This window comes from Streptococcus marmotae, assembly GCF_001623565.1.
GTDB classification, from domain to species: domain Bacteria; phylum Bacillota; class Bacilli; order Lactobacillales; family Streptococcaceae; genus Streptococcus; species Streptococcus marmotae.
Genome location: NZ_CP015196.1, coordinates 115,343 through 173,013 on the forward strand (window position 1 = coordinate 115,343; position 57,671 = coordinate 173,013).

56 protein-coding genes and 1 riboswitch (2 of these 57 running past the window's edge) are annotated in these 57,671 nt (G+C 40.8%); of the genes, 11 read left to right on the top strand and 45 right to left on the bottom strand.

Annotated features, from left to right (window positions below):
• The 3 genes from A4H00_RS00555 to A4H00_RS00565 form a co-directional block, all read right to left on the bottom strand.
• On the bottom strand, positions 1–1,343 hold the 5' portion of the coding sequence (locus A4H00_RS00555) for a DNA internalization-related competence protein ComEC/Rec2 (RefSeq protein ID WP_067086023.1). The gene continues 895 nt to the left of window position 1, outside the view; 1,343 of the gene's 2,238 nt are visible here — the first part of the coding sequence; the start codon lies at positions 1,341–1,343; its stop codon lies off the left edge, out of view.
• Complete coding sequence (locus tag A4H00_RS00560; RefSeq protein ID WP_067086025.1) at positions 1,327–1,965, bottom strand: helix-hairpin-helix domain-containing protein; 639 nt, start codon at positions 1,963–1,965, stop codon at positions 1,327–1,329. Before A4H00_RS00560 ends, A4H00_RS00555 begins: the two co-directional genes overlap by 17 nt.
• Positions 1,966–2,034: 69 nt before the next feature.
• A complete protein-coding gene (locus A4H00_RS00565) occupies positions 2,035–2,781 on the bottom strand; it encodes a lysophospholipid acyltransferase family protein (protein ID WP_067086028.1) in 747 nt (248 codons plus the stop codon).
• 95 nt (positions 2,782–2,876) lie between these two features.
• On the opposite strand from A4H00_RS00565, the gene A4H00_RS00570 reads away from it, so the two are divergent.
• A complete protein-coding gene (locus tag A4H00_RS00570; protein ID WP_067091314.1) occupies positions 2,877–3,626 on the top strand; it encodes a tRNA1(Val) (adenine(37)-N6)-methyltransferase in 750 nt (249 codons plus the stop codon).
• Positions 3,568–3,927, top strand: a complete 360-nt coding sequence (locus A4H00_RS00575) for a GIY-YIG nuclease family protein (RefSeq protein ID WP_067086031.1) — start codon at positions 3,568–3,570, stop codon at positions 3,925–3,927. Before A4H00_RS00570 ends, A4H00_RS00575 begins: the two co-directional genes overlap by 59 nt.
• Before the next feature lie 166 nt (positions 3,928–4,093).
• Here the strand turns inward: A4H00_RS00575 and A4H00_RS00580 are convergent, their stop codons facing one another.
• The 7 genes from A4H00_RS00580 to A4H00_RS00615 all read right to left on the bottom strand — a co-directional run bounded on the left by A4H00_RS00580 (position 4,094) and on the right by A4H00_RS00615 (position 12,718).
• A complete protein-coding gene (locus A4H00_RS00580) occupies positions 4,094–4,504 on the bottom strand; it encodes a GNAT family N-acetyltransferase (protein WP_067086033.1) in 411 nt (136 codons plus the stop codon).
• 92 nt (positions 4,505–4,596) lie between these two features.
• Positions 4,597–5,262 carry an ArsR/SmtB family transcription factor gene (locus A4H00_RS00585; protein ID WP_067086036.1) on the bottom strand — a complete coding sequence of 222 codons (666 nt, stop codon included), beginning with the start codon at positions 5,260–5,262 and terminating at the stop codon, positions 4,597–4,599.
• Between the two features lie 376 nt (positions 5,263–5,638).
• Positions 5,639–8,773 (bottom strand): GAG-binding domain-containing protein, encoded by a 3,135-nt coding sequence (locus A4H00_RS00590; RefSeq protein ID WP_067086039.1) that lies wholly within the window; start codon positions 8,771–8,773, stop codon positions 5,639–5,641.
• A 401-nt stretch (positions 8,774–9,174) separates the two neighbouring features.
• Positions 9,175–9,492: a hypothetical protein gene (locus A4H00_RS00600; protein ID WP_067086044.1), complete on the bottom strand. Its 318-nt coding sequence runs from the start codon at positions 9,490–9,492 to the stop codon at positions 9,175–9,177.
• Between the two features lie 141 nt (positions 9,493–9,633).
• On the bottom strand, positions 9,634–10,881 hold the full coding sequence (locus tag A4H00_RS00605; RefSeq protein WP_067086046.1) for an ABC transporter permease: 1,248 nt from the start codon (positions 10,879–10,881) through the stop codon (positions 9,634–9,636).
• The gene (locus tag A4H00_RS00610; protein WP_067086048.1) at positions 10,882–11,577 is read right to left on the bottom strand and encodes an ABC transporter ATP-binding protein; all 696 of its coding nucleotides are present in this window, start codon (positions 11,575–11,577) and stop codon (positions 10,882–10,884) included.
• Positions 11,543–12,718, bottom strand: a complete 1,176-nt coding sequence (locus A4H00_RS00615; protein WP_067086051.1) for an efflux RND transporter periplasmic adaptor subunit — start codon at positions 12,716–12,718, stop codon at positions 11,543–11,545. Before A4H00_RS00615 ends, A4H00_RS00610 begins: the two co-directional genes overlap by 35 nt.
• Positions 12,719–12,952: 234 nt before the next feature.
• On the opposite strand from A4H00_RS00615, the gene gorA reads away from it, so the two are divergent.
• Positions 12,953–14,302, top strand: coding sequence for a glutathione-disulfide reductase (gene gorA / locus A4H00_RS00625; protein ID WP_067091317.1), 1,350 nt, complete (start codon positions 12,953–12,955; stop codon positions 14,300–14,302).
• A gap of 381 nt (positions 14,303–14,683) precedes the next feature.
• Entirely contained in the window at positions 14,684–15,223 is a 540-nt protein-coding gene (locus A4H00_RS00630; protein WP_067086056.1) for a biotin transporter BioY, read from the top strand.
• A 711-nt stretch (positions 15,224–15,934) separates the two neighbouring features.
• On the opposite strand, the gene A4H00_RS00635 is transcribed toward A4H00_RS00630, so the two are convergent.
• Positions 15,935–16,147 (bottom strand): YdbC family protein, encoded by a 213-nt coding sequence (locus A4H00_RS00635; protein ID WP_067086059.1) that lies wholly within the window; start codon positions 16,145–16,147, stop codon positions 15,935–15,937.
• Between the two features lie 91 nt (positions 16,148–16,238).
• Here A4H00_RS00635 and A4H00_RS00640 point away from each other — a divergent pair, with 91 nt between their 5' ends.
• Positions 16,239–16,550: a hypothetical protein gene (locus tag A4H00_RS00640; RefSeq protein WP_067086062.1), complete on the top strand. Its 312-nt coding sequence runs from the start codon at positions 16,239–16,241 to the stop codon at positions 16,548–16,550.
• Between the two features lie 347 nt (positions 16,551–16,897).
• Here A4H00_RS00640 and A4H00_RS00645 read toward each other — a convergent pair whose 3' ends face one another.
• Together A4H00_RS00645 and A4H00_RS00650 are read right to left on the bottom strand one after the other, a co-directional pair.
• Complete coding sequence (locus A4H00_RS00645; RefSeq protein ID WP_067086066.1) at positions 16,898–18,187, bottom strand: peptidase U32 family protein; 1,290 nt, start codon at positions 18,185–18,187, stop codon at positions 16,898–16,900.
• A gap of 8 nt (positions 18,188–18,195) precedes the next feature.
• On the bottom strand, positions 18,196–19,125 hold the full coding sequence (locus A4H00_RS00650) for a peptidase U32 family protein (protein ID WP_067091322.1): 930 nt from the start codon (positions 19,123–19,125) through the stop codon (positions 18,196–18,198).
• Between the two features lie 155 nt (positions 19,126–19,280).
• On the opposite strand from A4H00_RS00650, the gene A4H00_RS00655 reads away from it, so the two are divergent.
• Positions 19,281–19,601 carry a DUF3270 domain-containing protein gene (locus A4H00_RS00655; protein ID WP_067086067.1) on the top strand — a complete coding sequence of 107 codons (321 nt, stop codon included), beginning with the start codon at positions 19,281–19,283 and terminating at the stop codon, positions 19,599–19,601.
• A 275-nt stretch (positions 19,602–19,876) separates the two neighbouring features.
• Here A4H00_RS00655 and A4H00_RS00660 read toward each other — a convergent pair whose 3' ends face one another.
• The 8 genes from A4H00_RS00660 to xylA all read right to left on the bottom strand — a co-directional run bounded on the left by A4H00_RS00660 (position 19,877) and on the right by xylA (position 29,557).
• On the bottom strand, positions 19,877–20,296 hold the full coding sequence (locus A4H00_RS00660; protein ID WP_067086070.1) for a PTS sugar transporter subunit IIA: 420 nt from the start codon (positions 20,294–20,296) through the stop codon (positions 19,877–19,879).
• A 1-nt stretch (position 20,297) separates the two neighbouring features.
• On the bottom strand, positions 20,298–21,116 hold the full coding sequence (locus tag A4H00_RS00665) for a PTS system mannose/fructose/sorbose family transporter subunit IID (protein ID WP_067086073.1): 819 nt from the start codon (positions 21,114–21,116) through the stop codon (positions 20,298–20,300).
• Complete coding sequence (locus A4H00_RS00670; RefSeq protein ID WP_067086076.1) at positions 21,109–21,897, bottom strand: PTS mannose/fructose/sorbose/N-acetylgalactosamine transporter subunit IIC; 789 nt, start codon at positions 21,895–21,897, stop codon at positions 21,109–21,111. The genes A4H00_RS00665 and A4H00_RS00670 overlap by 8 nt, the downstream gene beginning before the upstream one ends.
• A gap of 32 nt (positions 21,898–21,929) precedes the next feature.
• Positions 21,930–22,406 carry a PTS sugar transporter subunit IIB gene (locus tag A4H00_RS00675; protein WP_067086078.1) on the bottom strand — a complete coding sequence of 159 codons (477 nt, stop codon included), beginning with the start codon at positions 22,404–22,406 and terminating at the stop codon, positions 21,930–21,932.
• A gap of 2 nt (positions 22,407–22,408) precedes the next feature.
• The gene (locus A4H00_RS00680; RefSeq protein WP_067086081.1) at positions 22,409–24,481 is read right to left on the bottom strand and encodes a TIM-barrel domain-containing protein; all 2,073 of its coding nucleotides are present in this window, start codon (positions 24,479–24,481) and stop codon (positions 22,409–22,411) included.
• A complete protein-coding gene (locus tag A4H00_RS00685) occupies positions 24,469–26,553 on the bottom strand; it encodes a glycoside hydrolase family 31 protein (RefSeq protein WP_067086084.1) in 2,085 nt (694 codons plus the stop codon). The genes A4H00_RS00680 and A4H00_RS00685 overlap by 13 nt, the downstream gene beginning before the upstream one ends.
• A 165-nt stretch (positions 26,554–26,718) precedes the next feature.
• Complete coding sequence (gene xylB, locus A4H00_RS00690; RefSeq protein ID WP_067086087.1) at positions 26,719–28,191, bottom strand: xylulokinase; 1,473 nt, start codon at positions 28,189–28,191, stop codon at positions 26,719–26,721.
• A 58-nt stretch (positions 28,192–28,249) separates the two neighbouring features.
• Positions 28,250–29,557: a xylose isomerase gene (xylA, locus tag A4H00_RS00695; protein ID WP_067086090.1), complete on the bottom strand. Its 1,308-nt coding sequence runs from the start codon at positions 29,555–29,557 to the stop codon at positions 28,250–28,252.
• Positions 29,558–29,727: 170 nt separating this feature from the next.
• Here xylA and A4H00_RS00700 point away from each other — a divergent pair, with 170 nt between their 5' ends.
• Positions 29,728–30,885 carry an ROK family protein gene (locus A4H00_RS00700; RefSeq protein WP_067086093.1) on the top strand — a complete coding sequence of 386 codons (1,158 nt, stop codon included), beginning with the start codon at positions 29,728–29,730 and terminating at the stop codon, positions 30,883–30,885.
• 226 nt (positions 30,886–31,111) lie between these two features.
• On the opposite strand, the gene A4H00_RS00705 is transcribed toward A4H00_RS00700, so the two are convergent.
• The 9 genes from A4H00_RS00705 to A4H00_RS00745 form a co-directional block, all read right to left on the bottom strand.
• Entirely contained in the window at positions 31,112–31,597 is a 486-nt protein-coding gene (locus tag A4H00_RS00705; RefSeq protein ID WP_067086096.1) for a YtxH domain-containing protein, read from the bottom strand.
• Complete coding sequence (locus A4H00_RS11625; RefSeq protein WP_067091331.1) at positions 31,590–31,994, bottom strand: DUF948 domain-containing protein; 405 nt, start codon at positions 31,992–31,994, stop codon at positions 31,590–31,592. The genes A4H00_RS00705 and A4H00_RS11625 overlap by 8 nt, the downstream gene beginning before the upstream one ends.
• An 18-nt stretch (positions 31,995–32,012) precedes the next feature.
• Positions 32,013–32,789, bottom strand: coding sequence for a prolipoprotein diacylglyceryl transferase (lgt, locus tag A4H00_RS11630; RefSeq protein WP_067086099.1), 777 nt, complete (start codon positions 32,787–32,789; stop codon positions 32,013–32,015).
• A gap of 3 nt (positions 32,790–32,792) precedes the next feature.
• Entirely contained in the window at positions 32,793–33,719 is a 927-nt protein-coding gene (gene hprK, locus A4H00_RS00720; RefSeq protein WP_067091326.1) for an HPr(Ser) kinase/phosphatase, read from the bottom strand.
• Between the two features lie 229 nt (positions 33,720–33,948).
• A complete protein-coding gene (locus A4H00_RS00725) occupies positions 33,949–34,218 on the bottom strand; it encodes a PspC domain-containing protein (protein WP_067086102.1) in 270 nt (89 codons plus the stop codon).
• Complete coding sequence (locus tag A4H00_RS00730; protein ID WP_067091335.1) at positions 34,199–34,969, bottom strand: hypothetical protein; 771 nt, start codon at positions 34,967–34,969, stop codon at positions 34,199–34,201. Before A4H00_RS00730 ends, A4H00_RS00725 begins: the two co-directional genes overlap by 20 nt.
• 49 nt (positions 34,970–35,018) lie before the next feature.
• Positions 35,019–35,471: a SprT family protein gene (locus A4H00_RS00735; protein WP_067086105.1), complete on the bottom strand. Its 453-nt coding sequence runs from the start codon at positions 35,469–35,471 to the stop codon at positions 35,019–35,021.
• Complete coding sequence (locus tag A4H00_RS00740) at positions 35,458–37,587, bottom strand: Tex family protein (protein WP_067086107.1); 2,130 nt, start codon at positions 37,585–37,587, stop codon at positions 35,458–35,460. The genes A4H00_RS00735 and A4H00_RS00740 overlap by 14 nt, the downstream gene beginning before the upstream one ends.
• 175 nt (positions 37,588–37,762) lie before the next feature.
• Complete coding sequence (locus tag A4H00_RS00745) at positions 37,763–38,278, bottom strand: QueT transporter family protein (RefSeq protein WP_067086110.1); 516 nt, start codon at positions 38,276–38,278, stop codon at positions 37,763–37,765.
• Positions 38,276–38,445: riboswitch (PreQ1 riboswitch) on the bottom strand. It overlaps the preceding gene by 3 nt.
• A 28-nt stretch (positions 38,446–38,473) precedes the next feature.
• Between A4H00_RS00745 and A4H00_RS00750 the strand changes: the two genes are divergently transcribed.
• On the top strand, positions 38,474–38,920 hold the full coding sequence (locus tag A4H00_RS00750; protein WP_067086112.1) for a GtrA family protein: 447 nt from the start codon (positions 38,474–38,476) through the stop codon (positions 38,918–38,920).
• Position 38,921: 1 nt separating this feature from the next.
• Here A4H00_RS00750 and A4H00_RS00755 read toward each other — a convergent pair whose 3' ends face one another.
• From A4H00_RS00755 to metK, 5 genes are all read right to left on the bottom strand, one after another.
• Complete coding sequence (locus A4H00_RS00755) at positions 38,922–39,851, bottom strand: YihY/virulence factor BrkB family protein (protein WP_067086115.1); 930 nt, start codon at positions 39,849–39,851, stop codon at positions 38,922–38,924.
• 22 nt (positions 39,852–39,873) lie between these two features.
• Positions 39,874–40,734 carry a methionyl aminopeptidase gene (locus A4H00_RS00760; protein ID WP_067086118.1) on the bottom strand — a complete coding sequence of 287 codons (861 nt, stop codon included), beginning with the start codon at positions 40,732–40,734 and terminating at the stop codon, positions 39,874–39,876.
• 68 nt (positions 40,735–40,802) lie between these two features.
• Complete coding sequence (locus tag A4H00_RS00765; RefSeq protein WP_067086120.1) at positions 40,803–41,351, bottom strand: GNAT family N-acetyltransferase; 549 nt, start codon at positions 41,349–41,351, stop codon at positions 40,803–40,805.
• A 106-nt stretch (positions 41,352–41,457) separates the two neighbouring features.
• Positions 41,458–42,717 (bottom strand): UDP-N-acetylglucosamine 1-carboxyvinyltransferase, encoded by a 1,260-nt coding sequence (locus A4H00_RS00770; protein WP_067086123.1) that lies wholly within the window; start codon positions 42,715–42,717, stop codon positions 41,458–41,460.
• A gap of 233 nt (positions 42,718–42,950) precedes the next feature.
• Positions 42,951–44,144: a methionine adenosyltransferase gene (metK, locus tag A4H00_RS00775; RefSeq protein ID WP_067086125.1), complete on the bottom strand. Its 1,194-nt coding sequence runs from the start codon at positions 44,142–44,144 to the stop codon at positions 42,951–42,953.
• A 971-nt stretch (positions 44,145–45,115) separates the two neighbouring features.
• Between metK and birA the strand changes: the two genes are divergently transcribed.
• On the top strand, positions 45,116–46,051 hold the full coding sequence (birA, locus tag A4H00_RS00780; protein WP_067086127.1) for a bifunctional biotin--[acetyl-CoA-carboxylase] ligase/biotin operon repressor BirA: 936 nt from the start codon (positions 45,116–45,118) through the stop codon (positions 46,049–46,051).
• Here birA and A4H00_RS00785 read toward each other — a convergent pair.
• The 9 genes from A4H00_RS00785 to udk form a co-directional block, all read right to left on the bottom strand.
• Positions 46,032–46,226, bottom strand: coding sequence for a DUF3272 family protein (locus A4H00_RS00785; RefSeq protein WP_067086129.1), 195 nt, complete (start codon positions 46,224–46,226; stop codon positions 46,032–46,034). The genes birA and A4H00_RS00785 overlap by 20 nt on opposite strands.
• A gap of 167 nt (positions 46,227–46,393) precedes the next feature.
• Complete coding sequence (gene dnaX / locus A4H00_RS00790; protein WP_067086131.1) at positions 46,394–48,073, bottom strand: DNA polymerase III subunit gamma/tau; 1,680 nt, start codon at positions 48,071–48,073, stop codon at positions 46,394–46,396.
• Positions 48,073–48,570, bottom strand: coding sequence for a GAF domain-containing protein (locus tag A4H00_RS00795; RefSeq protein ID WP_067086134.1), 498 nt, complete (start codon positions 48,568–48,570; stop codon positions 48,073–48,075). Before A4H00_RS00795 ends, dnaX begins: the two co-directional genes overlap by 1 nt.
• A gap of 83 nt (positions 48,571–48,653) precedes the next feature.
• Positions 48,654–49,259 carry a 3-isopropylmalate dehydratase small subunit gene (leuD, locus tag A4H00_RS00800; protein ID WP_067086137.1) on the bottom strand — a complete coding sequence of 202 codons (606 nt, stop codon included), beginning with the start codon at positions 49,257–49,259 and terminating at the stop codon, positions 48,654–48,656.
• Positions 49,260–49,261: 2 nt separating this feature from the next.
• Complete coding sequence (gene leuC, locus A4H00_RS00805; RefSeq protein ID WP_067086140.1) at positions 49,262–50,644, bottom strand: 3-isopropylmalate dehydratase large subunit; 1,383 nt, start codon at positions 50,642–50,644, stop codon at positions 49,262–49,264.
• 1 nt (position 50,645) lies between these two features.
• Positions 50,646–50,915 (bottom strand): DUF1294 domain-containing protein, encoded by a 270-nt coding sequence (locus A4H00_RS00810; protein ID WP_067086143.1) that lies wholly within the window; start codon positions 50,913–50,915, stop codon positions 50,646–50,648.
• On the bottom strand, positions 50,912–51,946 hold the full coding sequence (gene leuB, locus A4H00_RS00815) for a 3-isopropylmalate dehydrogenase (RefSeq protein WP_067086147.1): 1,035 nt from the start codon (positions 51,944–51,946) through the stop codon (positions 50,912–50,914). Before leuB ends, A4H00_RS00810 begins: the two co-directional genes overlap by 4 nt.
• A gap of 14 nt (positions 51,947–51,960) precedes the next feature.
• A complete protein-coding gene (locus tag A4H00_RS00820; RefSeq protein ID WP_067086150.1) occupies positions 51,961–53,517 on the bottom strand; it encodes a 2-isopropylmalate synthase in 1,557 nt (518 codons plus the stop codon).
• Positions 53,518–53,807: 290 nt separating this feature from the next.
• Complete coding sequence (gene udk, locus A4H00_RS00825; protein ID WP_067086153.1) at positions 53,808–54,437, bottom strand: uridine kinase; 630 nt, start codon at positions 54,435–54,437, stop codon at positions 53,808–53,810.
• A 154-nt stretch (positions 54,438–54,591) separates the two neighbouring features.
• Between udk and A4H00_RS00830 the strand changes: the two genes are divergently transcribed.
• Together A4H00_RS00830 and A4H00_RS00835 are read left to right on the top strand one after the other, a co-directional pair.
• The gene (locus A4H00_RS00830; RefSeq protein WP_067086156.1) at positions 54,592–55,593 is read left to right on the top strand and encodes a Gfo/Idh/MocA family protein; all 1,002 of its coding nucleotides are present in this window, start codon (positions 54,592–54,594) and stop codon (positions 55,591–55,593) included.
• Positions 55,571–56,656: a DEAD/DEAH box helicase gene (locus A4H00_RS00835; protein ID WP_067086159.1), complete on the top strand. Its 1,086-nt coding sequence runs from the start codon at positions 55,571–55,573 to the stop codon at positions 56,654–56,656. The genes A4H00_RS00830 and A4H00_RS00835 overlap by 23 nt, the downstream gene beginning before the upstream one ends.
• A 204-nt stretch (positions 56,657–56,860) precedes the next feature.
• Here A4H00_RS00835 and A4H00_RS00840 read toward each other — a convergent pair whose 3' ends face one another.
• On the bottom strand, positions 56,861–57,671 hold the 3' portion of the coding sequence (locus tag A4H00_RS00840) for a polysaccharide deacetylase family protein (protein ID WP_067086162.1). 584 nt of this gene lie beyond the right edge of the window; only the last 811 of its 1,395 coding nucleotides appear in the window; its start codon lies off the right edge, out of view; its stop codon occupies positions 56,861–56,863.

Sequence of the window (57,671 nt, forward strand, 5' to 3'; positions counted from 1 at the left end):
ACGACTAATAGCGTAGCTATCGGTTTCCCGAAAATCAATGGTTTGAACCCCAGATCTGCTACCCACTGAATGCAGGCCTCCATCCAAACAAAGAAAAGATTAACCTGCGTAAGCTGTATCAAGGGTGCTAGCAAAAACACAATGCTGAGTCCTGGTAAGAAAACAACATCAAAAACAAAGGAAAAGAGAAAGGTTAGAAGGATAGACAAGGGTTGAAAGCTGTAAAAATAATAGAGCAACAAGGGTAAAATCCCAACTGAAATCGCTAAACTCTCCACTAGTACCTGCTTATAATGCGGCAACTCCTCAAAATCAAATACTGTCAGCAGAAAGGCATAAGCAAAACTCAGGATACCTCCAGCTGTTAATAAAAAATACGGCATAAGCAGGAAAGATAGGACAAGCGTACAAGCCATATTGTCCAATTTCGTAATGCCTAGATTGGCTAACATTTTCTGCAAAAGGGAGCGATTGACTGAGACCGAAAAGCCTGTCAAGCCAGCATACACAAAAGAAAAGGGGACTTGCAGCCAATCGACTATCTCCTTTCGCAGACCCAATCGCAAGAAAAGATAGCGAAATTTATCGACAAAGAATCCCACTTGCATCCCTGATAAAGCAAATAAATGAATAATGCCTAGACTAGAATACAGGTCACTCATTTGGTCAAACTCCTTGTCCAACTCTCCAAACAACAGCCCAGTCATGTAATGTCGCATCGGATTTGGGAACTGCTCCTTGATATACACCAATGCTTTGCGCCGAAGTACCGATAACCAATCCAAGGGATTCCAAGAAAAACGCTTTTGTATTTTTGTGATGTGGCTAATCTTGACCGTCCGATAAATCCCTTGTGTCCTTAAATAATCTCGATAATCAAATCCATTAAAATTTCGCTGTGCTTCTGGTTCAGATACAGTTGCCTCCACTTCTAGGTCCACCAAGCTTGACAAATGCTTAAAATAAGCCTGCTCCTTCTCACTTTTTAATTGATAAAAAACAGTATACAAGCGCCCTGATGACCTTGCTCGAAAGGTCAGGCTATCGCCGTTGACTTGAATGGTGTCTGGTTTGACCAATAGTTGACTAACTTCTGTCGGAGCTGTTCCTTCATCCATCATCATTTTCACTCTTTGTAGACCGAACAAGAGAACAAAACAGCCCAAAATCGGAAGCACCTGATACCAGACTTTTCGCCCTTGTCGAAACCAGAGTAAAACTAACAAGCCTAAAAACAGGAGCACAGATAAAAAGGATAGGCGGTACATCACAAAATAAAGAGCCAACAGTAAAACAGCTAAATGAATGGGAGCAATGGGTAGGCGCTTAATCAACTGTGACATAGGGACGGATATTCTCTAAGCTCTTAGCACCGATGCCTGAAACATTCTTCAAATCATCAACCGACTGAAAGCGACCATTACTCTCACGATAGGCAATAATATCTGCAGCTCGCTTAGCACCGATGCCTGAAATGGTCTGCAGGTCTGCTTCTGTTGCAGTATTGAGATTGATGAGGCTCCCTTTTTCACCCTTATCTCCGCTTGCTGGTGAAGTGGTTACAGTAGGAACAACCGAAACAGCTTCCTCCTTGGTCGCTACATAAACGACTCCCTCATCACTTAACTTCTGAGCCAAATTGATAGACTTGGAATCAGCAGTTTCTGCCAATCCTCCTGCCGCTTCTACAGCATCATGGAGGCGACTACCTGCCGACAAATGGTAAATGCCAGGCTTTCTGACCGCTCCCTTGACATCTACTACAAGCTGCGATTCTGAGTGGGAACTAGAGGGCTTTTCAACAACTTGCTCACTACTACTTGCTAACTCCGTTAAACTAATTTGCTCTTCTGTATGACCTGTTTGTCCCATCAAAAAAACAGTCGCTATCGCCACTATGATTCCAGACGGCACGACAATTTGCCATTTATAATCACGTACAATCTGTACCCATTTTTCAATCATATTCTTACCTCCACTTATTTATTCGCAAAGGGAAGCAAAAAAACTCGTTCAAGACGAGTTTTTGACTGTTTAGCGATCCAAATTGGTAGTTGGTTGCCAAATAAAACTGGCAAGATAACTAAAGAGATAGGTCAAGCCTAGAACCACTGCTACTAGAATCAATACTGGAATACGATAGATAAAAGTCCAGTAGCCCAAGCGTTTCTTGTTTGTCTGAGCAGCACGTGCGAGGACATCCAAGCGATTAAATTCTGACTCAATACGATGAGTGACTTCTGCAATTCCTGCATCGTCAAGGCGTTTCACATCCGAAATATCAATCGGATTGCCAAAAGCAACGTCAATGCGATCCCCTAATAAAAGATTTTTCACGGTCATTGGTCCAATATAGGTGGCAGGCATGATTTTCACCTTAGCAGTCTTTGCAATGACAGCAACGCCCCCTTTTAACTTGGTTGAATGACGGGTTCCAGAAGGGAACATGACCAAGGAACGATTGCTTTTTTTCAACATCTTGACAGGATATTTAATCGCTGCTGTACCTGGGTTTTCACGGTCAATAGGAAATGCACCACACTTGCTAATCCACCAGCCAAATCCACGATCCTTGAACAATTCTTTTTTTGCCATAAAAATAAATTGTTTGGGAGCTGAAGCATAGCCTAAAAAGACTGGATCCCAGAAGGTTCGATGAGGCGCTACCAAGATATAATTTTCATCTTGGGGCAAGATTTTCTCCCGATCATGATAATGAATATTGCCATTGACAGCCCACAACAAAAAGACTAACAAACTGCGTAAGTAGGAATAAAACATTATACTCTCCTTTGCTGATTTCTCTTTTATTATACCATATTTTGAAGACCTGAAAAGATTTTTCATCCGCTGTGACAATGTGCTATAATAGTTTTATGGTAAATCACAGGTTGAAAGCTGGAGAACGCATTGATCAACTGTTCTCCACTGATGTCAAAATTATTCAAAATAAGGAAGTTTTTAGCTATTCGATTGATAGTGTTCTTTTGTCACGTTTTCCAAAACTCCCTAAAAAAGGACTAATTGTTGATTTGTGTAGCGGAAATGGTGCTGTCGGACTCTTTGCATCGACTCAGACCAAAGCAAAAATCACTCTAATTGAAATCCAAGAACGATTGGCAGATATGGCGAAGCGCTCGATTGCGCTCAATCAGCTAGAAGATCAGGTCGAGATGATTCACGATGATCTCAAGCACCTACTCAACCATGTTCCACGTTCACAGGTTGATTTAATTCTTTGCAATCCGCCTTATTTTAAGGTCGAACAACAGCCTAATTTGAAAGCAAGCGAGCATTATCTATTAGCCAGACATGAAATCACGACCAACCTTGAAGAAATTTGTGCGGTGAGTCGCCATGCCCTCAAATCAAATGGCCGATTAGCCATGGTGCACCGACCAGAGCGTTTCCTTGAAATTATGGATACTATGAAGGCCTATCATCTAGCTCCCAAGCGGATTCAGTTTATCCATCCCAAGGCAAACAAGGAAGCCAATATGCTTCTGATTGAAGCCATTAAAGATGGTTCGTTAGAGGGGTTAAAAATCCTGCCACCTCTGATTGTTCATGAGGAAGACGGTCGCTATACTTCAGAAATTGAGGAGATCTATTTTGGCAAAGGCTAAACATTATATGTACGTGGTCAAATGTGCGGATAATAGCCTTTACACCGGCTATACAACTGATATTGACAAACGGATTGCAACCCACAACAGTGGCAAAGGTGCCAAATACACCCGCAACCGCAGACCTGTTAAACTACTCTATCAGGAAACCTTTCCCGATAAATCAAGTGCCATGTCAGCAGAAAGTTTCTTCAAACGCAAGACACGGCAGCAAAAATTGGATTATATTGCAGAAAGGGAGTGGGACAAAAATCGTGATTTCGTAGAAATCGATTTTGTCGTCCCACCCCCGCAAGGTTGACTAGGTTTGTAGAATGTTGATTTATCAACGTTTGACAAACCAGACAATCATCGCTTTCAAATTTCTAGGCTCAGGTATCAATAGTCACTCCCCTGACTATTGATATGCGTCAAACTGTCAAAGCTATAAAAGAAGCAAGGCTGGATACTTTTGTCCCATCCTCTTTTTACCTTCTTACATAAGTATAGGCTACGCAGCCTAGCTCATCTACTGCCTTAAATCCTAAGGATTCGTAGAAAGCCATTGTCTTTTCTTCTCTGCCTGTCAAGAGATGCAGTTGGTAAATAGCAGGATAGCTGGCTAAAAGCATTTCCATCAGCCTTCGTCCGATACCCCTTCGCTGATAGTCTGGTAAGACTAGAATATCTTGCACAAAGAGAATGGAAGCACCATCTCCCACAGCTCGTAACAAACCTACGAGCTTTTCTTGATCAAAGGCTGCAATAACTAATAGACTATTTGCTAAGGCTTGTTCTAACATCTGAGGTTGATTTGTATAATTAGTCCATTCAACTGCTCTGTAAAGCTCAAGAACGGATGACATCTCTAATTTTGCTTGTTTCACATAGGTAATCATCATCTTCTCCTTTTCTTTTATATGATTTTAGAAAGAACATGCTATATCCAAATTCCTGATACCCATAGGAACCTCCTGATTTATTATACATGTCAGGTGTTAGAATCTTCGTTTTTGCCCCACTTCCAATCGGCGAAACTGCGATTAAGGCTAAAAGTAGGATAGCCTAAGGACTGCAAATCTTGTGCAGCCACATTTGCATAGCCACACTGACGACCACGACAATACACGATAACCGTCCGATCTTTTGGCAGCTGCGTTTTTTTCTGATGAAAGTCAGCCATCGGGAGATTAACTGCACGAGGAAGATGGCCTGCCTCAAACTCTTCTGTAGGCCGTAGATCCAGTAAGAGAACATCTGGCTGCTCAGACAACTTGACCGCCTCTTCTAGACTAATCTGGTTCACACCTGCCTCCCTGTCATACTCCGCTTCAATGGTCCGCACTTCGGCTAGCTGCTCCTCACCGATGTCAAATAAGAACAGAATGAGTTGCGCTACCTTTGCTGAAGCAAGACTGTAGCGAATAAAATTCCCCTGACGGCTGGTAACCACTAGATTACTCTCTTTTAGGACTTGAAGATGACGGGAAGTATTGGCAACCGACAAGCCTGTCGCAAGGGCAATCCCCTCCACTGGCTTGGGGCCTTGGGTCAGAAGATTTAAAATCTCAAGCCGTTTTTCACTCCCTAGTCCCTTGGTCAATCGGGACAATTCCTTGTATAAACTATTTTTGTAGTCTGTCATTTTCGTATCCATCTATATCACTCCTCAACTATTCAATGAAATAGTATACTATTTGCCTCTCCCTGTCAACTATTCTTCCTTTTTACGGCAGCCTTTTAGAGAAACTAATCTGAGGCTGAGTCAAGAGTGTCCAGCCTCGATTCGCTTATCGATTTAACAGTTTAGAACATATCAATAGTCAGAGGAATGACTATTGATACCTGAGCTTGGAAATCAAAAAGCAAGGATTGTCAGGTTTGAAAAACGTTGATATACCAACATTCTACAAACCACGTCAACCTTGCGGGAGTGAGAGTAAACGAATCCAGAAATAAAGGAGTGAGGATAATCGATTTCTGCGAAATACCGATTGAGTCTCACTCCCTCTTAGGTTTAGGTGAAAAAGTGTTTAGTGTTTCCGTTTTCGAGCAAAGATTCCTGCTAATCCTGCGAAGGCTATTCCTAATAGGGAAACAAGGCTAGTAGCTTCGTTGGTTTTTGGCAAAGTAGCTTTCTCTGTCTTTTGAACCCGCTTCAACTCTACCGGTTGTTGGAGTTTTTTATCTGAATCAACTGGTGTTTTTTCTAGCTGTTGATTTGGCTTCATAGACTGCTCTGTTTGTCCTAGATGACCATTAGCTGTTGTAAAAGTATCTAGTTGAACCTTTTTATCTCCTAATTTTGCACTATTGTTCATTCTGTTTAACGCCTGAGTAGAATTTGCAGACATATTTGGTTTGACTACTTTTTCTCCTGGTTTTGCTGAATGAAGCAATTTATCTAGAGGCAGTACTGGCTTAGTGGCAATAGCAGGTTGCCCTGTAGCAAAATGACGGTTTTCTGGAGCTTTCGGCAATGGTTTTACAAAGGCTGGCTGGCCTGTATAGTGGTGTTTTTCCTTTGGCTTATCCAATGAACCTGATTGTCCCACGTCTGTTTTTGGTGATGGAGTTATCTGAGTATCTGATTCTACTTTTGGTTTAGCTGAATGAATCAACTCACCTATAGGCAATACTTGCTTAGTGCTAGTAATAGACTGCCCTGTAGCAAAATGGCGATTTTCTGGAGCTTTCGGCAATGGTTTTGCAAAGGCTGGCTGACCTGTATAGTGGTGTTTTTCCTTTGGCTTATCCGATAAACCTGATTGTTCTCCGTCTGCTTTTGGTAATGGAGCTGGAGTTACCTGAGTATCTGACTCCATTTTTGGTTTAGCTTTTTCTGAATCTACTTCTGATGAATCTGGCTTTTCTGTTGGTCGCACCGTCTTTATGGTAGTTTTTGAACCAATTCCTTGGTTATTCGCTAAATAATCATACAAGTCATTGAATTTCTTTTGTCTTGGATAAATTTCTTGCTGAATAAATAGTGGCAAATGAGAGACCGTACCATAGGGATGTAAAAACATGTCTTTCATAATCGCCTTCAAGGCTTCATTGTCAGGAAACTTCTGCCGTTTTTGTTCCAATTCACGAGCGATTTTTTCAATCTCTGCAAAGATAGCCAACTCCTGCAAATCTTTAATAATTTTATTGGTGAGTTTGGTATCAGCTGCAGTCTCTTCACTCAATTGCTCAAAACTAGCCATAAAGTCTTTTGCTTGTTCTCCGATTTCGGCCCAGATTTTCATTTGTGCATCCGAAAGATTCGCATCTGCTAATTGTGGTAGCGACTGTACAGCTTTTATCAGAGCTTTTGTCTGTTTTAAAGTTTCCAGATGAGGTGCTTTAGCATCTGCTACGTTTTGCTTCCGAGATTGGTCATAAATCTTATCTAAGCCAGTATCCGTTTTTTCATCTTCTAGTTGACTTCGGATAGCACTACGGTGATCGTCTGTCAAATACGGAAGTTTATCTACCTGTTCTTGGATGTTTTTGCGTTTCTCAAAAATGGCCGTATTTCTCTTTGACGTCTCATTTGCTTCTGCGATAATCGACTCGATTTCTGATGTAGTGCCTGCTTTTTCCAACCGATCGAGATAGTTCGAACGTTCATCCACTTCAAGATCTGCTTTTGTTTTAATCTCTGCGACAGCCTCTTTCTTTTTCTCTTCGACCTCTTTCAAGAGCTGTAGATAGTTCAGCGCTTTTTCTTTAATCGTATCTACTTCCGCTTTTGTAGGAGCAGCCATGACTTGAGTTGAGAAATCATTTTTCTGTGCCTGAGGCAAATCATTGATTTGAGCGATTTGATTGATTGCTTCTTTCTTGTAGGCTTCCAATTCTTCTTGAGCTTTCTTGGTCTTTATCTCTTCCTCACTCTCTTTATATAGCCTTGCAGATAGGTCTTGAAGTGCCTTAAGCGTTGTTTCTGGTTTCTCTGCTAAATCCGTAATTTGTTTCAGTCTATCAGGTTCAGAAGCTAGGACAGACTGTGCTGCGGTAACAAGGTTGTTTTTAGCTTCAGCATAATCCTTTTCCACTTCAGCTTTAAATGCGTCAAACTCTTTTTCCGTTGCTGTCTTAAGCTGTTCTTTATTATTGACTTGAGCGAGCTTCTCTATCAGTTGCTTGTAAGCAGGTTTCTTATCGGGTCTTGCAGCATGTTCGCTCAACTCCATAACCTTTTGACGGAGGGGGGCAAGTTCTGCTTGGAAGGTAGGATCTGCTTCCTCCTTCTCCATTTCCTTATTCTCAGCTGGCTTAGTTCCCATTACCTCTGCTTCATGCTCTTTATACAACTCTGCAGATAACTTTTTAAGAGCATCAAGGGTTGTTCCTGACATAGCTGCTAGCTTGGTAATTTTTTCGAATCTAGCAGGATCTAGGATAATTTTTGCTGCTGTAACATAGTTTTCTCTAGCTTCTGTATAATCGTTTTCTACCTCAGTTTTAAACGCGTCAAACCCTTTTCCTGTTGCTGTCTTAAGCTGTTCTTTATTATTGACTTGAGCGAGCTTCTCTATCAGTTGCTTGTAAGCAGGTTTCTTATCGGGTCTTGCAGCATGTTCGCTCAACTCCATAACCTTCTGACGGAGGGGGGCAAGTTCTGCTTGGAGTGCAGGATCCGCTTCTTCTTTCTCCATTTCCTTATCCTCAGCTGGCTTAGTCCCCATTGCCTTTTCTGCTTCGCTTTCTCGATATAGCTGTGCAGACAAGTCTTGCAGTGCCATAAGAGTTGTACCTGGCATAGCTGCTAAATCCGTAATTTGTTTCAGTCTATCAGGTTCAGAAGCTAGGACAGCTTGTGCTGCTGTAGTGTAATTGTTTTTAGCTTCGATATAGTCACTTTCCACTTCAGCTTTAAACGCGTTAAACTCTTTTCCTGTAGCTTCCATAAACTCTTCTTTTTTAGTGACCTTAGCGAGATTTCCTACCTGTCCTTGGTAAGTAACTTTCTTTTCACTTGTAGCAGCATGAGTACTTAATTCCATAACTTTCTGACGGAGGGTGGTAAGTTCTGCTTGGAAGGCAGGATCCACTGACTCAGTCGGCTTCTCCATATTTGCAACTTGTTCAGGAGTCGGTATCTCTTCTGCTTGGATAACTTGGGGCAGAGTGGAGATGAGGGCGGCAGTTGCTGCTGCAGCGTACAATTGTTTTTTCATGAGGTATGTACCTTTCTACTTTCTAAAGATAGGTCAAATTTATCACCTACCATTTTCAATCGATACACTCATTATATAGCAAAACTCCTTAATAAACAAACCAAGGTATTTTTATATATGCTTTAAAAATAACAAACGTTTTTTGACAGAAAATAACTATTTATCCGTATATTTTTGGGAATACTATAGAAACATACATGATTCATCTGTTTTTTTGTTGAAAATCGAACCTTTTAAAAACAGGTTCAATTTAACCACCATATCGTAGTCAAATAAACAGACAAAAAACAGATAGCCTTTACTCCGTCTACAAACGATAAAAAAGGCTGGGCAGTTTTGCCCAACCTCGTTAAACTGTATCGTTTGGAGAGTGGCTGTTACAATAAAACCACTATCCCATCTTACTCCCATTCTTCTGGATGGCGGAGCCAGTATAGTTCCTTATCTGAAAGAGGGAGCTTGATATCCCCAATTAAAGGAAGATCTTTCAAGACAATGTGATTGTCATTTTCGTAGACATACAAATCGACATCGTGCCCACTCCTTGTCGTCAACACAAAATGATAGGAAACTTTAGCATTAGCAGGCAGGTCCGCAAAGACTTCTTGTCCCTCAACATGTTCACCAGCTGAGCCGACATATTCTCCAAACGTAGCAAGAATGTCCTGATTCTTGGTTTCAAGAATTTTCTTGTCATCTGCATCATAGACACGAATCATTTAAGAATGACTCTCGTCCCTTTTTTCAGCCGTTTCGCCACTTCTGATGGAGCAGGATGACAGCCCAATACAGCTAAGAAAAAGCAAACAAAGATAAACTAATTTTTTCACGATACCACCTCCAAAAGCGAGAATCAGACATTATTCATAACGAAGTGCTTCAATTGGATCGAGCTTAGAAGCCTTGTTGGCTGGTAAAACACCAAAGAGAACACCGACTGCTGCTGAGAAAGCGAGACTTCCGAGCACCACTGGAATCGAAATAACCGCTGTAATTTCTCCTCCTAAGGCCTTTGTCACATTGATAGTTGTAACCGCTAATTGAGCAATGCCAAGGCCAATCAAACCGCCCAGACTGGTCAAAACCATCGCTTCAATCAAGAATTGCAGGAGAACATTTCTGCGTGTTGCGCCAAGGGCTTTCCGCAACCCAATCTCACGCGTTCTCTCTGTCACAGATACAAGCATGATATTCATGACCCCAATCCCACCGACAAGAAGGGAAATACCTGCAACCGCACCAATGAAAGCTGTTATTCCAGCTATCTGAGTATTGAAGGTATCTAAAAATTGTGAGAAATCTTGAATATCGTAGTTTGCTTCTCTTAGACGAGTGGCCCTTGTTAGGTAGGCCGCCGCTGCTTTTCCTACTTCGGAAGAGCGTGAAACATCTTCTACATGGACATAGATTTGCGCATTCTCAGGGGAACCCGTTTCGGCAGCGACTTGAGTATTGGTCATTAGGGCACCACCACCAATTCCAAAACTAGGAAGTCCACCGCCATTATTATCTTCCTTATAGACACCCACTACCAGGTAGGCCTTATTCGCTAGACTAACTGTCTGATTCAGAGCCGATTGCGCATCATCAAACAAGGTTTCAGCAGTTGCTTTATCTAGCATGATAATCCGAGCAAATTGAGCATAGTCATTTGCAGTGAACTTACGACCTGCTATTAGCGAAATAGACTTAACATCAAAGTAAGATTGACTAACCCCTGTAATAAAGACACTTTCTATCTTTTTTGCACCAACGCTAATTTCTCCATTATTGTTATTGGTTGTATAGTAATTGCTGACACCGTCTACCTCGAGTAAGCCTTTTAAAATAGTATCTGTCACGATTGGTTCTGGCTCATCGGTTGTTTGCTTTTCAGATAATCGAGTAAACAAACCACTTTGCTGTGATTCTGTCGTAGTATTGGAGAAATATAATTGAACATTATTCCGATCGCCTGCTAAGGCGTCAGTCAAACTTCTTTTGAACCCTTCTCCTAAGGCCATAATGACAACAACAGAAGCAATCCCGATGATAATTCCTAACATGGTCAGAAGCGAGCGCATCTTATGGGCAAGAACAGATTTTAAGGCAAATTTAATATTTTCCATTTAGCTCTCCTCCTTGCGTCTATCTTCTGTAATCACACCATCACGAAGGACGATGCAACGTTTGGCATAGGCTGCGATTTCTGGCTCGTGGGTCACCATGATAATAGTCTTGCCTTCACGATTTAGCTCGGTTAAGAGCTCCATAATCTGATCACCTGTCTTGGTATCAAGAGCCCCTGTTGGTTCATCCGCTAAAATGATGGATGGACTATTGACCAAGGCACGTGCAATCGCAACCCGCTGCTTTTGACCACCTGATAACTCAGAGGGCAAATGTGTCATCCGATCTCCCAATTCCACTTTCTCTAAAAATTGATGGGACAGGATTTTACGTTGACTAGCAGGAACTCCTGCATAAATCAAGGGCAATTCAACATTTTGAAGCGCATTTAATTTGGACAAAAGGAAGAACTGTTGAAAGACAAAGCCAATCTGATTGTTCCGAACATGTGCCAATTTGTTTTCTGAAATTTGGCTGACTTCCGTATCTTCCAAGATGTACTCACCAGCTGTTGGTCGATCCAACAAACCGATGATATTCATTAGCGTCGACTTCCCAGAACCAGACGGCCCCATAATCGCAAGAAATTCACCTTCTTCTACTTCGAGGTCAATATCTTTTAACACACGCAGTTCTTGATCTCCATTTTTATAGCTCTTATTAATGTTGGTCAGCTTGATCAATTGTTTCTTCATGCGCTTCTACCTCTTTTCCATCTTCTAGGCTATCGTTTGGATTGGAGATGACGTGATCGTCTACTTTCAGACCGCTTGTCACTTCTTGGTAAACCGCATCTGAATTCCCAAGTTTCACTTCAACTTTCTTCGCTTTGCCATTTACAATTGTCCAAACAAAGTTTTTGTCTCCCTCTGGCATAACAGCCGCAACTGGAATAAGAATATTCTTACTATTATTGACAACTTCAATGTTAACAGTAAAACCTTGCTTCAATGCACCAACTTCGCTCGTAATCGCTGCTTTAAATGGGTATTTTGCATTTGATGTACCACCACCAGCTCCAGGAACTGCTGCTGTTTGACCGCTTTCTGGATAGTTGGAAACGTAAGAAATTTTTCCAGTCCAAACTTGATCAGGGTAGACCTTTGAAGTAATTTTTACTTCTTGATCCGGCTTAATATTGGCCAAGTCATATTCTGACAGTGTTCCTGTCACTTGCAAGCTTCCTTGATTGACAATATGAACAACTGTCTGGCTGGTACTGGTATTTGAACGAGATACTGATTTATTGACCTCAACAACTGTTCCTGAAATCGTACTTTTTACAGTCGCATCTTCCAAAGCAGCCGCAGCTTTATTGACTCCAGATTGGGCATCAGCGTAAGCATCATTTAAATCTTGCAACTGCATATCAACTGTTCGTTGCGCATTAGACAAGGCTTTACCATCAATCGCATCATCGCCTGTCAAATCAACGCTTTGTCCATTTGCTTGAAGGTCATTAATCTGGCGTCCTGCTTTATTCAATGCCCTCACAGCTGCGTCATAGGCTGCTTGTTGCTCCGCTGTATTATACTGTACAAGTGGTGTCCCAACTTCGACTTGATCTCCTTGAGATACCAAAACATCATCTAATTCACCTTTTGAGGCATCGTAATAAACATATTGCTCATCTGCAGCAGAAACCGTTCCTGAAAGAAGAGTTGATGAAGCAATGGAACCTTCTTTAACCGAAGTATACATCAAACTTTCCTCCACTGTCGTAGTTTCTGGACCAGCACCACGACCTCCAAACAGTAGGGCACCTCCGATGATCGCTACCACTGCGACTCCTAAACCAGAAAACAAAATGATTTTGCTTTTCTTTGTCTTAAACATATCGTCTCTCCTTTATTTTAGCCATTATTGTACTAAATATATAGTACACCAATACAATCAAAAATGCAAGCACTTTCTAACATTATTTTATAAAAAAATCCACTTTTTGACTATACCCCTTGCCCAACAAGTACCTTACACTTTTGTAAGATTAGGAGATCGTAGCCAATTTTTGCAGGAAGGAGAAAAAAACGTTACAATAAAAGGGAAATGACAATCAGGAAGGAAAACAAGATGAAACGATTTGATATTCTTGCAATTGGAGGCGGTTCTGGGGGAATTGCGACCATGAATCGAGCAGCAGAGCACGGCGCTAAAGCAGCAGTCATTGAAGGAAATCTTCTCGGAGGCACCTGTATCAATATCGGCTGTGTTCCCAAAAAAATCATGTGGTACGGAGCCCAGATAGCAGAAAGTTTCCACCATTACGGACCTGAGTATGGTTTTTCTGCTGAACATATCACCTTTGATTTTGAAACGCTCAAGAAAAATCGTGACGCCTATATTGAGCGCTCTCGAAATTCCTATAAAGGAACGTTTGAGCGCAATCAAGTTGAGGTTATTCAAGGCTATGCTCGCTTTGTAGACAAACACACTGTTGAAGTCAACGGAGAGCGGATTTACGCCAACAAAATTGTCATTGCAACTGGCGCAAAACCAATTCCAGCAACCATTCCTGGTGGCGAATACGCCAGTGTCTCAGATGATGTTTTTGCTTGGGAGGAATTGCCCCAATCTATTGCTGTGATTGGAGCTGGTTACATTGCTGTTGAAATGGCAGGCGTATTGCATTCACTAGGTGTAGAAACAGGTCTCTTTGTCCGTCGTGATCGACCATTGCGCCGCTTCGACACCTACATCACGGACGCACTTGTTGCTGAAATGGAACGAACAGGTCTTACTCTTCATTCCCATAAAATTCCTACTCGCATTGAAAAAAATGCTGACGATAGCCTCACCATTTACTTTGAAGACGGTAGCCACCATACTGCTGAAAAAATCCTTTGGGCAGTTGGTCGAACAGCGAATATTGAAAACTTGAATTTAGAAGCGATTGGAGTCACTACCACCCCATCCGGGCATATTGCTGTCAATGAATTTCAGGAAACAAGCGTTCCAAATATCTTTGCCTTGGGTGATGTGACAGGAGAAAAAGAACTAACTCCTGTTGCTATTAAGGCCGGACGTACCTTGTCGGAACGATTGTTTAACAATAAAGTCGGCGCCAAAATGGACTACCACTTTATTCCAACGGTTGTATTTTCTCATCCAGCGATTGGTACAATTGGCTACACTCAAGAAGAAGCTGAAAAGGAATTTGGAGCAGACAATATCAAGGTCTATACTTCTGCCTTTACTTCCATGTATACTGCCCTTGCACAAAATCGCCAAGCAGCCAAATTCAAATTGGTCACAGCTGGACCAGAAGAAAAAATCGTTGGGCTCCACGGTATTGGCTATGGTGTTGATGAAATGATTCAAGGTTTTGCAGTGGCAATCAAAATGGGGGCTACCAAGGCTGACTTTGATGCAACAGTTGCTATTCACCCGACCGGAGCAGAAGAATTTGTTACCATGCGCTAATCGCTTAGAGAAGAATACTCTATAAAAATCAAAATCTGACTAGCTTCCACAATTGAGAATTGTGGAAGGCTGGAAATAGAAAAAGTGTAGCTCGCCCCTTGCAATTGAGAATTGTGGAAGTGGATAGATAAAACGAGCCTAGCTTGTGTCCTAAAAACCGCAGGGATAACGGAGGTTAGCTGAGGATTATTGCATAATCCTTATTTCCAACCTTCAACAGTCCACCGGACTGTTGAAGCAAGGTGAGTTAACGACGTCAGACTTTGATTTTTGACGAGTATGACCAATACAAGGGTGTGACAGCCGATGCAAAAAGGATTGACTTTTCCCGTCAATCCTTTTATAATTTCGTTACCCTATTAAATTAAAAAGGATAACACTATGGCTAATTCACACACCAAATCACTCATCTATTCTGCCATTGGTGCAGGACTCATTGCTGTCTTATCACAAATTATCATTCCAATCGGACCTGTCCCCTTTACCCTACAAACACTTGCCGTAGGGCTGATTGCTAGTCTCTATTCCCATAAAGAAGCCATTACTAGCCTTGTCCTCTATCTCTTGCTAGGAGCTATCGGACTACCTGTCTTTGCAGGCTTTTCAGGCGGAATAGCCAGTCTTTTCGGACCGACTGCTGGCTTCCTCTGGGGATTTTTGCTATATGCTGGTGTGACTACTTTTCTCAGCTCCGCCCAGTCCCCTAGATTACACATCTTTCTTGCCAATCTCGCAGGCGATACACTCTGCTTCCTATCTGGTAGCCTTGTTTTTTCCCTTACCACTCATAGTAGCCTTGAAAAAACACTTGCTCTGACCGTTCTGCCCTTTCTGATTCCTGATTTGTTCAAAATCCTCATCATTACAATCATTCATCAGCCTCTCAGTTGTATCTTATACTCGTCAAAAAGGACGTTCTAATATTTGTTCGCCCACCTTGCTGAAACGCCATTCTATCTATGCTGTAACTGTTGGCTTTTAGATGGAATAAACGATATATAGTGGATTGAGAACTGAACACGGACCAAGAGCTATGTTAAAAAGAGACGCAGATGTTCCAACTTTAGTTGGTTACAGCTGAGGCTCCCTTTAGTGGGGATGCAGATGTTCCAGCTTTAGCTGGTTACAGCTGAGGCTCCCTTTAGGGATAAATCTCGTTGGTTGCAAGCCAACCTACTTCGATTTCCTATTTTGTCTAGGAGTTGCTTAACGCCCTTGTATCTTATGAAACTGAACACGGACTAAGAGCTATGTAAAAAAAGAGATGCAGATGTTCCAGCTTTAGCTGGTTACAGCTGAGGCTCCCTTTAGGGATAAGTCTTCCTAGCTCCAAAGGTATAGTATACCTTTGGAGGTGAGTGTTAGGAGTTTGCAGAGCAAACTCTCCTTTGGCTCTTCGTCAGATTTCCTATTTTCACTTTGTGCTTTATACACCCTCGTATCTTATGAAGGAATAGGACAAGGCAAGGAGCTGCAGATAGAACTGGCGTTAATTGAGGATTACTCCATAATCCCTATTTCCAACCTTCAACAGTCCACTAGACTATTGAAGCAAAGAGACTTAACGATGCCCTAACCTTTATTCCATTCACCATAAAATCAAGGGAAGCAATAGCCCCCCTTGATCTTTCATTAATTCCGAAAGGCATCGACCAAGACTTGAAATTCTTCGTTAGACAGTGTGATACCTTTCCCCATCTTGCTATGGTCTGGACTCCACGTACGGATGTCGTACTTAGCAGGTGCGCCATTAAAGCTCACACGGTTTACTTCCTTGGTCCAACCCTTCTCATTCTCTGATAAAACGAGTAACTTTTCCTCAATTTCAAATGTAAATTCTGCCATATCTTCCTCCTCTTATAATCTATTCGCAAACGCTTGTCTTTTTTATCAATTTCCGATATGATAATTGTATCAATCTTTGGAGTATTTTACCATGAAAAAGTTTCTAGCCTTTCTCCTTTATCACCTCAATGTGTTTTTGGGCAATCAACAACCTTACCGAGACCTAAAAGAAGAATATACGCCCAATCTTGATATGATTCAACTTGCCCTCTATAAAAAAGCAGCTATCCATGTCATTTATGCGAATAAAAGTTTCACAGGGGAAATTGTAACATTTGATCCTGATAAGAATCGAATGATTGTCAAAAACTTTAAGAAAAATGTGACCAGTATCATTTCACTAAACGATATTCAACAAATTTCTCTTGTTCCTGATAGTGTTCGGAAGTCACAACAAGCATAAGAAACAAGGTCGAGACAAAAGTCCCTGACCTCGTTATTTTGTAGATTTAACAGTTTAGCGCATATCAATAGTCAGGGGAGTGACTATTGATACCTGAGCTTGGAAATCAAAAGCGAGGACTGTCTGATTTGTATCAACATTCTATTAGAAGAGGCTAGCGAACATTTCTTCGCTAGCCTTATTCCCAACCTTTCACAATTCTCAATTGTGAAAGCTAGTCAACATGCGGGGAGAGTAAACTAATCCAGCGGATTATTTTAGCCCGAACTTAGAAATAAAGGAGTGAGGATAATCGATTTCTACGAAATCACGATTTTTGTCCCACTCCCGTTTTTTTCATATCTCTATTATGCTCTAATCGTTACAGATTGTCCGTCTTCCTGATACAGATTGATGAGTCCTGACTTGCAGGCACGTACCATATCACCTGGATAGACTTCTTGCGGTAAACGAATGGTCAAGAGTTCCATTGGACGGTTAGCACGCTCAATGGGAAGACCGTCTGAATCGCGTAAGTCTGTAATAGTTGTTTCAAAATGGCGGAAACCTGGTCCGTAAAACTCAACCTCATCTCCTTCGTTGATGACATTGCGCTGACGAATGGTTGCGGTCATCGTATCCTTATCAAAAGCTACAACTTCTGCGATAAACTTATATTCAGGAATTTTACGGCGTGCACCAAATAATTGCTCGTTTTCCGTTGGAGGATTGTAGTAAAATCCTGTTGCTAGCTCCCGTTGAGCTACCTTCCACATCTCGTCAATCAAGTCTTGCTTAATGGCTTCAAACTTTTCTGGACTTTCCAAATAAGCATCAACTGCTGCCTTATAACAGTTGGTTACCGTAGAAACATAGTGAACAGACTTCATGCGACCTTCAATTTTCAGACTGTCCACTCCGTTTTCAATCATATCTGGAATATGATCAATCATGCACATATCAACTGCTGACATGGAAAATTCTTCAGGAACCTGTCCCTTGATACTACGACGTTCTTCTCCAAATGGTAAATCGTAGAGATTGTATTTCCAACGGCAGGATTGCGAACACCCACCACGGTTAGCATCGCGATTACTCATATGATTGGATAAAACGCAACGTCCTGAATAAGAAATACACATGGCACCGTGGACAAAAGCCTCAATCTCAACACTAGTACGCTTACGGATTTCCGCTAATTCTGCCATGGTTACTTCACGTGCCAAAACAACCCGTGTCAAACCCAATTCTTTCCAAAACTCAAAGGTTTCATAGTTTGTAGAAGAAGCCTGAGTTGACAGGTGAATCTCAAGTCCCGGCGCTTCTGTCGCACAAATGACAATCAAGGCAGGATCTGACACAATGACCGCATCGAGCCCCAAGTCCCGCAATTCACGGAACCAAGCTCCAGCTCCTACTTCATTTCCTTCATGTGTCACCATATTTGCTGCTACGTAAACCTTGGCACCACGAGCATGAGCATAGTCAATTCCTTCTTTCATTTCTTCCATGGAGAAATTTCCAGCACGGCTTCGCAAGCCATAGGCCTGACCACCAACGAAAACAGCATCTGCTCCGTAATCAACAGCCACTTTCAATTTTTCTAAGGTTCCAGCAGGTGACAAGACCTCTGGACGTTTTAGTTTTCTCTGTGTCATATCGTTTCCTATTTTACCTTATCTCTATCGTATTCGTAAAAACCTGTATCCAATCCTCGTTCTTTTGGATGCAACTTCCGAACCTGTTCATCTAATAAGAATGCCTTATCGTAGGTCAATTCTCCAGCCTCTGCCAAGTTTCTTGCCTCAACAAATAGCTTTGCAATTTCAACAAAGTTTTGTCCAGGGCAGTAAATTCCATCCAACTTCCAATGCAGGTAATCATGCTCAACTAGTTCCGTCAGCTTCGTCATCATGTCAATATCATTATTGATAAAAATATGCGTACCATGTTTGTCTTCATAAATGGAATAATGGCTATCCGGATCACTCGGCTCTGCTAAGAACAGGCCTCGCTGGCGTGACAAATCTGTCTCATCTGCCTTTGTAAAATTGTAATAATTTTGCAAGAGGGTTCGCTTAGAATGGTGAATTACCGATGCACCGTAGACCAAGATTTCTGCAGGAATTTCTAGGTTTTTAGCAATATCAAATAATTCTTCAGCCGGAATTTCCCTAGCAAGTACCGCACCTACTGCCCCATGATCTTTCCAGAAGTTAATCTGACGACTAGAAGTGACAAAAACAGATGTATCGTAAATCAGCTTAAAATGGTAGCCATCACGTTTATTGATGTAAAAGATACCCGTATCACCTACAACTAGGTAGTCCACCTGAATTTCCTTCATCAATTCCATAAAAGGCTGGATTTGATCCATCATATCTTGGTGCATGAGGGCGTTGGCTGCAACCGTTAATTCTTTACCAGCCTCGTGTGTCAAGCGAGCAATTTCTCGCAATTCATCATAGGTAAAGGAATGCGGAATCCGAAGCGCATGATCTTCTTCTCCTACATAAATACGGTCTACTCCCGCTTCTAATAGTTCCTTAACTTGTTCGATACTTTCAGCAGTTGCTGTAATAACAATTTTTCCCATAACGTTCATTATATCACAATATAGTTAAATGTTCAGTAATTCCTGTGATTTTAATCTTCAGACTTTTCTCATTTTTTTGTAATAAAATTGTAATATTTTTGTTACAGAAAGCTAGTATTGTTATGTTAACCTTAAAAGGCATAAAAGGAGACGATATGGCACTTAGAGACTATCGGCCTGATTCCTACTACTATGACGAGACAATCCCGAAAGAGAAACAACAGGCCACTTATCAAGCATATCAAGCAACAAATCCTGCTAAAGAACGTTTAAAAGAATTTTTCTTCTTTTTAAATATCGCTATTTTTAGTATCATTACAGTAATTGCTGCTTATATCTATCTTTCAAACCATGTTCCTATTTTTTTGGCCTTTCTATTAGCCATTGTAACAGGACTAATCGGATTAAAACTCGTCCAATTCTTCATTAAGAAAAAATTTTACTCATCAAAAAACAGAGCTAAGATAAGGAAATAATCTTAGTTCTGTTTTTTTTCATCAGTTTCTTTTCATTCCTATTTCTTCCACATACTCTTATCATCTCAAGATATTAAAGAATTGGAATATAACCCTCTAAATAGCAACAAATTGAAAGAGAAATAATGATTTAACTCTTAAAAAGCTTATTTTCATGCTGTTTTTGAGAGTTTTTCTATTGAAGAACCAAAAAAAAGATTGAAGAAGATGATCCAAAATAAATCTTTTCTTCAATCTGAGATTCTACCTACATACGGAATCTTTTTAATTATAATTTATTCATCATCAAAATCAAGTACAGGACGAGCTAAATAGTCATTGACGTAAATAATTTGCTCTCTTGCTTCTAAAATGTGCTGACGAATCTTTTCGGCAGATACTTCTCCCTCTGCTGCTTCTATTGCTAAAGATAATAACAAAGGAAAATTCAACCCTGTAATAACATGAACATTTTCTCGGTGAAGGAATTTTGCACATTCTTGATTTACTGATCCACCAAGTAAATCAGTCAATATCAAAACTTGCTCATCTTTCCCAATTTCCTCTAATAAATTTACCAACTCTTCTTCAACAGGAATATTATGGACATAGGCTGCTATTGTTGATAGTTTTATCGAATTTGGGGCAATATATTCCAAAGTATGTTTAAAACCTTCAGATAATCGTTCATGCGTCGCAATAATAAAATGTGTCATATTAAGGCTTCACTCCTAAAATTCCAAAATATGCTCCTACCAAAGAAATCACCAATAGCAAAAGAATCATTTTCAAGAAACCAACTTTTTTCTTTTCCATTAACCAATATACTAATCCTACTAATATAATAGATAATAGACCTGGAACAATTTTATCAAAGATTTCAGCTTGTAATCCTATAGTAACTTCTTTTAAAGTAAATACAAATGGAGTATAGACTTTAACAGATCCTGCAATCATGCTTCCAACAACTGTTAAACCGATAATAGAAGCAGCCTCTGTAAACAGTTGAAGTTGGCTAGCTAAATCTGTAATCAAGCGTACACCAGATTTATATCCTAAGTCATATAATTTAATTCGGAAAAGAACTAATAGCATATTTAAGGCAATCCAAACGAGTGCACCTAGAGGATTTCCTTCTAATGCCATATAACCTGCAATCGAGCCCATAATAGTTGGAAATAGGACCCAAAGAATGGAATCTCCCATCCCTGCTAGTGGCCCCATCAGAGATGTTTTAACTGAGCGGACTGCATTTAAGGATTTAAGTCCTTCACGTTCTTGAATCGCAACATCTGCTCCTAATACTGCTGGTGCCATATATGGAGTAGTATTAAAATATTCAAATTCTACTTCCATAGCTTTTTTATAGTCCTCATCATTAGGATACAATTTACGCAGAATATCTGCAATTGCCCATGCATATCCCGCACCTTGTAAAGTACCAAAGTTAACTGTATTACTACCAATAAAGGTCCATCTTAAAGCTGTATGCAGATGATCTTTTTTATCTAATTTCTTATGTACTGTATTACTCATCGAATAAATCTCCTTCAGTCATATTATTATTCTCTGGTGTAGAAGTGTGAATTGCTTTCTGCTCATTCATATAGTAAACAGAAGCCATAGCTAAACCAATTGCTGATAAACCAAGGATTGGTAAACCAAGATAAGCACTAAATACAAATCCTACTAAAACAGCCCAAAAGAATTTTTTCAATGGCATATATCTCATCAGCATAGCAACACCTATAACTGGGAGCATTCCACCCGCTACATTCAAGCCAGTTGTGAACCATTCTGGAATCGAATCAATAATGGAATTAATCAAATCTGGTCCAAATGCAACCAATATAGACATAGGAATAACGGCTTGTAATGCAACCATTAAAATACTCAACCAGTTCACCAGTTTCATTGCTTTGAATTTACCTTCAAGCATAAATTGTTTTGATTTATTCGCAACAAAGGAATTCAAGGTATGAACTAAAACATCAAGATTGATAGCTAAAATTCCGACTGGTAGACCAATTGCAACAGCAGTACCTAAATCAACTCCTGTCCTAGCTTTCAAAAAAATCGCAACAACTGTAGCCAATGCATAATCTGGTACAGACGAACCACCAAAAGCAGCTACTCCTAAACTAGTCAATTGGAACGTCCCTGCAATCGTCATTGCTGTTCCTAAATCTCCCATAATAAGCCCTGCGAAGAAACCAACTGTCACAGGCCAATGGTTCATAATAGTTGCTCCTCGGTTATCAATTAAAGCGTACGCAGGTAGCAAAATAATCAATATATTTTGTAATATTTCTGGCATTACTCTATTCTCCTTAATATTAATGTAATGATTTAATAGACATATTTATTCAAAGGCTCTTCTTTTGAATTTGGTGTAAATTGAAAAACAACTTCAATTCCCCGACTAGATAGCTCTTTTACAATATTCTTTTCTTCATCGTTCAAAGATACACTTTTGGTTAATTTTTCACGATCTTCCCTATCGAACACAATCCCCAACTGCACTTTTGGTAATTTAATTCCAGCATCTGCTAAGTTCAAAAGAATTTTTGGGCTGTTCACTACAATCAAGACGTTATGGTCATCATATTTTCCTGCTTTTATATTCGTAATAGCAGTTTCAACATTAATAATAGACATACCTGTTCCAGCAGGCTTACTCATCCGTATAATATTCTTTTGATCTTCATCTTGACTAACTAAATCATCAATCACCATGATACGCTTTGCATTTACATCTTTTACAACTTGCGTTACCACGATACCATGGACCAAACGCTGATCCACACGGGCTAATACTAGTCCCATAATTACATCCTCCATATTTCTGAAACACAATCTAAGCTATCGCTAAGAAAACTTCCAACCTTAGCAAATACCGGTATATAGTCACTATTTAGCTTAATTCTATAATGTTTTCCTCCTTCATACACTTCTTTTGTAAATAAATTAATCCAATCACATCCTATTGGTAAATAAACAAGCATCTCCTCTTGTAAATACTGAACAACTGGTGCTACCAATAATTCCGAACCAAACATATATTGCTTATTTTCTTTCCAACACTTATGATCGTTTGGAAATTCAAAGGATAATGGTCTCATTAGAGGCCAGCCATACAAGTGACATTCTTCATATAGAATACATAGATATGGCTTGAGCCATTCTCTCAACTTGATATGCTTCATCAAACACGATTCTATATCCGATCCAAAGGACCAAATTTCATTAGCTGCACCACTTGTTCGAATCCCACCTCCATCTTTACCAATTGGAAGTGTATGAGGCTGGCGATCCCCATGCATCCGCAAGATAGGTGAAAAAGTTGCAAATTGGAACCAACGCCGCATCAGCTCTTTCTGATAAGTCGTATCACTTGTGTACGCATGAAAACCGCCAATATCACTCGTCCACCAAGCCTGTCCACATAGTCCCATTGATAAGCCGATTTGGATTTGGATTTCTAACGATTCAAACGAACTCTCAATATCACCAGACCAAGCTAAAGCACCTTCTGATTGACCACCAAACCATACCGTTCGAATTAACGTCGGCCGAATGTATCGATTGATATGATTAGGGATTGCAGACAAATAGCCACAAGAGAATTGGCTAGAATATAAAGCAAGGTTCCCCTTTGAAATTTGATATTGTTGATGTTGATAATCAGATAGTTCAGGCTCAGCTTGATCTGCCCAAAATAAGCGAATCCCCCTATTCCAATAGTTATCAATCAACTGCTTTCGGACAAACTCTTGAACAGACTCATCTGTAAAATCTAGAATATAGGCTCCATTGAATAAGGGAAGCACAGATCCAGAAGATTCCTTCATCAGCATATCTTTTTCTTGATACTCTTCAAATAATGGACAATCTTGTGTTACGGTTGGCCAAACAGAGACCATTAGCTCTGTATTTGAATGTCGACATTCTATCGCAAATTCATCTATGCCCTGCCAGTATCGATTGTCAAATTCAAAACTGCCTTCACTCGGCCAATGAAAGTAATCAATAACTAGCACAGATAAGTTAATATTTCTCTGACGATATCCCTGATAAATTTCTTTTAACTCGTCAAGTGTTTGATAACGTAGCTTACTTTGCCACAATCCTAGATACTGTTCAGGCATTATAGGAGCCCTACCAACCAAACCAGTATAGCGACCTACCCCTTCTTTAAGAGTCTCTGCTCCGAATACTATGTATTCTACATAATTAGTATGATAACTGGACCAACAGTACTGATTCCTTGCAAAATGAACTTCTCCAATTCCAGCATGATTCCACATAAAACCATATCCCTTATTTGAAATATATGTCGGTAAACTTGTTTGGGAATTACGCTGTTGGAGTTGATAATATCCTCCATTTTTATTATGATATTTTTCTTGATAGCCACCTAAACCATAGATAATCTCTGTTTGATCGCTTTCAAATCTAACAAATGATTGATAAGTATCATCACTGGTTTTACGAAAATGATGTGGTGATATTTGTGCAGAGTTACTCCTTTGTTTAACAATAGGTAGCGTATCATCAATTCCTTTTGTCCTTCGAACAGAACTTTGTAATCTTGCATATTCTGTTAGTACAACCTTACCATTCTTAAAAAATTCTAACTTATCACCATCAAATTGAACCGTTAAACTTCCACTCGTTACACCCAATACTTGATTATTTTCCCAACATTGGATATCAGACGGTTGAGAAAGAATCTCAAAAGAAGATTGAAATGTCAAATTTTCTGATAGAAAGTCTGAAGGACAACTTCGAACTCGAATAACTTCATCACTTAAAACTTCAACAAATAGTTTGTACTGTGGTTGAGCGATAATAAAACCGGATGGAGACCAAGTCACACAGCTTTTATTTAGGATTGGCATAAGTAACTTCTCCGTTTTTCATTTGTACATTTTACATATTGCAACAAGTTTTCAAAGCTTGGAAGACTAGATTTTCTAATGAAAACCGGAATTTCGTATAAATCCGCAGTAATAAGATACTGTTTTCCTCCTTCGTATTCGTCCTGGCTAAATAGATGAATCCAAGTCTCTCCTGTCGGTAAATATACCGTACGTTCTCTTGCTTCATAATCCAGAATTGGAGCAACTAACAAGCTATCTCCCAATAAATAAGTATTGTCAATTTCCCATGCATTCTGATCATCTGGAAATTCAAAAAATAAACTCCTCATGACAGGATAGCCTTTTTCATGCGCTTCCACCATGATATTATATAGATAATCATTAAGTCGTTCCCGAATACGGAGAAAATCTGTCATTATGGATTCTACAGTATCTCCATATGACCAAATTTCATTTGGAGCACCTGAAGGCATTGAACCTCCGCCCGAAACAGATAAAGGAGCAGTATGAGGTAAACGATCACCGTGCATTCGTAAAATAGGCGAAAATGTCGCATATTGGAACCAGCGTACCATTAACTCTCTGAACTCAGAATTTTCTGGATTTCCCCCATGAAAACCGCCAATATCAGTCGTCCACCAAGGAATACCTGCTAAACCAACATTTAACCCTGTGTTCACTTGATTCCTGAATGATTTAAAGCTTGAATCAATATCACCTGACCAAGGTAATGCACCGTATCGCTGAGCACCAGCCCAAGCTCCCCGAACTAAAATAACATTCTGAACAGATTCTCCTCCATTTCCATCATAAATCATTTTTAAATAACCTAGAGGATATAGATTGCCACAATGCAATACAGGTCCTTTATGATATCTATAATTATCAAAATCATAAACAGCATACCCTGGCTCTGCTACATCAATCCAGTAATAATCTATTCCCAAACGTTTGTAATTCTTTTCTATCAGCGACCATACATATTGGCAAGCTTTGGGATTTGTAGTATCAATAAAAATTGTCTGCCCCTGAATCATCATTGTAATAGGAACACCTCGATTAACCTGCACAAGATAACCATTTGACTGATACTCTTGAAAATTACATGCATTTGTTTGAACAGTAGGCCAAATCGAAATAATAGGTTCAACATTATATACTTGTTTCAATGTATCAACTAATCCCTTTGGATCTGGCCAAAAATCTTTATCAAAGCAATACTCTCCTTGCTTAGGCCAATGGAAATAATCAATTGCAATCGTTGATAGCTGTATACCACGTTTGTGATAACCTTCCACTACCTCTAAAACTTCATCAGGCGTGCGATAGCGTAACTTACTTTGCCATAAGCCTAATAAATTTTTCGGCATTACTGGTGCCCGCCCAGTAACTCCTGAATAATTTTCCATAAGCTCCTTAGGAGACTCTCCTACTGTAATCCAATAATCAATATAAGTTGTTGCAGGCATGGACCACTCTGTCAGATTCTTCGCAAAATTTACTGTTCCAATACCAGGATTATTCCATAAAAAACCATAGTTAAGATTAGAAATGTAAAAGGGAATAGACATTTGAGAATTTCTTTGTGCTAGCTCTAACATCGTATGTTTTAAGTCAAGAAATTCATGTTGGTATTGACCCATACCATAGATTTTTTCAACAGAATTTGATTCAAAACGAACCTTTATAGAAAAATCATTACCATGGTAATTTGCACGATATTCACGAGATTTTAGCTTTAAGGTGGAATTAAAGGCTTTCGTAACCTTAATTGTTCCAACATCTTCACTTCCATCATCATGCTGAACAGCTCGTAATCGGATGTATTCTCTTAACAATACTTGATTGTGAGAATTATAAAACGTTAGACGTTTTCTATCATCCAAAACAGCCCTAATATCGCCATTGACTATTTCTACACTACCATTATCATTCTCTCTTACAACAGCATCAGATATAGAAATTTCTTCTTGCAAAGCACCCTTCTCTTCCTGAAAAACACCATTAGGAAAAGCACGCACTCTAAGTGAATTTCGTCCCCAAGCTTCAATGATTAGTAATTCATTATCTAAATACTTCTCTAATCTCATGAATTTATCTCCCTCTCCCTTTGTGTTAGTTCATTTGATAAACTAACATAATTATAACATGCTCCACCTCGTTTGTAAAGCGGTTCCATAAAAATATTTTATTTTTTATAAACTAGGACAAATGCTAGCTTCGTTGTACTGCTCAATCGTATGGTTACTTGAGGATTACAATTCTTTGGTCTGGAGATAAACCTTTCGATAATGACTATAAATTTCTTTGTACTGTTCAACATTTGCTTTAATCGGTTTTATAGCTTCAGAATAAGTTATGAATTTTTGTGCACATTCATTAATATCTGCAAACCATCCTAACCCTACTGCTGCAAGCATAGCCGCTCCCATTCCAGGTCCTTCTTCTACTTTTAAAGTAACTATATCAGCGTTAAAGATATCTGCCTGCATTTGAAGCCAATCTTTATTTTTAGCCCCACCACCGATAGAAATTATTTTAGTAAATGACTTATCAGCAACATCGGCTAATAAGGTTTGAGAATCTTTTAGAGAAAATGTTATTCCTTCTAAAACTGACCGTACAAAGTGTACAAACGAATGACTGGCATCAATTCCAATAAAACTAGCCCGTACATGACTATCCCTATGAGGTGTTCGTTCTCCTAGCAAATATGGAGCAAATAATAAGCCATTACTACCAGGTTCAATGCTATCAATTGATTGCAATAACTCCTCATAGCTCAATGTAGGAGCAAACATCTCTTTAAACCAATTCAAACTATACCCTGCAGTTAAAGTAACTCCCATAGAATAATAATTAGCAGGTATTGCATGATTAAAGCAATGCAACTTTCCTTGATAATTAGGAGCAGCATTTCCTTCATAGGTTAGAAAAACACCCGATGTTCCAATAGAAACCATTGCTACTTCTGGAGTAAGTATACCTGCTCCAACAGCAGCACAAGCATTATCAGCACCTCCTGCAAAAATTGTTACTTCTTGTTTCAGTTGGAACATCGTAGCAAGTTCATCTCGTAAATTTCCTATTGCTTGGCTAGAATCTACTACTTCAGGTAGATAATCTAAAGGAATCTTAAATTTTGAAGCGACTTGCTCAGACCAACATGATTCTCCCACATCAAACAGCAAGGTTCCTGCAGCATCCGAGTAATCTGAATGATATGTTCCTGTCAGATAATACCCTAAATAATCTTTTGGCAAAAGAATATGTCTTACTTTTTGCCAAACTTCTGGTTCATTTTGCTGAATCCACAGTATTTTAGGTAATGTAAATCCTTCTAGTGCATCATTTTTAGTGATAACGAACAACTCTTCACCTAATTCTTCACTAACTTGTTGACATTGCTTGGTTGTACGCGTATCATTCCATAAAATTGCTGGTCTTAAAACCTCTCCCGCCTCATCTAATAATACTAAACTATGCATTTGCCCAGAAATACTAATTCCCGCTAATTGTTCTGAGAAGTCACTTACCTGTTCAGACAATTTCTTTATTACTTGTTCAAATGCTCTAATCCAATCATTTGGCCTTTGCTCACTATATCCCTGCTGCAAATGTTGTAGTGAATAAGGTGAAGATGTTGTTTCAATAACTTCTCCGTTTCGATTGACCAAAACACCTTTTAACGAACTGGTTCCTAAATCAATACCTAATACATATGACATTTTTTCTTCCTTCCTTATAAAAAGAGGAGCAAGATTTGTTCCCTACTCCCCACCACTACTAGATCAAATAATCATTTAGACGAGATTTTACACTCTCTAGATGACTAGATTCCAATGTTGGACTATCATTCTTGAGAGCATATTCTGTTAGACTTTCTAAATCTTCTTTATCTTCAAGAATTCGAATACCAATCCCTTCCTTATAACTAGCATAGCGTTCTTCTTTTAAATTTTCTAAAAACTTGTCTTCACGAATCTTAGCAGCTGCTTTTAATCCTCTAGCATATGTATCCATTCCAGCAATATGCGCAAGTATCAAATCTTCCATTTCAAAAGAGGAGCGTCGCACTTTTGCATCAAAATTGATACCTCCAGGTGCTAAACCACCATTAGCTAAAATCTCTAACATAGTAAAGGTTGTATCGTAGATATTAGTTGGAAATTCATCAGTATCCCACCCTAAAAGCATATCACCCTGGTTCGCATCAATAGATCCAAGGGCATCATAGTCTCTTGCTACATTTAATTCATGTTCAAATGTATGACCTGCTAATGTTGCATGGTTAGCTTCTAAATTGAGTTTAAAATCACCTTCTAAGTCATATTTTTGAATGAAAGCCATTGTTGTCGCTGCATCAAAATCATACTGATGCTTTGAGGGTTCCTTTGGTTTAGGTTCAATCAAAAATTGTGGCTTATGTCCGATTTTTTCTCCATAAGTAACGGCCATCTTAAATAAACGTGCAATATTGTCTTGCTCAAATTTCATATTGGTATTGAGAAGTGATTCGTATCCTTCACGACCTCCCCAAAAGACATAGTTTTCTCCACCCAATTTTTTAGAAATATCTAATCCTTTTTTCACTTGAGCTGCTGCATATGCAAATACTTCTGCATTATTAGATGAGGCAGCACCATTGTTAAAACGAGGATGAGAGAACATGTTCGCAGTATTCCAAAGAAGTTTTTTCCCTGTTTCTTCCATCTTTTGTTTAATATGATCTGTAATTTCATCTAAATTAGAGAAAAATTGTTCTAAACTATCACCCGTAGGAGCAATATCTACATCATGGAAACAGAAATAATCAACACCTAGTTTTTCTAATATTTCAAAAAAGGCTTCCACTCTATTATGAGCTGTCTCCATTGGAGTCGAACCTTCCCAAGTTCGAATATTTGTCGGACTACCAAACGGATCTGACCCATCTTGAGTCATGGTATGCCAGTATGCTAGAGCAAACCGAAGATGCTCTCTCATCGTTTTACCTTCAATCACTTCATCAGGATTATAGTGGCGAAAAGCGAATAAATTGCTTGTTTTAGTCCCTTCGTATTGGACGTTTGATATGCTACTAAAGTATGCCATAAATTTCTCCTTTTAGTTAGTATTTTTTATTAACTAACTATAGGGTATCACTTTTGCTGAAATATGTCAACGCTTACAACGCGTTTTTATAGCATTTTTTTTCTTACTATTCCAAATATTTTATGATAAAATGAAGAAAATGCTACTTAGAATTAATAGAGGTATCCCTAGTGAAAAATCAGGTAATTTTAGAACTAAATGAGTCAATTGTCCTAAAAACTATAATATTGAGCAAAAATATTTCTCGTATTGAACTTTCTAAAAAGACACATTTAAGTAAAGCAGCAATCACTACTTTCTGTAAGCAATTACTAGATAAAAATTTAATAATTGAAACAGGAACTGGAGAAGGAGCTAGAAAAGGAGGGCCCAAACCTATTTATCTTTCTTTTAACCCTTACTGTGCCTGCTCACTTTCGATTGAAGTAGGAAATCATAAGTTGATTGGAGCAATATCTTACTTAAATGGAGAGCTAATTTATTCAGATAAGGTCTTGAATACCATCAATTCAAAGAACGCAATTGAACTTTTACAACAATTATTGGAAAAATTAATAGAAAAAGCGCCTACTACTTTATATGGAATCATCGGATTAACCCTAGCCATCCATGGAGTTGTTTCAGATAATCAAATTATATTTACGCCATACTCCGATTTAGACCAACTCTCTCTTCAAAAAAAACTGCAATCCTTATATAGTTTTCCCATTTGGTTAGAAAACGAAGCTAACTTAGTAGCATTAGGAGAATACACTTACCATTTCCCTGTTAGTCATCTGGTTACAATCAGCTGCCATAGTGGTATTGGAACTGGAATTTTATTAAATGGAACTATTTACCAAGGCTACCAAAATCGAGCTGGAGAATTTGGACATACAATTCTCTATCCAAACGGTATTTTATGTCCATGTGGTAACCACGGTTGTTTAGAGCAATACTCTTCTATAAAAGCTCTACTCCAACAGTTTCAGTCACACAAGCAAAATCCCAAACTAACACTAGATGATTTCATCCATTATCTAGCACAACAAGAGCCCATAGCACATCAGTTGATGATTGATAACGCAAAAAATATGGCAATTGGAATTACCAATGTCACTCTTCTCTATAATCCTCAAATATTAATTTTAAATAATCCTATTTATAGACGTTTTCCTCAATACCTATCTACTATTAAGCAACATGTCACAACCCGATTTTTATCTGATTTAGAAATTGCTCTTGATCATTTAGGTGACTATGCTGCCACATTCGGTGGACTTAGTTACAGTACAAATCAATTTTTAGGAATTACTGCTTTACGTTTTCCAAAGAATCTTACCAATTAAAAAGATTCTGCCTACCTACAGAATCTCAAAATATAAACATTTCCTCTAAATAAATAGCAACAATTTAAATAGGACGAACAAAACAGGATAGGAATGAACTCTTAGAAAAGCTTATTTTCATGCTGTTTTTGAGAGTTTTTCTATTGAAGAACCAAAAAAAAGATTAAAGAAGATGATCCAAAATAAATCTTTTCTTCAATCTCAAATCCGCATCAGCGGACTTTTTTTATTCTTCTTCTAGGTTTGGTAAGTCAATCTCAATGTCTTCTGTTGTGACTGCCAATTCCTCTTCTAGCTCTTCTGCACTAGGAAGGGTTTGGGTCTTTTCTTTAATAGACTCAACCAAGTCAGCTGTTGTCAGATTTTGTTCTGCAATTTTTTCCTTGATGTGCTCAAATTTTTCAAGAGATTGCGCCTTCACCAATTGCGCTTTTTCTTTTCCAGACTGAACCAAATCATCGACTGTCAACTCACCTGAAGTCAATTGGTCTCTGACTGTTTCGTATTTGTCAACTGCTTGCTGCCCCAAATCTTGAGCTTTTTGAATCCATTCTGCATTGATTTCTTCATGATTCTCTTGGTAATCCTTCGTGAAATCAAGGACTTTTTTCTTAACTACTTGACCTGTCTTTGTTGCAAGAAAGGCTGCTGCTGCTGCACCACCTGCTGCACCTAAAAGGATACTTGTGAAAATGCTAGATTTTTTAACCATGTTGTTTTGCTCCTTTCTTCCCTAAAATAGAAGATAATTTACTAACTGCTGCTAAGGCTCCTCCTGCCTTTACCGTATGTTGGCCTGCGGTGCGGGCTTTTGCTGTTAGACCACGCGCAGAGGTATTGAGGTCTGATACTGACTCTGACAAGTCAGCAACTGCTACAAAGAGTGGATCCAAAGTAGCAACTTTTCCGTTTACATCTGCAACCAGAACATTTGTTTTAGCTAACAATTCATTGGTTTGGTAAAGGGTTACATTAACATCACTCGTTAACACATTCAAAGTGTGTTGTGCTTCATCAACCACATTGGATACTTTTTTCAACAAGAGGATAACATATACTGCAACAGCTCCAAGGGCAATTGCGATAATAAAAACAGATAATTCAATCAGCATAGAAATCTCCTTTTCTTAGATCTGATAATAAGGAATGTCTTTTCGACGACGATAGAAAAATAAGATTAGTGCTAACAGCACGAATAAGGCAGAAAGCCACTGTGAAACACGTAAGCCAAGGAACATTAGACTGTCCGTTCTCATCCCCTCAATGACAAAACGACCGACACCGTACCACACTAGGTAAAATAGGGTAATTTCACCCTGCTTGAGGAGTTTTTTTCGTCTCCGCAATACACAGATTAGAACGAAACCAAACAGATTCCAAAGCGATTCATATAAGAAAGTTGGCGTTCGATAACTTCCGTCAATATACATTTGCTTACGAATAAACTCTGGCAGATAATCAAGATTGCTAACACTTGCACCATAGGCCTCTTGATTGAAAAAGTTTCCCCAGCGACCAATAGCCTGTGCAATCATAACAGACGGTGCTACCACATCAAGAAAATCCCAGATTTCAATGAAGCGATGGCGTGTAAAGAAGATTAGAACGAGAAATCCCGTCAACAGACCACCATAAATGGCAATGCCTCCCTCCCAAATGGCAAAAATAGAAAGAAGATTGTCCTTATATAAATCCCAAGAAAAGGCTACATAATAAATCCTCGCACCAAGAATTGCAAGCGGAAAGGCTATTAAGATAAAATCTACAATATCATCTGACAGAATTTTTTTACGAGGTGCTTCCTTAGACGCAAGAAAGACTGCAAGAATCAAACCTGTGATGATACACAAGGCATACCAACGAATTTCGAGCGGACCTAATTTTACTGCAACTGGATCAATCATCGGCTACTCCTTATTGCTTGCAATGAGGCTACCGAGCCGTTTTTCAAATTCCTTAGTCGCATCAAAGCCCATTTGTTTGGAACGATAGTTCATAGCTGCTGCTTCAATCACGACAGAAATATTACGCCCTGTCTTAACTGGGATTCGAATCTGAGGAATCGTAATTCCTGCAATCTCAATCGAATCACCGCTATTTCCCAAGCGGTCAAAGACCTTACCTGTGTCATAATTTTCAAGGTAAATGGCAAGTTGCACTTCTGATGATTCCTTGACCGCACTCGCACCGTACAGACTCATAATATCAATAATGCCAACACCTCGGATTTCCAGTAGGTGCCGTAGAATCTCAGCTGGTTCCCCCCAGAGAGTAACATCATCCTTGGCATAAACATCTACTCGATCATCTGCGACGATACGGTGACCACGTTTAACCAATTCAAGACCAGTTTCACTTTTCCCAATTCCAGAATCTCCCTGAATCAGAACACCCATGCCATAGATATCCATGAGAACACCATGGACACTGGTCCGTTTTGCAAGGCGTGAATCTAAGTAAGAAGATAATTCCCCTGCCAAACGACTTGTAGCAGACTGGCTTTGGAAAATAGCAATCCCTTTTTCCTCAGCTGCTTGAAACATTTCTTCTGGAATTTCCAAACCACGCGCTACAATCACCACTGGAGTCTCAGGCTGAAACATTCTCCGTAAAACTTGATAACGATTATGAGAGGTCATGGCCATTAAATAGGACCATTCTTTCATCCCCATTAGCTGAATACGCTCTGGCGCATAATAGTCAAAATAGCCTGTCATCTCAAGACCAGGACGAGTAATATCAGATGTGGTAATCTCTTTTTCCAGTAGGATTTCCGTACTATATGCGCTACTCACACGCACATTGTCAATCAAATCTTTGACAAAAACTGCCATATCATACCTCTCATACTTTTTTAAAATCAACATCCGAATCACTTCCATCCTTTAATAAGGCTAGTGAGCAATGTCCGATTGTGATTTTTGAAGCGTGTCATTTCTTTATAAATTATTATACCACAAGATAGGAGGAGAATACAAAAAGGGAGTGAGACAGCAGTCGTGATTTCCGAGAAATCGACTTTCCTCACTCCTTTCATAATACAGCTACCGAATCATCTTACTTCTACCACTTGTGTCTCTGAATTTTTTCAGCATCCTTTATTTTTCTAGGTCCTGTACCATAGCGGTCTGCATAAACATCTTCCTTAAAGGGAAGTAAAACAGCTGCTAGAATATAGACTGCAATAGCTAACAAGCCCAAACGTCCAACTAAACAGATGATGAAAAAGACAATCCGAGTAATGCTAAGATCTAATCGAAAACGATCTGCTATACCTGCTAAAACACCTGTTATCAGTTTATTCGTTCGTTGCTTATAAAATCCGAATGGCATGTTGCACTCCTTTTACACTAATTGGGCTGTTGACTGTCTTTATATGAAGATACAGGAGGCAATCTCCTTTCTTCTCGCAAAAATAAGGACTTGGCTTCTTTTTTCGATTAACAACTAATTGCCCTGTTGAACTTTCCACCTTTCCACGTAAGCCTTGCTGTTTTGGCACTTGCAGATAAACTGGAGCTTGGACGAGTTGGAGGAAGAGGTGCTGAGACATGAGATTCATTGCAGTGATACGAATATCCTGTTGTTTTTTATCCGTAGAGCTATGAATGGAAATATCTTCAAAAGGAAGATAGTCTAGTCTCGCATCTGCTCTTCCCAAATCCAAATTCAAAATGGACATCCACTGCTCTGGTAGAGAAACGGTCAAGTGGCAAGGAAGATTAGAAGCAAAATGCAAGCCTTGGTTTTCAACATAAATCTGAGGTAAAAAGGCTTGATTGGTTTGTTGAGGGTAAACAAGGTAAATCTGAACCTGATCCGACTTGTTTTTGACAAAAGAAACCTTTCCTTCTGACATACTGATAAAAAGGGATTCAATGTCTGCAAAGGCATACTCTTGTTTCAATTTAGATGAGGAAAAAATTTTCAAACGCGGGAGTGTAAAACTCAACCGTGGTTTTTCTTCCTCTACGAGAAAGTCTGGTTCTTCATCAAATTCTAAAAAGCAGGCACGCGCTTCTTCTTTGGTCAAAATCCCCTTCTCATATAGTTCAATCAATCGTTTTTGCGGTTCTTGTGCCATTTCCTCACCTCGATTCTCTTCTATTATACCATAGGCAGACCAAAAGAAATCAGCCCAAGGACTGATTTCTTTCATCAACTACTGTCAGGAAGCCACGGCACTTACCGCAACGGTAGTTTGCTGTGTTCACGCGCCGCTTTCGTGGGTAGACTTGACCACACTGCTGGCAGCGGTAGAGATAGGGAGTTTGCGCGGGAGATGCTAGTTGCGGTGCATAGCGTACTCCGTCTACTGCCTGTAACAATTCCTTGAAATCCCTGTCCTTGTGGCGATAGCCTTTTTGCTCAAAATACAGATGATAATGGCAGAGTTCGTGGCGGACAATCTTGCGAAACAAGTCCTTGTCTGCTTCATAGTAGCGAGGATTGAAGTCCAAATGTCCGTCCTTGGGAAAGAACCGTCCACCTGTTGTTTTCAAACGATGATTCCAATGGGCTTGATGTCGGAATTCTTTTCCAAAATCCTCACGTGACACCTGCTGAATATACTCAGTGAGATTCATGAGGCGGCACCAAGCTGAGATTGACTTTTTCACGAACCGTATCCAATTTGTAGACCCAAACCGTTACCAAATCTCCAACAGAGACTACTTGACTCGGATGTTTGATAAAGTTCTTACTCATATTTGAAATATGAATCAAACCATCTTCATGGATACCAATATCAACAAAGGCCCCAAAGTCAACCACATTGCGAACCACACCTTCTAGCTTCTGTCCAATTTCTAAATCTTTAAAATCCAGAACATCTTGACGCAATACAGGTGCTGCAAAGTCATCCCGCAAATCTCGACCAGGTTTGAGTAAGTCTGCTAGAATATCCTTCAAAGTTTCCTTACCCAGACCCAATTCTTCTGCCATTTCTCTTAGCTGTACTGCTTTTAATTTCTCCTGCGCTGTTTCATCTAATTGCTCAATATCTAATAAGTCAAAGAGTTTTTGAACCGCTGGATAGGACTCTGGGTGCACTCCTGTATTGTCCAAGAAATTGCTCGCCTCAGGAATTCGTAAGAAACCAGCTGCCTGCTCAAAGGCCTTGTCACCTAGGCGTGGGACCTTCTTCAATTCAGCTCGTGAGGTCAAAGCTCCGTTTTCTTCACGGTATTTGACAATATTTTCAGAAATCGTCTTGTTGAGACCTGCCACATGAGCTAGGAGGGCAGGACTTGCAGTATTGATGTTGACACCGACCTGATTGACTACAGTGTCCACTACGAAATCAAGGCTCTCAGATAATTTTTTCTGATTGACATCGTGCTGGTATTGGCCAACACCGATTGATTTGGGATCAATTTTAACCAACTCTGCAAGTGGATCTTGCAAGCGACGAGCAATCGAGATCGCCGAGCGTTTTTCAACCGTCAAATCAGGAAATTCATGCCGTGCCAATTCAGAAGCAGAATAAACTGATGCCCCGCTTTCATTGACAATCACATAGCGAACAGCTGGAAATTGTTGCAAGACTTCTGCGACAAAACTTTCAGACTCACGACTAGCTGTTCCATTTCCAATGGCAATGATTTCAATACCATATTGGCCAATCAGGCCTGCCAGTTCTTCTTTTGCCTGTGCAATCTGTGCCTGTGAAGCTGGCTTCACAGGATAAATGACCTGTGTTGTCAAGAGTTTTCCGGTCTGATCCACCACTGCTAGCTTAGCACCTGTACGAAAGGCTGGGTCAAAGCCCAATACCATTTTTCCTTTTAATGGTGGCATCAATAGTAGATTACGAAGGTTCTCTGAAAAGAGGAGAATCGCTCCTTCTTCTGCTGTTTCAGTCAATTCAGTCCGAATACGACGCTCCATGGCTGGTAAGATTTTCTTCTTAACTGCCTGGCTGATTGCTTCTGTAATGTAGCTATTTTTCTGAGGAAAACGAACTTCAAAGAACCGCAGAATTTTCTCAAGATTATGCTCAAAGGAGACCTTTAAGGCACCTAATTTTTCGCCACGATTGAGGGCTAAGGTCCGATAACCTTGCATATTCGCAACTGTTTCAGAAAACTCATAATACATCTGAAAGACTTGCTTTTCGTCCGATTCTTGATCTTTTAATTGCGATTGTAAAATAGAATGGTGCAAGACTTCATGGTAGGTCCAAGCGCGTAATTTCACATCTTCTGAAATAGCCTCCACCAAAATATCTACCGCACCAGCGAGACAATCTTCTGCTGTTTCAAATCCTTGGCAGATAAAAGTTGCTGCTTGTGTTTCCAAATCTGCAACATTTTGTAAAATAAGACGTGCCAGAGGAAAAAGACCTGCTTCTCGGGCAATCGTTGCCTTTGTTCTGCGCTTTTCCTTGTATGGCAAGTAGAGCTCTTCCACATCGGCTAATTTTTCAGCTTCTTCAATCGCCTGACGCAGTCCATCCGTCAATTTACCTTGCTCTTCAATCTTAGACAAAACGGTGGCTTTTCGTTCTGCCAAAGCTGTTAAGGATTTATCCAAGTCAATAATAGACTTAATCACAACCTCATCTAAATTCCCTGTCATTTCCTTACGATAACGAGCGATAAAGGGAATGGTATTGCCTTCCGCTGTCAAGGTCAAAACGGTTTCAATTTGCTTTATGTTGACACCCAAATCCTGGGCGATTTTCAAATATTTTTCTTCCATAACCCTTATTATATCATGGATGTCAGAAAGAAAAAAGACGGCGAGGTAGAAGTCAGGTGAGAAAATAGCATTTTTATCATTTCAGCCTCTCACTCCTACAGTGGAAATTTATTTGCTTATAGTATGAAAAAAGGCTGGGCAATTGCCCAACCTCGGTGTCCTTCCTTATCTGACCTTATCGTGTAAAATCAATTCTCTGAGCTAAACGGTCAATGACCAGAGAACCAACAATTAGAGAGGCAAATTCTCCTACAGCAGTTGTAAACCATGTTGCTAAGAAAGGTGCGCTTGCTAGAAAATACAATTCAAGAGCAATGGTAAACATAGATAAAGAAAAGAAAATAGAAAAGTAGAAAAATGCCTTATTGATTATCCCATTGAAGAGATACTCTGTTTGGTATTTTTTAAAGAAATAAATCCCTAGAGCCACAAAGAGGAGGGTCGAGCCTCCACCGACAAAAACATCAATCACTCCGAAGCCTATAAAATTCGAAATCATACAGCCAATCGTAACAGCAATGAGATATTTACGATTATAAAAGGCTAGGAAATTCAACATTTCCGACAAACGGAACTGATAGGCTCCGTAGGAAATCGCATTGAGAGGTGGCGTTACTGTTAACACCACGTAAATCGCCGCAACCAAGGCAATGTGTGCCATGTCACGAACTGTCCATTTTGTTTGATTCATATAAATCTCCTTTGGCGGCTAAACCGCGTATAATATGCTTGGCTAAAGGAAGGAAGTGCCAAGGGTTGTGTAAGATAGGAAGCCGTGGAAAAAACCGAATGTAGTCAAGAGTAGCCGTTTTTTCGACTAAGAACTTATTATTTTCACAACGTTTCTAGTATAGCACAATCAAGGATAATATGGTAGACTTAGAGTATGAAAAAATATCTAAAAGCATTTTTTGAGAATGAAATCCTGTCCTATTTATTTTTTGGAGTAGCCACTACTCTTGTCTATATCCTTACGAGGACCAGTCTTTTCTTCCTAATTCCTCAAACCCTCCTTATTGTCTTTATTGCCAACTGTGTCGCCATTTTATTTGCCTTTATCACAAATGATCAAATCGTCTTTCGACAAGAATGGATAGGCTGGCCAGCACGGCTCGTCAAATTTGTCTCTGCACGCCTTACGACCTTGTTACTCGACCTGGTCTTGGCCTACCTTCTAGTGGATGCATTTCCACAGCTGATTGGTCAATTCGTCCATCAAGATCCTACACGTATCAATGCTATTGCTACCCTCATCTCACAGGTTCTCGTCATTGTCCTGAACTATATCCTAAGTAAAGTATTTGTCTTTCAGAATACGAAAAAAAGCTCCTAAGTTAGGAGTCTCTTTTTTTATGATTTTTAGCGATGAAAGACTTGATGCGATGAAAAAGTGACAGCACATCTCCTGCTCTAGGATCAAATTCTTCCATCTGCAAACTCTGAACCGTTGCATTCAAAACCGCTCCAATAATGAGAATATTAGCCAAAAAAATGAACCATAGCATCAATACAAGAATCACAACAGACGATACTAAGCGAAAATCCAAGAGGCGGTTGGCATAGGAATCAATATAAATGCCAAACAATTGTCCAACCGTTGCCATGACTCCTAGAACAAACAGGGAACCCGGTAAGACATAGCGAATCTTTCGAATCCGAACATTGGGTAGGAAAAAATAGAGCATGACCAAGGCAAGAAAAAGCGCGATATAAACAACTAGCTGACTCTGATTGAGGAAATGATTGAACAGAGGGTCAAAATGAAATTTGGTCGACAGCAATTGCAACAAGGTCTTACCAAACGCTAGCATCATCATACTAAAAATAATAATCGCTTGAAGACCAATTCCTAAAAAAATGCCAACTGCTCGGCTAATAATAAAATCTCGATGTTGATCAACATTATAAGCCTTGTTCACGGCTTTTTGAAGAGCTACCATGCTTTTTGAAAGGGTCCAAAGTGTCGTCACAATGGCAATTCCTAGCCAAGACGAGGAAGGTTTCGTTAGAATACTCACAACCATCTCCGCCGCTGTCGGGTAAATTTGTTCTGGAAAAAAGTCTGCTAGAAAAGCTAAAATGTGTTCGACATCAATCTGTAAATAGGGCAAGAGATTGGCCAAGGTCAACAGAATTGGAAAAATCGAGATAATCAGGTAATAGGCAACGGCCACTCCTGTCAAATCGACTTCCGCTGCTTGATAAAAGGACAAAAAGGAGGTCCCAAATGACTTACAGTTGCTCCAGAGCTTCTTTCTGTTCATTGTTCCTCCTTTTTCAATCAGACTAATACGTCCTTTCTTCTCCTTGACTAGTCAAGATGACTGGACCGTCTTTAGTGATGACAAACTGGTGCTCATATTGGCAAGACAAGCCACCATCTAAGGTTTTATGTGCCCAACCGGTCTTTTCATCGGTATCGATTTCCCAGGTACCCGTATTAATCATCGGCTCAATCGTCAAGACCATACCCTCACGCAAACGAAGTCCTCGCCCTGCACGACCGTAGTGAGGCACCATTGGTTCCTCATGCATAGTTGGTCCAACACCATGACCGACCAAGTCACGCACAACGCCATAGCCTTTGCTTTCGGCATATTCTTGAATCGAAGCACCAATATCGCCAATACGGTTACCGACCACTGCCTGCTCAATCCCTCTGTAAAGACACTCCTTGGTCACATCCATTAAATCTTTAACTTCTTGGCTGACTTCTCCTACTGCATAGGCCCAGCAAGAATCCGCTAAACCACCAGCGTATGGCTCGGTATAGCTTTTCATCAGAGCGACATTATCAAAGTCTAATTTAGAAACATCGACGATACTCTTATCTAAAGGTTCACTCAAAACCATGTCAACCTTCAGCAAATCGCCTTCTTTTAACTTGTAATGACGTGGGAAAGCATGAGCCACCTCATCATTTATCCCACAGCAAGTCGCATAAGGGTAGTCCATCAAATGCCCATCCACTCCAATTTGAAGTGGCAAAACATTTTCTTCCTTACAGCGTCTGCGGACATATTCTTCTACTTCCCACAGGTCAAGACCTGGTTTTATCAGGTCACGCAAGCCAATATGAATACTTGCTAGAATATCTCCTGCTCGTTTCATTGCCTCAATTTCTCTTTGTGATTTTATGGTAATCATTTCATTCCTCATCTATTATTTTTTCTTACTATCAGATTGACGTTTCTAATAGTCATTCTTAACGAGATCTATATCTTATCCCTTGCAAGTAGTTGAAAGGCTAAATACTCCCGCATTCTATGACTGTATCGGTCGCTTCCCTTATACTGGCTTACTTTCTGAAAACCGGCCTTTTCTGCCACACGCTGACTGGCTGTATTTTCTATATGGGTAATGATAGATACCTTCTGAAAACCTACATGGTGAATAGCTAGATAAGCCAGTGTCTGAAGGGCTTCCGTCATCAATCCCTGTCCCCAAAAAGATTGCCTTAGAAAATATCCTATTTCAACTTCCTGCTTTTTCTCCTCAATGTTTTCAAAGCGAATGCAGCCAATCATCTGCCCAGTTTCTTTCTCTTCGATTGCCCAAATTCCTAAAGGCGATTTCATAAAGGTGTGGACGAGTAGATTTGTTGTTTCTGCTAAATTCCTAGCACTCGGTCTGAGATATTCTGTATTGAAAGGGTTTGAGAGAATCGCATGCAACTCTTCTCTATCTTCATAGGAAAAGGGGCGGAGAAGCAGACGGTCTGTTTCAAAGTAGGCATATCTTGCAAGAGTTTCCCAAATCGTCATCTTTTCTTCCTTATCAAAAAATGAGTGAGTCCCAATCGGTCAGTTCCTTCTCGATTTTCCTCACTCACTCCTTTAGAGTGGCTATTTATCCAAGTTCATAAACAGCTTATTCTTCTACTAATTGGATATCAGCGCCTAAATCTTGTAATTTTTCAATAATATTGGAATAGCCTCGAAGGATAAACTCAATATTGGTAATTTCAGTGCGACCTTCAGCCATCAATCCTGCAATGACCATCGCTGCACCTGCTCGTAAATCCGTTGCTTTCACACGTGTAGCATTCAGCTTGTTTGGTCCTTGATAGCTGATGCGACTCCCTAGAACACGAATATCTGCTCCCATATTAGCCAGTTCTTGCACATGACCAATGCGTTTTTCATAAATGGTATCCGTAATCGTCCCTGTCCCTTCTGCCTTAAGCAATAGGGGGGTAAGAGGTTGTTGCAAGTCTGTTGCAAATCCTGGATAAGGAGAGGTTTTGACACTAACAGCCTTCAGTTTATCTTGCTTTTCAACAAAAACACTATCTTCTGATACTGTCATCCGAACGCCCATCGCCTCTAGTTTAGCAATGAATGCCTCTAAATGTTCATAGAGAACATTGTCAATCTGAATGCCTTCACCAACTGCCGCTGCAAGAGCAATATAGGTTCCTGCCTCAATGCGATCAGGAATCACTTGGTGACGCGTACCATGTAGTTCTGTGACGCCTTCAATCGTAATCACTTCTGTACCCGCTCCACGAACATGGGCACCCATATTGTTCAAAAGCGTTGCTACATCAATGATTTCTGGTTCACGAGCTGCATTTTCAATCACTGTACGGCCCTCTGCCTTAACTGCTGCTAGCATAGTATTGATTGTAGCACCAACGCTGACCGTATCCATGAAGATATGCGCTCCTTGAATTCGTTTCCCATTGGTAGACAGGTGCATATTCAGCCCTTCATAGGTCATGGTTGCACCCATTGCTTCAAAAGCCTTTAAATGCAAATCAATCGGACGTGGGCCTAGGTCACACCCCCCTGGTAGCCCCACAATGGCTTGACCAAAACGACCGAGCAAGGAACCATAGAAGTAGTAGGACGCACGCAAGCTATTGATTTTACCAAAGGGCATGGGCATATCCTGAACACCACGAGGGTCAATTTCCAAGGAATCCCCGCTACGCTTAACAAGCGCTCCCATTGTCTCCATGATATCAATGAGGCTGTCGACATCTGAAATATCTGGCACACCATCTAAGGTCACAATGCCATCTGCTAAAATAATTGCTGGAATAAGGGCTACAACTGAATTCTTTGCCCCACTAATGGTCACTCTTCCTTTCAATGGACGACCACCATTAATCACAATTTTTCTCATACTATACTAATCACTTTCTCGTTTTCGCCCAAAAGGGCATACAGTTCATTGTATCATATCTTCAGTAAAATAGCTAGTTTAACAATTAGCCGTTTATCAAATGGTCAACCTGCTTCCTTCCAGACTGTATTATAAAGGTTAGCACTCCCCCCTCTTTTTACGCATTCATTGTAAATCAAGAAAAGAGCAGCGCAATTGCTTACTACTATGCAAGCATCGGCCACTCCTCTTTTTTAGTTTTCTACGATTTGTTTCAGCGCTTCCACCTTATCCAAACGTTCCCATGGTAGGTCAATGTCTGTCCGACCCATGTGACCGTATGCCGCTGTTTGGCGATAAATTGGTCGTTTCAAATCCAGCATCTGGATAATGCCTGCTGGGCGAAGATCAAATAATTCTCGAACAGCTGCTTCAATACGATTTTCAGCAACAGTGCTGGTTCCAAAGGTATCGATCCGTACAGATACAGGATGAGCCACGCCAATCGCATAGGCTAGCTGAACTTCTGCTTTCTTGGCCAAACCTGCTGCTACGATATTTTTAGCAATATAGCGGGCTGCATAAGAGGCTGAACGATCGACTTTGGTCGCATCTTTTCCAGAAAACGCACCACCACCATGGCGGGAATACCCCCCATACGTATCTACGATAATCTTGCGGCCTGTCAAGCCAGAATCCCCTTGCGGACCACCGATAACAAATCGACCTGTTGGATTGATGAAATACTTGGTCTCCTCATCCAAATAACAGGCTGGAATAACTGTTTGAATTACCTGCTCGATGATGTCTTTGCGAATCGTTTCCTGACTCACTTCTGGGTCATGCTGAGTTGAAATAACGACTGTATCCACACGAATTGGTTGATCTTCTTCGTCATATTCAACGGTAACCTGACTCTTGGCATCTGGACGCAGGTAGGAAATCGTACCTGATTTCCGCAAATCTGCTAATTTCTTCACCAATTGATGACTAAGTGAAATCGGTAGCGGCATCAATTCTGGCGTTTCATCCACCGCAAAACCAAACATCAATCCTTGATCCCCAGCTCCAATCTGATCCAACGGGTCTTGCTCATCATTGCCACGAACTTCCAAGGCTTCATTGACCCCTTGAGCAATATCAGGTGATTGCTCAACCAAAGACGGATGCACCCCTACTGTTTCAGCTGAAAAACCATACTCCGTATTGGTATAGCCAATCTCTGCAATGGTATCCCGTACGACACGGTTAATATCGACATAAGCAGTGGTTGAAATTTCTCCAAACACATGGACAGACCCTGTATAAACAGCTGTCTCAGCTGCTACATGGGCGTCCCTATCCTGCTCTAAAATCGCATCTAAAATCGCATCGGAAATCTGATCTGCAATCTTATCTGGATGGCCCTCAGATACCGATTCAGAAGTGAAAAGTTTACGTTCTGACATCTTCATGTCCCCCTTTAAATAAAAATGATCCTAGAAAAACAACTACTACGTGACCCATTTCCCCTACAACCGCAAACAAACAAGATTTTCGCTTATGACTAGCGAGTAAAGTACCTAGCTTCAAAGGTCTAGCAGACCTTTGAAGTTTGGAAATAAGACTAACGAAGTTAGTTGACCTTACTGCCGTACAATGACGTATGACTTTACTACTAATTATTCTATTCAAGTTACGACCGTTTCCCCAAGCGAACGAGATTTTCGCTCGGGGAAAACTAGTAAGGCGCGTAGCTTCAAAAGTCTAGTAGACCTTTGAAGGCTGGGATAGGACTAACACAGTTAGTATCCTTAATATCATAGCGGCAACCGTAGAAAAAGTGCGACCTAGGAGCCATTTTTCTTAGTTCAGTTACGAAGATTGGGAAAGGGATTCGTTACTAAGACCTTTCCCAGTCTAGTAAGTTGGCTAAGCAGTTCGCCTAATAGCGACTGCTGTACAATGACGAGTAGCTTTGCTACCGACATTGTTGCCAAGTTAAAAGTTACAAAGCACCGACTGTCTTCTTTTGAGTAAACAATCGCCTTTTCGGGACTTATAACCCTTTCATTATATCATGTTTTCCATCAAAATTCAGAGTTTTTCTGAACAGTTTTTCAACTTCTTTTGAACCTCTATATCCAGAGATCGTCCCAAATCCTACATTAGTTACTCTGAAGGAAAGTATTGCAAATGTTGCTGTACGGCTTGCTTACTGACTACTATACTTTAATACATTTGTAAAACGATTAAAAATCGTCTATTTACCTAGTATCATAGAAAACAAAATATGGTAAGATAGAAATAGGAATTCGAGCTTATTTGCTCGGGTATCAACGGCTTATTGGACTGTTGTTCGATCCGTTAAACTAATCAAAACATGTAAAGAGTTTGGGCATTCTTTGCCTAGCTAGCTATATTATCAATAAGGAAAAGCATGAAAACCTACGAAAAAATTTATACGATTCTATTGAATGCAAAAAACTATGTTAGCGGGGAAGAATTGGCTCAAGAATTGGGCATTTCAAGAACCTCTGTCTGGAAAGGCATTCAACAGTTAGAAAAACAAGGTCTTGTTATTCAGGCTAGAGCCAACCGTGGCTATCGCCTTGAACAAGGAGATTTGTTGCTTCCTAAGGACATCGAAGACAGCCTTCAAATCCCTGTTCATCTAAGTAAAAATAGCACTTCAACCCAACTAGATGCCAAGCATGGGATCGAGTGCGGGGATTTGAGCCCAGCCCTTTATCTGGCAAGCAGTCAAGGACAAGCTCAGGGTCGATTTGGCAGACCATTTTTTACGGCTGAAACAGGTGGCATTTACATGACCTTGCACCTTTGTCCCAAAGCTCCCTTTCAAGACCTAAAACCCTATACCTTATTGGTTGCGGCTGCGATTGTTCAAGCCATTGAAGGGCTAACCGGTATCCAAACAGAAATCAAATGGGTAAACGACATCTACCTCCATGGCAAAAAAATTGCAGGTATCCTAACAGAAGCCGTTTCTTCTATTGAGGCCCAAGTCGTCACCGATGTGATGATTGGGGTCGGATTGAATTTTCATCTCCTTGACCTACCAGCAGAACTGAAAGAAAAGGCAACCAGTCTCTTTCTTGAAAAACCAACCATCACGCGTAATCAATTGATTACTGAAATTTGGCGAATCTTTTTTACCACAAGCGAAGAAATATTACTAGCCCTTTACAAAGAAAAATCACTTGTTCTTGGAAAACAAGTGACCTTTTCAGAGCACAATCAGCTTTATCAAGGAAGAGCCCTTGAGATTACAGATAACGGAACCTTGCAAGTGGAGCTAGAAGACGGCTCTATCAAAAGCCTAGTGAGCGGGGAAATCAGTCTGTCTTCTTGGTAAGATCTTCAAAGACACGAATCACCTTGCTGACCCGATAGCTCAAGCGAAGATTGCGCACGACAAAAAATCCATAAATGGTTGCCCAAATATATTCACCGGCTAAAATCGCCTCGTTCATCCAATAAGTCGCAAGAGCCGTTGTAATAGCTAAAAATAGAAACTGGGAAATTCTCATAAGACTAGTATACCAAAAAATCAGCTCCAAGGCTGATTTTTTATCTTGTTTACAGAGATGAATTTATCTTGTATGCCGTACGTTTTTCCTCTGGTTTTTGCCAATCATGAACACATCTTCCTTACTCTCTTTTTACGATACACAGTCTGCTAAGGGAAGGACTTACCTCAATCCTCCACAATTGTGACAGCATCCGCCAAGAACTGAAAGGCTTCTGGAACAAGGGATTCTTCTTCTGTTGCTTCTGGTACAACTTCTTTCTGCCCTTTTGCCTTGGCTGAAAATTCTGCACGAATAGCTAACCAATCTGTCTGTGCAAGGGCTAAAATATGAGGTGAAAAACCTGCTGCCTTACTCAAGATATTCCCAAACATAGCATCTAAGTTTTCACGTTTCATCGTTTGTTCCGCATTGAAGGCTGACTCAAAGGCTAGAATTGCATGGTGTTCGTTGGCCGCAACAGGCTGAGAACCAACCAATAAGGCCTTGTCTGCTCCAGATAAACTTTCGATAATTTCCCCCCAAGCATTCTGCAAGCGAGTCAAATTCTCTCGGGCTAGGTTTGGATTTTCCATTGCTTCTTGTAAAATAGCATGGACCTTATTGGTATCTGGACGGTATTTTTTATTCGTCTGTGGTTTACGAGAAATCGGTTTGACCTCTAATGGTTGCTTGCCTAGACTAGCAAGCTGCTGCTGCAAGGACTGAACCTGAGCTTTTAAAGCTTCTACCTGTTCAAGTAAGTCTGCTGGAATGGTTGCTTGGTTTGGTTCAACCTTCTGACCAGTAATATCAGCCAAGCGAATGGTCATCATCTCAGCATAGATTTTCGGTTGAGGACTGGTTTTAATATCTGCTAAGGCGCATGTAACAGCCTCAATCATAGCAAAAATACGGTCTTGCGCCATCTCAAGATTAGCTGTGAAAGTCGGACTGGTATGGGTATTTTCCCCACCTGTCTGCACAATCAGCAAATCACGTAGATAATAGAGCATATCTGTCGTAAATCGGATCATGCTTTTGCCATTATCAAAAATGGTCTGCAAGTGCTGAAGAGCTGCTGGAGCATCTTGCCTGCGAATACTGTCCATATAAGCATCCAGAGCCTTCAGACCAATCGATCCTGTGATTTCCTCTGCAACTTCCAAGGTCAAGACCCGGTCGGCACTCAGACTGAGAGCCTGATCCAAAATAGAGAGGGCATCCCGCATACCACCTTCAGCACGACGGGCAATCATGGCAATGGCTTCTTGGTCAAACTCAATGGCTTCCTGATGAAGAATATGGTTCAAGTGGTCTGTAATATCTACCACCTTAATCGACTTGAACTCAAAGCGCTGCACCCGAGACAAAATCGTCGCAGGAATCTTGTGGAGTTCTGTCGTCGCAAGGATAAAGACAACATTTTCTGTCGGCTCTTCTAGGGTTTTCAAGAGGGCATTAAAAGCCCCTGTTGAGAGCATGTGAACCTCATCAATAATATACACCTTGTAGTGGGCAAGACTGGGAGCATAGGTCGACTTGTCACGAATGTCACGGATTTCATCCACGCCGTTATTTGAAGCCGCATCAATCTCAATCACATCTTCCAAACTGCCATCAGTAATGGCTTTACAGATATAGCAGTCATTGCACGGCTCTCCAGCTGTCTGATTGGGACAGTTCATGGCCTTGGCAAAAATTTTCGCTGCAGATGTTTTACCTGTTCCCCTCGGACCTGAAAAGAGATAGGCATGGCTGATTTTTTCTTGCTCAATTGCCTGCTTGAGAGTGGTTGCGACTACCTCCTGTCCAACCATCTCTCCAAAGGTTTGGCTACGGTATTTCCGGTAAAGGGCTTGGTACATCAGTTCTTTTCTCCAAACATGGCAAAATTCCAATCCGTTCCTTCCATTAAAAGAGCAACGAAGCGTTCTAGGTATTCCTTGTCAATGGCATCATAATCAGCTACTAGGCGAGAATCCAAGTCCAGTACCCCCAAGAGCTGCCCATTTTTCATCATAGGGACAACAATCTCAGATAAGGCTGCCGCATCGCAAGAAATATAGTTAGCATGGGTGCGTACATCGTCTACAATTATCGTCCTAGCTTCCTTAGCTGATTGGCCACAGACACCCTTCCCAAGAGCAATATGAACGCAGGAAACGCCACCTTGAAAAGGCCCTAAAATCAACTCCTTCCCATCAAACAAATAAAATCCTGTAAAGACGGAATGTGGAAGGGCCTGATTAAGCAGGGCAGAAGCATTGGATAGATTTGCTAGCGCATTGCGTTCACCATCAAGAAGGCCTTGCAACTGGGCAAGCAAGAGGTCATATTGTGATTTTTTTTCTTGTTCTAACATACTTCTTATTATAGCACAAAATGGAACAAAATGAGGGACAGAGTCTTTCCTTTCATGCGAAATTCTCTTTCCCTCATCATTTTCTATTGCTTTTCATCCTCTCTCCAATAAGCTGGTCGATTGCGTTCATAAGCCGCAATCAAATCCTCGTATTGAAGGGTAATCCCAATATCATCCAAACCATTTAGGAGCTTGTACTTCCATTCGCTGTCAATATCAAAATGAAAATCGCCAATTGGTGAGATAATTACCTGTTTTTCTAGGTCAACGGTCACCTCATCATCAGGGCTAAGCTTTGCCAATTTCTCTCGCACCTCTCTTGGTTGGACAATCGGCAACATGCCATTATTTAATTCATTGTTGTAATGAATATCCCCAAAAGAACCTGCAATGACAACCTTAAAGCCATAGTCAGCTAAGGCCCAAGCTGCGTGTTCTCGCGATGAACCAGCCCCAAAATTGTCACCTGTCACCAAAATGGTCGCTTTGCGGTACTCCTCTTGATTAAAAATAAAATCAGGATTTTCCGTATAGGCATGATCTAGGTAGCGCCAGGCATACATCAGATACTTGCCAAAACCTTTTTTATCAATCAACTTCAAAAATTGCTTGGGTAGAATCTGATCCGTGTCAATATTGTCATTCATCAGCGGAACAGTTGTTCCTGTATAAGTGGTGAATTTTTCCATTCTTACTCTACCTCCGCAAGCTGTCTCACATCCACAAAGCGCCCCGCAATCGCTGCCGCTGCTGCCATAGCTGGACTACACAAGTGCGTTTTCGCGCCAAATCCTTGCCGATCCTCAAAATTTCGATTGCTGGTTGAGGCACAATGAACCCCCTCAGGCACCTTGTCTGGATTCATCCCCAGACACATGGAACAGCCCGGATCTCGCCATTCAAAACCTGCCGCTAGGAAAATCTTATCCAAACCCAACTTTTCAGCTGCCCGCTTAACAGGCCGACTACCTGGCACAACAATGGCTGTTAGGTTAGGCGCAATTTTTTTGCCCTTGACAAATTTGGCAGCTAGTATCAAATCACTCAAGCGCGCATTGGTACAAGACCCAATGAAAATATACCCCAACTCAATCTCTTCAATCTTCTGACCAGGACGTGTTCCCATATAATGATAAGCTCGTTCATCATTCATATCCTTAATCGCTGGAAATGGCTCATCAAAGGAAACCCCCATAGAAGGATTGGTCCCCCAAGTCACCATAGGAGCAAGAGCCGAAACATCCATGCAAATGACCTTATCATAAACAGCATCCTCATCTGAGACCAAGGTTTCCCAGTCTGCAATGGCAGCCTCAATGTCTGTTGGTGCATTAGCTGTTTTTCTGACATAGTCAAAGGTCGTTTGGTCAGGATTCATCATGCCAATTTTGGAGCCAAATTCAATCGACATATTGCAAATGGTCATCCGTTCTTCCATACTGAGTCGATCAACTGCTTCTCCTCGATATTCTACTGCATAGCCGACACCGAGTCCAACACCGTATTTGGCAATGAGAGCTAAAATAAAGTCCTTGGCATAGACCCCTTTTTGCGGACGACCGACAAATTCAACCAAGAGTTTTTTGGGTTTAACCTGCCAGATGGTCTGAGTGGCAAAGACATGCTCAACTTCACTGGTTCCAATGCCGAATGCCAAAGCTCCAAAGGCACCATGGGTCGCTGTATGACTATCGCCACAAACAATGAATTTCCCTGGTTGGGTGCGACCTGTTTCTGGCCCAATCATGTGGACAATCCCCTGAAGTTCTGAACCGTGATTGGCACAATCAATGCCAAACTCACGAACATTATCAGCCAAAGTATCCATTTGCGCCTTTGAAATCACATCACGAATGTCAAAAATATTAACAGTTGGCACATTATGATCAAAAGTGCCATAGGTCAAATCAGGTCTTCGTAAGCGTCTTCCTGCCTCACGTAATCCTTGAAAAGCCTGAGGACTCGTCACTTCGTGGATATAATGCTGATCAACATACATGAGCTGGGGTTGCCCTTCTTTTCCCGTAACGACATGGCGTTCCCAGACCTTATCTAAAATCGATTTCCCAGCCATTCTACCTCCCAATCCAATAAATCAACACTCCGTCTATGATAAGACCAAGTAGCCAAGCTAATTGGAAATACCATTTTTTCGTCTTGTGGCGAAAACGAGTTCCACCTGCCCAAGCTCCTAGTCCGCCACCCAAGATACTCATCCCCAATAAGGTCTTTTCGGAAATCCGATAAGCTTGGTGTTCTGCCTTTTTCTTATCTATTCCATACGTCACAAAGACGACCAAATTCCAGACCATGAGGGTCATACTAACGATTTGTTTTCCTGTCATAAATGTTTGATGATTGCTTCTACCGCTTCAAAAGTAGAAGCATTTCCTCCTAAATCTTTGGTCACAATACCTGCTGCAAAGCTGGCTCCAACTGCTTCTTCGATTTTTCTTGCGACAAGCTCTTCTCCAAAACTCTCACGTAACATCATAGCCACCGATAAAATCATGCTGACGGGATTGGCAATGCCCATTCCTGCAATGTCAGGAGCAGAGCCATGAATTGGCTCATAAAGACTAGTCCCTGTCCCATGACTGGCTGACGGCATCACCCCAAGAGTGCCTGATAAGACACTTGCTTCATCTGATAAAATATCTCCAAAGAGATTTTCCGTCACGAGCACATCAAAGTGAGCGGGATTGGTAATCATAAGCATGGCTACACTATCAACCAATTGGTGTTCCAAGATGACCTCAGGGTAGTCTTTGGCAACCCTATCTGCGACTTGTCGCCATAATTTTGAGGTTGCAAGAACATTTTGTTTGTCAATGCTGGTTACTTTTTTCTTTCTCGTTTGGGCTAATTCGAAGGCCTGACGCATGATTCGCTCAATTTCCACAACATGGTACTCATTGACATCACGTGCCATTTCCTCTTCAAGCCTGTGCTCCCCAAAATAAATTCCTCCAGTCAACTCACGAACCACAACGAAATCCACATCTGCAATCCGTTCTTCCTTTAAGGGCGATAAGTGCTTCAGAGCAGGCCAAATCGTCACCGGACGGATATTGGCATATAAACCGAGTTTCTTGCGCAACAAGAGCAAGCCCTGTTCTGGTCGAATAGGTGCCTGATCATACTGGGGACTTCCAATCGCAGCAAGGAGAACTGCATCTGCCTTCTGGCAAGCCTCTAAAGTAGCTGAGGGAAGCGGATGTCCTTCTGCATCGATTCCTGCACCACCGAAGTTTTTCTCAATAATATCATAGTCAAAAGAAAGGTGAGCTTTCACCGCATCAAGCACCTGCAATCCTGCCTGCATAATTTCAGGCCCAATACCGTCTCCAGCTAGGGCAACGATTGTTTTTTTCATAGCACCCTCCTTGACTACTCTAGCATATCGCGATAAGAAACACTTTGTCCAATACTGCCGTCATTTTCTTTTTGGACAAAGATGTTGGCATGGATATAAGCAATGGCACTCGCTTTCAAGACGTCAAAATCCAGTCCTGAGGCATTGAAAATCGTTTCTGTTGCTTGATTTTCCACCGTCACTAAAACACGCGCCTGCGAGTCAATACCGTCTGTCACGGCCTCAATATTATAAGACAAGAGCTTGACCTCTTGGTGGAAGAAGTCATCAATCGCATTGAAAATGGCCTCGACACTTCCCTTACCAGTTGCTTGGCATTCTACCTCTTCTTGGTCTTCGTTGACAAGGCGAACAGTCGCCACCATGCTATCACCCGCCACCGCAAGTGTCAAGTCATCAAAATGGAATCCTTCTGGATTTTCTACCGTAACGCCTGCAATCAAGGCACGAATGTCTGCATCAGTAATTTCTTGTTTCTTATCAGCCAAAGCCTTAAATTTCGCAAACAATTCATTGATTTCTGCCTCATCAAAATCAAGGGCCAATTCTTTTAGTTTCTCGACAAAGGCATGACGACCTGAAAGTTTTCCAAGTGGCAAGCTATTACTCTTGACCCCGACCAATTCTGGTGTAATAATCTCATAGGTCAATGGATTTTTTAGTACACCGTCTTGGTGAATACCAGACTCATGCGAGAAGGCATTGCCGCCCACCACAGCCTTATTTTTAGGAATGGCAATTCCAGAAAAACGAGATACCATTTCTGATGTGTTAATCGTTTCATTCAGAACAATATCCGTTTCCACCTGATAATAATCCGCACGAATATTGAGCGCAACGGCTACTTCCTCCAAGGCTGCATTTCCTGCCCGCTCACCAATACCATTAATCGTACCCTCCACACGACCAGCACCATGTTTAATAGCAGATAGGCTATTTGCCACCGCCATTCCTAAATCATCATGGCAATGAGGGCTGAAAATAATCTCACGATCCGCTTTAACCTGTTCAATAAGATACTGGAAAATCTGACCATATTCTTCTGGTGTTGTGAAACCAACTGTATCTGGAATGTTAATGTAGGTCGCCCCTGCATCCACCGCTGTCTGAACCACTTCCAATAGAAAATCCAATTCCGTCCGTGTTCCGTCCTCTGGTGAGAACTCGACAATCTCGAATTTGGAACGTGCATAGCTGACATACTCTGTAATGGTCGCAAGAATTTCTTCCTTGGTCTTTTTCAGCTTGAATTCTCGGTGAATAGGACTGGTTGCAATAAAGACATGAATCTGCGGATATTTCGCTTCTTTGAGCGCTTCATAGCAGGCATCAATATCCGACTTAACTAGACGAGCAAGACCGGTAACAGCCGTTGTTTTCATCGCTTTTGCAATCTCTTTCACCGCTGTAAACGAATCTGGACTAGCTGCCGGAAAACCGGCTTCAATTGCTGAAACTCCCCATTTTTCCAATTGCTTGGCAATAGCAATCTTTTCTTTAATTGAAAAATTTACTCCTGGTGTTTGCTCTCCGTCACGAAGACTGGTATCAAGAAATTCAACCTTACGCATCTCTACTCCTCTTTCCTTATAAAATAAAAACATCTCACTTGCTCAAGCGAGATGTGGTAACTCCCGCTTGGTAAGCCAAACAGGACTAATGCTTTTTTGCACTAGCCCCCTCGTCGCAACAATAAGTTCATAGACGAAACGAGTTTCATTTGACTTTCTCCTTATAGATGATAAATCTATTATACCATTTTTTGAAACTTTTGCAACAATTTTCTGTATTGTTTCAATTATCTGATAATTCGTCCGCAAAATAAAGAAGCGTACTATCCACTTCTTTACTGTTTTCTCTTTTAACCACGACTACGCAAAATGCTTTCTACCTTGGTATTAATCAAGTCAATGGCTACGACATTGGATACCCCTTCTGGAATGACAATATCCGCATAGCGCTTGGTTGGTTCAATAAATTGATGATACATGGGTTTTACCACGTCCAGATACTGGGTAATGATACTATCAAGACTGCGCCCACGTTCTTCCATATCCCGTTTGATTCGGCGGATAATCCGTACATCATCATCCGTATCCACAAAAATCTTAATATCCATTAAATCACGTAGGCGTTTGTCTTCTAAGACAAGAATCCCCTCCACAATAAACACATCTTGGGGTTCTTGGTGATAGGTCTTTTCTGAGCGAGTATGCTGAGTATAGTCATAGATTGGAATATCGACTGCCCGTCCAGCCAGTAATTCACTCAGGTGATAAATCATTAAATCCGTATCAAAGGCAAATGGGTGGTCATAGTTGGTTAAAATTCGCTCTTCAAAGGTCAAGTGCGATTGATTTTTATAATAGGAATCGTGTTCAATCATCGAAATACGAGCGTTGGGAAAGTTATCTAGGATTGCGCGTGATACGCTTGTCTTTCCACCACCAGAACCACCTGTTACGCCAATTATAATCGGTTTTTGTGCCATGTCTTACTCCTCTATTTTATTCAACCTATTGTACCATAAAATCGACTATCCGTGTACTGCTTTTGTGTTAGAAGAATAGCAGCTGTTCTGACCTTCAGCAATCTCACACCATTCATGGTATAATAGATGTATTCAGTTAAGGAAAGGGAACACCATGTTACAACTCGGTATTATCGGAACAGGAGCTATTGCCCATCATTTCATCGCAGCAGCTCATCAAACAAAACACTATCAACTAGCAGCCATCTATTCACGGACTATGGAAAATGCTAAAGCCTTCGCTGAGCGGTATCAGCAATCGCTTCAGTTCTACACAGATATGGAGGAATTTCTAACGAGCACAATCGATATTCTCTATATTGCTAGTCCCAACTCTCTCCACTACGGGCAAGCCAAAGCGGCACTTCTTGCTGGCAAACACGTCATCATTGAAAAACCTGCTGTCACTCGACCAGAAGAATGGGCTGATTTGGTAGCACTCGCTAAAGAAAAGCAAGTTTTTGTTTTTGAAGCAGCTCGCAATTACCACGAACAGGCTTTTACCACCATCTCTGATTTTTTAGCGGATAAGGAAATCTGGGGAGCTCATTTTAGCTATGCCAAATATTCGTCCAAAATGCCTGACCTTCTCGCTGGAAAAACGCCAAATGTCTTTTCTAGTCAATTTGCAGGTGGTGCCCTCATGGACTTAGGGATCTATCCTGTATATGCCAGCGTTCGCCTTTTTGGTGCACCCATTTCTGCTCGCTATACCACGCAGCAATTACCAAATACGGTGGACTTAAATGGTTCTGGACAGCTCATTTATCCAAACTTCCAAGTAACCATTCAGACAGGAAAAAATATCCATAGTTCACTTCCTGCTGAAATTTATACCAATCAAGGTACGCTCGTCTTAGATACGATTGAACATATCAGCTCTGCTATTTTCCACCCACTAAAAAGAGAACCTGAGACACTTGCCATCACGCAAGCTCCCCACACTATGCTAGAAGAAGCAAGGCAATTCGCGACCATGATTGAGCAGCCTCAGCCAGAACTCTATGAGAATTGGCTAGCCGCAGCACAAGCCGTCCATACTACTCTTTACCGTATGCGGCAAGATGCCCAGATTTATTTTGAAGGAGAACCACATGAAAACGACACTTCCTGCTAGTTGGCAACATCAACTGGAACACCTTGGCTTTACGAGCTTTACTGCAATTCAAGAACAGCTCTTTGACCCCATTAGAAGCGGAGAAACCGTTCTTGGCATTAGCCCAACTGGGACTGGTAAGACCTTGGCCTATTTGCTCCCTAGCCTTTTGAATCTTCAGCCGAAAAAAGCCCAACAATTACTCATTTTAGCTCCCAATACAGAGCTAGCTGGTCAAATTTTTGACGTTTGTAAGACCTGGGCTGATCTCTTAGGACTCCAAAGTCAACTCTTCTTATCAGGCTCTAGCCAAAAACGACAAATCGAACGCTTGAAAAAAGGACCTGAAATCTTGATTGGTACGCCGGGGCGGATTTTTGAGCTGATTAAACTCAAGAAAATCAAGATGATGAATGTCACTACCATTGTCCTCGATGAATTTGACCAGTTACTCAGCGATTCTCAATATCCTTTTGTAGATAAAATTTGTCGCTATGCACCACGCGACCACCAGCTGATTTACATGAGTGCAACGAACAAGGTCGATGTGGACAAATTAGCTCCTAATACCCGCACCATTGCGATTGACAATCTGGAATTAACCAATATCCAGCATTTCTATCTTCAAGTAGAAAAGCGAGAAAAAGTCGAATTACTCCGCAAACTTGCCCATGTAGAAGATTTCCGTGGCCTTGTCTTTTTCAACTCTTTATCTGATCTTGGAAGTGCTGAGGAAAAATTGCAATACCGTGGTGTCGAAGCTGTTTCTCTTGCTAGCGATGTCAATGTCAAGTTTCGCAAGGTTATTTTGGAAAAATTTAAAGACCATGCCCTCACGCTGCTTCTTGCAACCGATTTGGTAGCACGAGGAATTGATATCGATACTCTTGAGTGCGTTGTGAATTACGAAGTCCCGCGTGACCCAGAAACCTATACCCACCGTGCGGGACGAACTGGCCGTATGGGGCAAGATGGCTTTGTCATCACCCTCATCAGTCATCCAGAAGAACTCAAATCGCTCAAAAAATATGCCTCGGTACAAGAAATCTTTCTCAAAAATCAACGCTTATATGTAGATAAGTAGGATAACCCAATCGGAACTGGATTCTTGTCCGACTTTTCTCGGAGTAACCTCGTAAAATAAAAAACAAAGACAGTCCGAAAAATCAAGCTCCAGCCCCACAATAAGTCTCACTTCAATTTCTATATCTCCAATTCAAAAATAAAAAGGTAAGCTGATGCCGTTCATTCGCTTACCTTTTTATTTATTCTAATCTGATTACCTGACCTATTCTCCAGGACGAGATGATTGTTGATCATAGTAAATCAACTGTGGATTCAGATTTTTTCCAAGTAATTCACTAACCGTTACAGGTTGATATCCTTCTCCTAAGAGAAAATCCAAAACAGATGTGAGCGAATCAACCGTTGGTTGATGAATGTCATGCATCAAGATAATGCTACCTGGATAGGTGCAGGCTTTTACTTCACTGAGGATAGCCGTCGCATTGCGGCTCTGCCAGTCTTTTGAATCAACTGACCAGTAAATAACAGGCAACTGCATCACCGACATGACCGATTGGTTTACGGATCCATAAGGTGGACGCATCATTTTTGGATCCTGACCAATAACATTATGAATCGCTTCTCTCGTCTGATCCATTTCTTGCTTAATTTGTTGCCCTGACAAAGTTCGAAGATCCGCATGATCCCATGTATGACTAGCCACTTCGTGGCCTTCAGCCACAATCCGTTTTAAAATCTCTTCATTGCCTGCGATATTTTGTCCAAGGACAAAGAAGGTTGCTTTTGCCTTATATTTCTTTAAAATATCAAGAACCTGTGGTGTCGTAATTGCGCTTGGGCCGTCATCAAAGGTCAAAGCAATCCGTTTCTGATGTTTTTTAGCCTCTTCTTCAGCCTGATATGTCGCATAAGATTGCTGGTCTTCACTTGCTAAGAATTCTTCCTTCACAATTCCAAAAATCGCTGCAATCGGTAATACAATTTGCTTCGTTTGAAATTCCTTTTCAGGAAGATTAATCATTAATTGACTTTGCTGGTAGGCAAATGGATAGTCCGCTAGATTGCTTGCTTCG

Coding starts and splice junctions, on each gene's coding strand:
- A4H00_RS00645 (WP_067086066.1), bottom strand. CDS start 18,187: ATGACACAGAGAAAACTAAAACGTCCAGAGGTCTTGTCACCTGCTGGA.
- A4H00_RS00740 (WP_067086107.1), bottom strand. CDS start 37,587: ATGGAAGAAAAATATTTGAAAATCGCCCAGGATTTGGGTGTCAACATA.
- A4H00_RS00810 (WP_067086143.1), bottom strand. CDS start 50,915: ATGACAGGAAAACAAATCGTTAGTATGACCCTCATGGTCTGGAATTTG.
- A4H00_RS00660 (WP_067086070.1), bottom strand. CDS start 20,296: ATGACACATTTTATTATTGCGACGCATGAACGATTATCTGAAGGTTTT.
- A4H00_RS00630 (WP_067086056.1), top strand. CDS start 14,684: ATGGCTAATTCACACACCAAATCACTCATCTATTCTGCCATTGGTGCA.
- xylA (WP_067086090.1), bottom strand. CDS start 29,557: ATGGCATACTTTAGTAGCATATCAAACGTCCAATACGAAGGGACTAAA.
- A4H00_RS00795 (WP_067086134.1), bottom strand. CDS start 48,570: ATGTTAGAACAAGAAAAAAAATCACAATATGACCTCTTGCTTGCCCAG.
- A4H00_RS00820 (WP_067086150.1), bottom strand. CDS start 53,517: ATGCGTAAGGTTGAATTTCTTGATACCAGTCTTCGTGACGGAGAGCAA.
- lgt (WP_067086099.1), bottom strand. CDS start 32,789: ATGATTGATCCAGTTGCAGTAAAATTAGGTCCGCTCGAAATTCGTTGG.
- hprK (WP_067091326.1), bottom strand. CDS start 33,719: ATGGCAGTTTTTGTCAAAGATTTGATTGACAATGTGCGTGTGAGTAGC.
- leuC (WP_067086140.1), bottom strand. CDS start 50,644: ATGGCTGGGAAATCGATTTTAGATAAGGTCTGGGAACGCCATGTCGTT.
- A4H00_RS00650 (WP_067091322.1), bottom strand. CDS start 19,125: ATGGGAAAAATTGTTATTACAGCAACTGCTGAAAGTATCGAACAAGTT.
- A4H00_RS00575 (WP_067086031.1), top strand. CDS start 3,568: ATGAGGAAGACGGTCGCTATACTTCAGAAATTGAGGAGATCTATTTTG.
- xylB (WP_067086087.1), bottom strand. CDS start 28,191: ATGTCATATGTATTAGGTATTGATTTAGGAACCAGTTCGTTAAAAGGT.
- dnaX (WP_067086131.1), bottom strand. CDS start 48,073: ATGTACCAAGCCCTTTACCGGAAATACCGTAGCCAAACCTTTGGAGAG.
- A4H00_RS00750 (WP_067086112.1), top strand. CDS start 38,474: ATGAAAAAATATCTAAAAGCATTTTTTGAGAATGAAATCCTGTCCTAT.
- A4H00_RS00670 (WP_067086076.1), bottom strand. CDS start 21,897: ATGCCAGAAATATTACAAAATATATTGATTATTTTGCTACCTGCGTAC.
- udk (WP_067086153.1), bottom strand. CDS start 54,437: ATGGCACAAAAACCGATTATAATTGGCGTAACAGGTGGTTCTGGTGGT.
- A4H00_RS00770 (WP_067086123.1), bottom strand. CDS start 42,717: ATGAGAAAAATTGTGATTAATGGTGGTCGTCCATTGAAAGGAAGAGTG.
- A4H00_RS00760 (WP_067086118.1), bottom strand. CDS start 40,734: ATGATTACCATAAAATCACAAAGAGAAATTGAGGCAATGAAACGAGCA.
- A4H00_RS00640 (WP_067086062.1), top strand. CDS start 16,239: ATGAAAAAGTTTCTAGCCTTTCTCCTTTATCACCTCAATGTGTTTTTG.
- A4H00_RS00830 (WP_067086156.1), top strand. CDS start 54,592: ATGTTACAACTCGGTATTATCGGAACAGGAGCTATTGCCCATCATTTC.
- gorA (WP_067091317.1), top strand. CDS start 12,953: ATGAAACGATTTGATATTCTTGCAATTGGAGGCGGTTCTGGGGGAATT.
- A4H00_RS00570 (WP_067091314.1), top strand. CDS start 2,877: ATGGTAAATCACAGGTTGAAAGCTGGAGAACGCATTGATCAACTGTTC.
- A4H00_RS00585 (WP_067086036.1), bottom strand. CDS start 5,262: ATGGATACGAAAATGACAGACTACAAAAATAGTTTATACAAGGAATTG.
- A4H00_RS00835 (WP_067086159.1), top strand. CDS start 55,571: ATGAAAACGACACTTCCTGCTAGTTGGCAACATCAACTGGAACACCTT.
- A4H00_RS00600 (WP_067086044.1), bottom strand. CDS start 9,492: ATGATTCGTGTCTATGATGCAGATGACAAGAAAATTCTTGAAACCAAG.
- A4H00_RS00635 (WP_067086059.1), bottom strand. CDS start 16,147: ATGGCAGAATTTACATTTGAAATTGAGGAAAAGTTACTCGTTTTATCA.
- A4H00_RS00745 (WP_067086110.1), bottom strand. CDS start 38,278: ATGAATCAAACAAAATGGACAGTTCGTGACATGGCACACATTGCCTTG.
- A4H00_RS00705 (WP_067086096.1), bottom strand. CDS start 31,597: ATGGTTAAAAAATCTAGCATTTTCACAAGTATCCTTTTAGGTGCAGCA.
- A4H00_RS00680 (WP_067086081.1), bottom strand. CDS start 24,481: ATGCCAATCCTAAATAAAAGCTGTGTGACTTGGTCTCCATCCGGTTTT.
- A4H00_RS00560 (WP_067086025.1), bottom strand. CDS start 1,965: ATGATTGAAAAATGGGTACAGATTGTACGTGATTATAAATGGCAAATT.
- A4H00_RS00665 (WP_067086073.1), bottom strand. CDS start 21,116: ATGAGTAATACAGTACATAAGAAATTAGATAAAAAAGATCATCTGCAT.
- A4H00_RS00675 (WP_067086078.1), bottom strand. CDS start 22,406: ATGGGACTAGTATTAGCCCGTGTGGATCAGCGTTTGGTCCATGGTATC.
- A4H00_RS00590 (WP_067086039.1), bottom strand. CDS start 8,773: ATGAAAAAACAATTGTACGCTGCAGCAGCAACTGCCGCCCTCATCTCC.
- A4H00_RS00565 (WP_067086028.1), bottom strand. CDS start 2,781: ATGTTTTATTCCTACTTACGCAGTTTGTTAGTCTTTTTGTTGTGGGCT.
- A4H00_RS00685 (WP_067086084.1), bottom strand. CDS start 26,553: ATGAGATTAGAGAAGTATTTAGATAATGAATTACTAATCATTGAAGCT.
- A4H00_RS00580 (WP_067086033.1), bottom strand. CDS start 4,504: ATGATTACCTATGTGAAACAAGCAAAATTAGAGATGTCATCCGTTCTT.
- A4H00_RS00615 (WP_067086051.1), bottom strand. CDS start 12,718: ATGTTTAAGACAAAGAAAAGCAAAATCATTTTGTTTTCTGGTTTAGGA.
- birA (WP_067086127.1), top strand. CDS start 45,116: ATGAAAACCTACGAAAAAATTTATACGATTCTATTGAATGCAAAAAAC.
- leuD (WP_067086137.1), bottom strand. CDS start 49,259: ATGGAAAAATTCACCACTTATACAGGAACAACTGTTCCGCTGATGAAT.
- A4H00_RS00610 (WP_067086048.1), bottom strand. CDS start 11,577: ATGAAGAAACAATTGATCAAGCTGACCAACATTAATAAGAGCTATAAA.
- A4H00_RS00765 (WP_067086120.1), bottom strand. CDS start 41,351: ATGACGATTTGGGAAACTCTTGCAAGATATGCCTACTTTGAAACAGAC.
- A4H00_RS00605 (WP_067086046.1), bottom strand. CDS start 10,881: ATGGAAAATATTAAATTTGCCTTAAAATCTGTTCTTGCCCATAAGATG.
- A4H00_RS00725 (WP_067086102.1), bottom strand. CDS start 34,218: ATGCCATTCGGATTTTATAAGCAACGAACGAATAAACTGATAACAGGT.
- leuB (WP_067086147.1), bottom strand. CDS start 51,946: ATGAAAAAAACAATCGTTGCCCTAGCTGGAGACGGTATTGGGCCTGAA.
- A4H00_RS00735 (WP_067086105.1), bottom strand. CDS start 35,471: ATGAATCTCACTGAGTATATTCAGCAGGTGTCACGTGAGGATTTTGGA.
- A4H00_RS00655 (WP_067086067.1), top strand. CDS start 19,281: ATGGCACTTAGAGACTATCGGCCTGATTCCTACTACTATGACGAGACA.
- A4H00_RS00785 (WP_067086129.1), bottom strand. CDS start 46,226: ATGAGAATTTCCCAGTTTCTATTTTTAGCTATTACAACGGCTCTTGCG.
- A4H00_RS00755 (WP_067086115.1), bottom strand. CDS start 39,851: ATGAACAGAAAGAAGCTCTGGAGCAACTGTAAGTCATTTGGGACCTCC.
- A4H00_RS00730 (WP_067091335.1), bottom strand. CDS start 34,969: ATGGCACAAGAACCGCAAAAACGATTGATTGAACTATATGAGAAGGGG.
- metK (WP_067086125.1), bottom strand. CDS start 44,144: ATGTCAGAACGTAAACTTTTCACTTCTGAATCGGTATCTGAGGGCCAT.